A 56,365-nucleotide genomic window follows, 5' to 3' on the forward strand; every position below is an offset into this window, starting at 1 on the left:
ACCCGGACGCGTTTCTTGCGGTTGGTAATATCCATGACGTTAAGGGCGGCAGGTTCAAGAAAAAGGATATTCATTAGCGCAACGCATAAAGCAAGCCCGGAAGGTTATCTTCCGGGCTTTGTCGCGTTCAAATGGCGGAGCACCTGCTCCACCGGCTGCGGAGGCAGGGCGGCGATCAGGTCGCCGGTTTCCTTCAGCCGCTCCTCGATGTTCAGCAGATGGAAATCAAGCGGCGACACGTTGCTGTCCACCTCTTCCCAGTAAAGCGGCGTCGATACGGTCGCGCCGGGACGGGCGCGGGGAGTATACGGGGCGGCGAGGGTTTTGCCGTGATAATGCTGCAGGTAATCGAAATAAATTTTGCCCTCGCGGTTTTTCTTCAGCCGTTCGAGCGTGAACAGGTCCGGATGTTTTTCGGTCACGAACCGGCCGACGAAATGGCCGATCACCCGGAGCTCGTCGAAGGTGATGCCCTGGTTGATCGGCACGATGATCTGGATGCCGGTGGCTCCGGAGGTTTTCGGCACCGAAGCGAGTCCCAGGGAGTGCAGCACTTTGCCGACGATGGAGGCGGCTTCCATAATGCGCGGCTCTTCCTCGCGCGACGGGTCCAGATCGATCATCCATTCGCAAGGGAGGGTGCTCCCGACATAATGAAGGGAAGGATGGAACTCCAGGGCGGCAAGGTTGCCGAGCCACAGCAGCTCGGGCAGCCCGTTCAGCACAATATAATGGATGCCGTCCTGCTCGGCCGTTTTGACGAACTCGGGCAGCGGATCGGGAGCGTTTTTCTGGTAAAAAAACTCGCCGGGCACGCCATGCGGATAACGGATCGTCGTCAGCAGGCGGTTTCGGCAATAACGGAGCAGGTAAGGGGCCAGCGCGGCCAGCTTTTGCAGATACATGGCTTTGGTGACGCCCATTTCGGGCCAGAGCGGCTTGTCCGGATTCGTGATGGGGATGTCGTGGCCTTCAATGTTGATGGTGCCTTTAATCGTTCGCGGCATCGGTGTACCTCCGTAGAAAATTTGTCGCCGGGCGTCCCTTTTGGGAGCCGCCGTTCTCTTTCGTTAGACCGGTAGAACCTGCGCCCGGAAATGGAGGTGCTTTCGGCACGAAGGGATGAATGACCGGATGATGGCCGTTTCTCATGGGTCCAGCCTGCATTCTTCAGGCAAAACGTCGACGAAAGCCTGAATGCTCGGCTGCCGGAGCGTCCCGTAGACCGTCCATTCCAAAAAATTCACTTTCACGACCCACCGGGGGCGGATCCATACCGCTCCTTTATGGCGTTCCGGCTGATTGGCAAAGGGCCTTTCCTTTTGGACCATGCCGGCGGCTTCTTCCGTAATCCTCCGCCAATCGGCGACGCCGAGCTTGCCGGTTCCCGCGTGTCCGATGTAAATCAGCCGCCCGTCCTCGTCGTACAAGCCGAGCAGCAGCGCATTGACGATGCCGTCGCGGTAGGTGACGCCTCCGACGACCGCATTCAGGTCCATGATGTTTTTCAGCTTCTGCCATCGCTTGTCTTTGCCATGGGTCGCATAGGCGCTGCTTACGTCCTTGACCACGATCCCTTCCAGCCGGTGCTGCCGCGAAATATCGTGGAGCAGGGAAAGATCGGAATAGCTTGGCACCAGCTGAACGTGGGGACCCGGAATGAGCATTTCCTGCAGCAGGGCTTGCCGCTCGCGAAGCGGCTTCGACGTCACCCATTCCCCGTTGCAGTACAGGATGTCAAACACCATGTAAACGATCGGAATTTGCCGTACCCGGGCGCGGATCTGCTGCTCTTGGCGCAGCCCGTCCCTTTTCATGACCTGATGGAACGAAGGCACGCCGCCCACCAAAGCGATAATTTCGCCATCCAAAATGACGGAGTCCGCTTTGCAGTATACGGACGTGTCCCACAGCTCGGGATATTGGGGCGTGCGCTTGTTCCCTTTGCGGTTGATCAGCTCCGTTTCCTCGCCGTCGTTGTATACGAGCATGCGCACGCCGTCCCATTTGATCTGGGCGATCCAGTTGTCCCCGGAAGGCAGAACGTCGGTCATGATCGGCTCGAACGGTTTTACCGGGGCAAATTTCATCTGATGTCCTCCGTCTTGGTCCGGTTACGATACCGTTTCATTTTTCTTTGCGGTTTTTCGCCGTTTCGGCTTCGGCCCTTCGGCTCCTGCGGCTTGCTTGTCTTCCGCGGCTGCGGTTTTGGTTTTGGCCTTGGCCGTTTTTTTCGGCTTTCCGGGGTCGGTCGGGGTGATGGCGGCCGGCTTGGCGGCTTCGATGCTTGCCTGTAGGGCGGCCATGAGATCGATGACGTTCGTTTCCTGCTTGGCCGGCGCGATTTTGATTTCTTCGCCCGTTACCTTGTGTTCGATCAGTTCGAGCAGACGCGCGCGGTAGTCGTCCGTGTATTTTTCCGGATCAAAAGGGGTCGACAGCTGGTCGATCAGCATTTGGGCCATGCCGAGCTCCTTTTCGTTGACGGCGATGTTTTCGGGCAAATTCGGCACTTGCGAGACGGGTCGGATTTCATCCGGATAAAACATCGTTTCGATCGCCAGGCAATTGTCGAGCACCCGGATGGCGGCCAAACTGCTTTTGGAACGGATGGATATTTTGGCGATGCCGATTTTTCCGCTTTGGCTCATCGCTTCCTTCAGCAGCTGGTACGCGTTGCCGCCCGCCTGGTCCGGGGCCAGGTAATACGTTTTTTGAAAATAAATCGGGTCGATTTCGGACAAATCCACAAAATCCAAAATGGCGATGCTTTTGTTCGCCTGCTCGGCGATCTGCTCCAGCTCGTCCTTTTCGAACAACACGAATTTGCCTTTTTCGTATTCGTAGCCTTTGGAGATTTCCTCCCACTGCACTTCTTTTTCGCAGACGGGGCATTTCCGGACATAGGATAGCGGGCTGCCGCATTCCTTGTGCACGTAACGCATCGAGATATCCTTGTCTTCCGTCGCCGAAAACATTTTGACGGGCACGTGAACCAGTCCGAAGCTGATGGCCCCTTTCCAAACCGTATGCATGATTTTAGCCTCTCCTTCGCTTATTGATCATCGTTTTGCAGCTTTTGCTCGTTCTTTATAGTATGGGTATGTTTCGCCGAATCTATGACATCCGGGTTGAAAGAAAGGGAGAAGTTTTGCCCCAAATGACATGGTTTTTCATGAAAAGGGCATAGTAAGGGGAGCGAGAGATCATTTTATGTTTCAGGAGGCAGCGAAAAAATGCGTGAACATCAGGATGAAGCGAAGCTGAACGCTTCCGCGGCGACCGAAAGATACGACGAAGAGTCCCGCAAGCTGGAGTCGGCCAGTTATACGCAAAGCGGCAATGACGTGGATTGGGAAAAGATGACCTCCAAAGATCCGGTCGTGACCCATGAAACCCATATGTTCGACATCGACCGCATGGTGAATGAAGGCCTCGGCGGCGGCAATATTACGGCGGATAACGGGTATATCGGCGATAGCACGACGGATGCGATGGTTCCCGAAGCGCGTTCCGACGAGGATGCGTAATTCCAAAACGATTATTAGCGAAAACATATACCGAAAGGATGATGACGATGGACGTTAAACGCGCCATGGAAATTTACACCGACAAAGAGCATACGTTCGAAGTGAAGCTGGAAGGACAACCGGTCTGGATCGAAAACGTCGATGAGCAAAACGGCATGGCGACGGTGCAGGTCGGATCCCGGCCGACCAACACGCAAACCGTGAAAGTGGAGCGTTTGCAGGAAGGCTGACGGAATGAAGCGAAAAAGCCCGAGGGACCCCGAAGCAGGGGAATCGGGCTTTTTTGTGCGTTTGGGACTGCGGCGGAAGGCTGAATCTATTGTCCGCTTTGCAGCATGGTAGATTCGCCTGTGGAAAAGAGAGAGGTTCATGCCCAAGATCGTCATTGATCCGGCAAAAGGCTTTTGATACAATCTTCCCGACAAAAGCCTTGCGCGAGAACGATGCTTCGATGGATTCCACACCTGCGAGTGAGAGGCTGCAAAAACAGTAGGATTCGGAAAGGTGCTGAAGCTGATGATGCCGGGAAATGACATGACGGAGGTTGCCGCCGGAAAAAAGGAAGCCGGAAGATGGTGCCCGGATTCGTATTTGAAGCAGCTGGCCGCGAAGGGGGCGGAGCGTGCGTTTCGCCCGGGGACCGATTGGCCAAGCTGGAGGAAGGCGTTGAAGGAGCGGGTTGCGTCCCTGTTGGGCGGGTTTCCCGAACGCGCAGCGGCGCTTGATCCGGTCGTTCTGGAACGGACGGCGTTCGGCGACCATATCCGGGAGCGGGTCGAAATCACGACTTGCGAGGGCTTGCGGATGCCGATCTACGTCCTGCTTCCCTTGGATGCGCATGCCAAGCCGCGGCCCGTCATCGTGGCTTTGCACGGCCACGGGTACGGCAGCCGGGAAATCGTCGGTTTGGAGCCGGACGGAACGGAGCGGAGCGGGGAGCCGGGGCTGCACAAGGATTTTGCGCTGGACCTTGTAAGGCGCGGATTCGTCGTGGCCGCCCCGGAGCTTCTCGGCTTCGGCGACCGCAGGCTGGCGGAGGATCTGGACGGCGATCCGAAAAAAAGCTCCTGCCACCTCCTCGCCCTTCATTTGCTGATGGCGGGCCGCACGCTGGCCGGCTATCGCGTCTATGAAACGATGCGGGCGGTCGATTACGCGCAGACCCGAACGGAGGCGGTTGCGGATCGGATCGGGTGCATGGGCATATCCGGCGGGGGACTGGTCGCCTCCTTTGCGTCGGCGCTGGACGAACGGATCGGCGCGGCGGTCGTCAGCGGTTACGCCAATACGTTCGAAGACAGCATTTTAAGCCGCAGCCACTGCATCGACAACTATGTCCCGGGGATCATGCCGGAGGCGCGGATGGCCGACGTGATCGGCCTGATTGCGCCGAGGGCCCTGTTGCTGGAAACGGGAAGCGAAGACCGGGTGTTTCCGCGGGAAGGCGCGGTGAAGGCATATGCCGCCTTGGAAGAAATTTACGAAGCTGCGGGCGCGAAGGATCGGCTGGCAGCGGATTTCTTTGACGGAGGTCATGAAATCAGCGGCCGGATGGCTTATGATTGGCTCGAGCGACAGCTTAAGGGGAGCGGGCTATAATCGGATGTGACTGCACCTTGATGCGCTCCTGCAGAGCCTCCGGATGGATATGGAATTTTTAAAGGAGATCCCGCCACAACCTGGGCGGGCACCTCCTTTTTTTTCCTATACCACCCGATCCAGCAGCGGCGTCGAAGGCAAGTCAAGCCGATACCCCTTCACAAGCGTCTCCCCGTTCCGCATGTCCGTTTCGTAAGCCCGTTCGAAGCCCAGTCGTTCGTACAGCTGGACGGCGGAAGCCATCATGTCGGAGGTGTGCAAATGCAAGGTCGAAGCGCCGAGCAACACCGCTCTGCGCGCGGCCTCCCGGATCAGGAGCGTGGCGATGCCGCGTCCGCGGTATGCGGGCGAAACGGCCAACAGCCGGATGATCGGCGCGTGGATGCCCAATTCGGGTCTGCCGTAGGCTGCCTCCGAGGATAAGAACAATTGGACGCTGCCGACGATTACGCCGTCGAGCACGGCCACGAGCCGGGCATATGGACCGTTTCCGTAGACGGAGTTGCGGATGGAATCCCGGTATTCCTCCCAGCGGGACCGGGGAAGATCGAAGGCATATTGCTGGTAAGCTTCGAGCATAACCTGCGCGATGTTCTCCTGCTCGAATTCCTCCGCGTCGCGGATGACGATTTCGGTTGCTGCAGTCATCGGATTCACTCCTTTTCTCGCTTTCTTCGAATTTGATATCCAGTATAACGTTTAAAACCAAGTAAACCTATATGGAATTATAAATATTGATTCCCTTATTAAAAAAATCAATCCTACGGTCTGAGGAGCAGGAGCCCGAACGAAAGCGGTCATTCGCGATTTGTCATGCGATGCCGGACAGCTTGAAGGGATTTTCTGCCTCTTTTGGGATTGACAATAAAATTCCAACTCCCTAAGATAAAAATAATTTATGGAAACGGCGCCGAGTTAAAACCATGTAATTTTATAAGAATAATAAGTATTTGATTTATAATCCATAGGAGGTGGATGTCTCTTGAATATCGAAAATCTCGAAGCCTTTGTGTACATCAATCACTACGGCAGCTTCAACAAGGCGGCGGATGTGCTCTTTTTGTCCCAGCCGACCGTCACCGCCCGGATCCAGTCGCTGGAGCGGGAGCTGGATTGCAAGCTTTTCGACCGCTTCGGCAAACAGATTCATCTGACGGACAAAGGCAAGCAGTTCCTTCCCTATGCCCAGCAAATTCTTCAGACGTACCAAAAAGGCAAACATCAACTCCACTCCAAACGGGTGATGCCCAATGAACTGCGGATCGGATGCACGGTCTCGGTGTCGAATTATTTGATGCCTTACCTGCTCACGCGGCTGAGCGAAAGGTTTGCGGATATCAAATTCAAAATAACGACCGCCGCGACGGATGAACTTGCCGGCAAACTGGCTTCCGGCGAGCTCGATTTGGCTTTCGTGCGCAAGCTGATGAATCCCGCCTTTCAGACCTACTCTTTTTTCGAAGATCCGATCCGTTTGTACGTTTATCAGGGCCACCCGCTGGCGATGGCCGAAAGGGCGTCGATCCGGGACATCCGGCACGAAAAGCTGATCTTCTTCGAGTGCGGCTCCCTCGATTGGATGCGAATCCACCGCGTGTTCGAGAGCCTGGAGCAGCCCCCGGGCATCGTCTATCAGGTCGACAATTCGGAGACCGCCAAAAAACTGGTGCTGCGCGGAGCCGGAATCTGCTTCCTTCCCGGATTATGCGTGCAGCAGGAAGTCAAAGCCGGGCTGCTCGTCCCCGTCGACATTACCGAAACGGCCGGAATCGCCCTGCAAACGAACCTCATCACGTTGACCGGCGAGCATACGGAAATCGCGGAAGCGCTTCTGGAATGGGGCGGGTTCCCGCCGGATTAAGGATTTGCATCCAAGAATAGAAAAACTCTATTAGACGCGTGCGGCGAATCGCGGTAAAGTTAATGTCAACCAATTCATACTAAACAGATTGGAATTTATTAAATTGGATGATAAAAGGGGATGAGATCATGCGAAAAACATGGACATGGGCCGCTTTGCTGCTGCTTGCGGGGGTGATGGCCGGATGCGGAACGGGTGCCGGCAAAACGGCGGACTCGTCGAAGGAAGGCACCGCCGCGGCATCTTCGGGAGACGTCAAAAAAATCGTGGTCGGCACCGGGACGAATTTTCCGAAGGTATGCTTTATCGACGAAAACGGCAAGCTGACCGGCTTTGACGTCGAACTGGTCCGGGAAATCGACAAGCGGCTGCCGCAATACGAATTCGAGCTGCAGACCCAGGAGTTCGCCAATCTCCTCCTCAGCCTGGAGACGAAAAAAATCGATTTTGTCGCGCACGAGATGGAAAAAAATCCGGAACGCGAACAAAAATATCTGTTCAACAAAGAGCCTTACGCCCACTGGCGGAACAAAATCATCGTGGCCAAAGACAATGATTCCATCCATTCGCTGGACGATTTGAAAGGCAAAAAGGTGCTGACCGGAGCGACAAGCGCCGCAGCGCAAATTTTGGAGAACTACAACAAGAAAAACAACAACGCGATCAACATCGTGTATCAAAGCGGGGCGGCGCAGGATTCGGTAAGCCAGATCACAGGCGGACGCGTCGAAGCCACGATCGGCGCCGATTTCTCGCTGCCGCTGATCGATCCGCAGGGCAAGCTGAAAACGACCGGCGAGGACTTGTCCGATGCGGATATCCTGTTCGTTTTCCGCAAAAACGATCCGGAGGCGCAGAAGCTGGCGGACGACATCGACGGCGCCATCAAGGAATTGAAGACGGACGGCACGCTGGGCAAACTCAGCAAGCAGTGGCTGGGCGACGACTTTACCGCCGATTCCAAGCCGTAAGCGGGGCTAAACATTGGCCGAGAGGCAGGAAGGAGGAAGCTCATGGGAGCGCCGTTTGATTACACGTATATTTTCAGCTATTTTCCAAAGCTGCTGTCGACGCTGGGCATGACGCTGCTGATCGTGGCAGGTTCGCTTCTGGTAGGGATCGTCGTCTCTTTTCTCATCGCCCTTCCCCGTCTGTATCGGATTCCGGTGTTGAACGGGCTAGCCAGGGTCTACGTCTCCTTTTTCCGCGGGACCCCGATCTTGATCCAGCTGTTCCTGTTTTATTACGGCCTTCCCGAGATCCTAAAGCTGGTTCAGATCGACATGTCCAAAGCTCCGGTGCTCGTATTCGTCATTTTGACTTACGGCCTTCATACCAGCGCATTCATGTCGGAGACGATTCGGGCTTCGGTGACGGCGGTGGACCGGGGACAGGTGGAAGCGGCGTATGCCATTGGGATGAAGGGGTATCAGGCGTTCAGCCGGATCGTGCTGCCCCAGGCGCTTGCGATTGCGGTTCCGGTGTTCTCGAACCTTGTGATCGCGCTGCTCAAGGACACGTCGCTCGCATTCACGCTGGGCGTGATGGAAATGACGGGCAAAGCAGACACGCTGGGGGCGCTGACGCAGCATTTCGTCGAAGCCTACATCTCGCTATCGCTGATTTATCTGGCCGTCAGCCTGACGCTGGAGAAGCTGCTGCGGATCGCGGAGCGCCGTTTGCTGCGGCATGAGCTGCCCGATCCTGCGGGGCAAAGACGGTTCCGGCTGCAAAGAAAACGCGGTTACCGGCGGCTGATCGCGGGCATCGGTTCAGGCAAAGGAGGAGCGGAAGCATGAAAATCGATCCTTCTTTTATCTGGACTGCTTTTACCCAGCTGCTGCCGTCGATTCCCACGACGCTGGCGATTACGGCCGTATCCGTTTCGTGCGGGTTTATCATCGGCCTGATCGCAGCGCTGCTTCGGATCTACAAAGTCCCCGTCCTGGGGCAGATCGCATCCGGTTACGTGACCTTTATCCGCGGCACCCCGATGCTTACGCATTTGCTGCTCATTTATTTCGGGCTGCCGATGCTGCTTGGCGCCGTGTCCGCCCAGTTCGGATGGAAGTTCCAACCGTCCTCGATCCCGATGATCGGTTTTGCTTTCATCTCCTTTTCCATAACGGCGGGGGCGTATATGTCGGAAGTGATCCGAGCGGGGCTGCTCGCGGTGAACCGGGGCCAGCTGGAAGCGGCCTATTCGATCGGGATGACGACGCCGCAGGCGCTGCGGCGGATCGTTTTCCCGCAGGCATTGGGCGCAAGCCTGCCGAACCTGTCCAATTCCGTCATCGGCATGCTGCACGGCTCCACGCTTGCTTTTGCCGTATCCGTGGTGGAAATCAACGCGAAGGCGCAGATCGTGGCGTCGACCAACTGGAAGTTTTTCGAAGCCTATTTGGCCGCGGCCGTCATTTTTTGGGGGCTGACGCTCTTGATCGAACGGCTGACCGCGGTCATCGAGAAACGAATCAATATGTACAATCGGGGGGGAGTGGCATGATCAAGCTGACCCGTATCACCAAGTCCTTCGGGCGCCAGCAAGTCTTGAAGGGCATCGACCTGACCGTGCAAAAAGGCGAGGTGGTCGTGATTCTGGGCCCCAGCGGTTCGGGGAAAACGACGCTCCTGCGCTGCGTGAACATGCTGGAAAAGCCGAACGACGGCGTGATCACGGTCGGGGATTACACCTTGGACTGCAAGCGTGCAGGCAAAAAGGACGTCTACCGGCTCCGCCAAAAATCGGCGATGGTGTTTCAGCAATACAATCTGTTCAAACATAAAACGGCGCTTGAAAACGTGATGGAAGGCCTTGTCGTCGTGAAAAAGCTGCCGAAAGAAGAAGCGAAAGCCCGCAGCATCGCGGTGCTGGAAAAGGTAGGGCTTGGCGGCAAGCTGGATGCTTACCCGAGCCAGCTTTCCGGCGGACAGCAGCAGCGGGTCGGGATTGCCCGGGCGCTGGCGCTCGAACCCGAAGTCATCCTGTTCGACGAACCGACGTCGGCGCTGGATCCGGAGCTGGTCGGCGAGGTGCTGGCCGTCATCCGGAAAATCGCGAAGGAAGGCATCACGATGATCGTCGTCACGCACGAGATGGGGTTTGCCCGGGACGTGGCGAATCACGTGGTGTTTATGGACGGGGGCGTCATCGTCGAGGAAGGCAAGCCGTCGGAGATTTTCAACCATCCCCGCGAGGAGCGGACGAAGCAATTTCTGCAGCGGATCACGCCGGAACTTAACTATAGCATTTAGGAGGACAAAACTATGGCGATTACGATAAGCGTTCTCGATCAAAGCCCGATTTACCCGGGGGAAACGGGAGCCGAAGCCCTGGCGCGCACGGTGCTGCTGGCGCAGGAATCGGAGCGGCTTGGATTCCGTCGTTTCTGGGTGTCGGAGCACCATGATTCCGAGCAGCTGGCAGGCTCCTCCCCGGAGGTGCTGATCTCCTATCTGCTGGCCAAGACGAATCGCATCCGCATCGGCTCGGGCGGCGTCATGCTGCAGCATTACAGCCCGTACAAGGTGGCCGAAAACTTCAACGTGCTCGCCTCCCTGGCGCCGGGGCGCGTCGATCTTGGCATCGGTCGCGCGCCGGGCGGCTTGCCCCGCAGCACGCAGGCGCTGCAGCGCGGAAATGCCGATGCCGCCTCCTTGACGGACAAAATCGCCGAATTGGACGGCTATGTGCATAACCGCCTGGCCCCGGATCATCCTTTGGCCGGGCTGAAAGCCGTCCCGCTGGCGGAGCGGCCCGCTGAAATTTATGTGCTGGGCGCCAGCGTCGGCAGCGCGGAAATCGCGGCCGGCCTTGGACTGCCGTATGTGTTCTCCTTGTTTATCAACGGGGATGAAAACGTGGCGTTCGAAGCGATCCGGAAATACCGGGAGGGCTTTAACGCTGAACGCGGAACCCGGCCGCAGGCGATTATAGCGCTTGCCGTGGTCGTAGCCGATACGGAGGAGGAAGCGGAGAGCCTGGTCGCCTCCCAGAAGCTGGTGAAGATCCATCTGTCCAGCGGCAAAACGCTGACGCTCGGCACCCGCGAGCAAGCGGAGGAATTCGGCCGGCAGGCCGGCGAGCCGTATACGATCGAGGAGCAGGAGCCGTTGATCACCAAAGGGACGAAGGCCTCCGTAAGAGCGAAGCTAGAGGCGCTGCAGCGGTCGTTCGGCGTGGATGAAATCATCGTGACAAGCAACATCGCTCCGTTCGAGAAACGTCTCCGTTCCTTCGAACTGCTGGCCGAGGCCTTGAACGGGGCGGTTGCGGAGGTATAAAAATTCGGGTCGGGCATGGCCTGCATTTGGCGATGGCTGCCGGCCTTCATTTTACAGGAGGTGGAAATGATGACGGGACATCAACTGGAGCCGGTGGCCGAAACCGGTTATGACAAATTCATAAACATACGCCGGCGTTTGCACCAATATCCGGAGCTGTCGAACGAGGAGTTCGAAACGACGAAGTCGATCCGGGCATGGCTTGAGGAAGCGGAGATCCGCATCCTGGATTACCCCTTGGCGACAGGCGTCGTAGCCGAAGTCGGTGGCCGGAAGCCCGGACCCGTGATCGCGCTGCGCGCGGACATCGACGCGCTGCCGGTCCAGGAGGAGACGGGGCTGCCTTTTGCCTCCAAAATCCCCGGGAAAATGCATGCCTGCGGGCATGATTTCCATACCGCCGCGTTGATCGGAACGGCGTATGCCCTGAAAGAAAAGGAAAACGAGCTGGAGGGAACGGTCAGGCTCATTTTTCAGCCGGCCGAGGAAAAAGCCAAGGGAGCCAAGCAGGTGATCGACGCCGGGGCGCTCGAAGGGGTGCAGGCCATCTTCGGCATGCACAACAAGCCGGATTTGCCGGTCGGAACCGTCGGCATCAAAGGCGGGCCGCTCATGGCCGCCGCGGACGGCTTTGCCGTCGAAATCGAAGGGAAGGGCTCGCACGCGGCCGTTCCGGAGGCCGGGCTCGATCCGATCGTCACGGCCGCCCATGTCATTACGGCGCTGCAGTCCGTCGTCAGCCGGAACGTGAGCGCCCTGCAGAGCGCGGTGATCAGCGTGACCCAGCTCCATAGCGGAGCGTCCTGGAACGTGATCCCGGACCGGGCGGTGCTGGAAGGAACGATCCGGACGTTCGACGAGACGGTACGCGAACGGGTGCTGGAGCGCTTCAGCCAGGTGGTCGAAGGCGTGACGGCCGCTCTCGGCGCCAGCGCCGGCGTGCGCTGGATCGAGGGGCCGCCGCCGGTGAACAACGACGAGGCGCTGGCGGAACTCGGCCGGGAGGCGGCGGCCGCCGCCGGGCTTCGCGCCGTGGTCCCCGCGCCGTCGCCGGCAGGCGAAGATTTTGCCGTCTATCAGCGGAAGGTTCCGGGATTGTTCGTGTTCATGGGGACGGCGGGTACGCAGGAGTGGCATCATCCGGCGTTTACGCTCGACGAAGCGGCGCTTCCGGTCAGCATCCGTTTTTTTGCCGAATTGGCCGAACGCGCATTGGCGCAGCTCCGAGCCGCCGGAGGTGAGCGGAGATAACCATGATCCAAAGCTATGACGTCATCATCGTCGGAGCGGGCTCCATGGGCATGAGCGCCGGTTATCATCTGGCCAGGCGGGGCGTGCGGACGCTGCTGATCGATGCCTTCGACCCGCCGCACCGGGAAGGGAGCCATCATGGGGAACCCCGGTTGATCCGCCATGCTTACGGAGGCCACCCCGTTTACACGGAACTGGCCGTTCATGCCCACCGGCTGTGGAACGAGCTTGAGGATCAGGCGGAAACCCAGCTTCTGGTGCAGTCCGGCGTCCTCAATATGGCGGACCCGAAGCTTCATAATTTTCATGGCCGCCTGGCGGAAGCCGCGAAACACGACGTTACCGCCGTCAAGCTGAATGCGGACGAAGTTCGCAGGCGCTGGCCGGGTTTGGCGATTCCGGATCATTTCGAAGCGATGTTTGAGCCGGCGGCCGGGTACCTCCGCAGCGAAGCATGCGTCGACGCCTACAAAAGGTTGGCGTTGGCCTACGGAGCCGAGCTGCTGACGCATTCGGCCGTTACCGGCATTACGGCCCGGAGAGGCAGCGTCGTGGTCCATACCCGAAACGGCAAATTTCACGGAGCCGCGGCGATTTTGACCGCAGGGGCATGGTTCGGAACGCTGGCACCGTTCGTTTCCATCCCGGTGAGGGCGGTCCGCAAGACGGTCGGCTGGTTCGAAACCGCAGGTCCGGATTACAAGGTTGGGAGATTTCCGGGATTTACGCTGCATACGGAGGAAGGCGGGTTTTACGGCTTTCCGGATATCGGCGGGGCCGGGCTGAAAATCGGGCGGCATGACGCTGGAAGGGAGTGGAAGCCGGGTGAACCCTTCTTGCCCTTCGGAAGTTTTCCGGAAGACGAAGTGGATTTGCGCGCCGCCCTCGGGACATATATGCCCGGCGCGTCCGGGCGCCTGATCCAAGGCGCCGCATGCAAATACGAGCTTTCGCCGGACGAAGGGTTCATCATCGACAGGCACCCTCATTACCCGCATATTGTCGTCGCCGGGGGATTTTCCGGGCACGGCTTCAAATTTTCGAGCGTCGTCGGCGAACTTTGTTCGAAGCTCGTCATGGACGAGGAACCGCCGTATGATCTGGGCCCGTTTGCGCTTTCGCGTTTTTCGGGGCAGGCAGCGCCTGCGCCAAGCTTTGCACAAGGAGGAGAATGAAACATGAGCGAAGTGGATTTCGATGCTTTTTTGGACACCCATGGGCAGCTGGCCGAAGCGGTGGCCGGACTGAACGAGGAGCAGGCGAAATGGAAGCCCGCGCCGCAAATCTGGAGCGTGCAGGAGGTGGCTTCGCATCTCGTCGATCACAGCTTCGTGATTTCGTTCCGAATCCGGGACATTTTGGCGGGGACGGCGGCAAGGCTGCCGGCGTTCGATCAGGATGCCTGGGTGAGCGGCCAACATTCGAACGAAGGGCGGCTGTCCGACATTTTGGATGCCTTTCACGCGATTTTGGAGTACAACGCTTTGCTGATCGGACGGTTGAGTGAAGAAGAGCTGGAAAAGACCGGGGTCAACTTTAAAGGGGAGAGCGTCAGCATCAAGGCGATCATTCGCGGCTTCGTCCGTCATGTTCAAGGCCATCTCGGCCAGATCGAGCGGATTCGGCAGGCCGCTGCCCTTGCATTGGAAAAGGCATAAGGAAGGGCTTTGGTTGGAGGACCCGTTTCAGGGGATTTTCAAAAGGGAGGAATAATCATGGCAAAGCAAAAACAGTTGAAGCTGGGAGCTCTCCTGCACGGCGTCGGCGGAGGAACTTCGCTTTGGAGGCATCCGGACGTCGACCCGGCCGCAAGCGTCAATTTCGAACTGTACAAAAGCTGGGTCCGCAAGGCGGAAGAGGGCAAGCTGGACCTGATTTTTATCGCGGACGGCTTATACATTACCGAAAAATCGATTCCGCACTTCCTGAACCGCTTCGAGCCGATCACCCTCCTGAGCGCGCTTGCGGCCGTCAGCACGAACATCGGGCTTGTCGGCACCTTGTCCACTTCGTACAGCGAACCGTTTACGGTGGCCCGCCAGTTCGGTTCCCTCGACGTCATCAGCGGCGGGCGCGCCGGCTGGAACGTGGTCACCTCTCCGCTGGAAGGGTCTGCCCTCAATTACGGTAAAAAAGAACATCCGGATCACGACAAGCGTTACCGGATCGCCACGGAATTTCTCGAAGTGACGCGCGGCCTGTGGGATTCGTGGGAAGACGACGCGTTCGTTCGGAACAAGGAGACGGGCGTATTTTTCGACCGGGACAAAATGCATGAGCTGAACCATCAAGGGGAGTTTTTCTCCGTCAAAGGGCCTCTGAATATCGCCCGTTCCAAGCAGGGGGGGCCGGTCATCTTCCAAGCCGGTGCATCGGAGGTCGGCAAAAACTATGCCGCGAAGGAAGCGGACGCGATATTTGCGGGAGCCGAAAATTTGGAGGAGGCGCTGCGGTTTGCGCAGGACGTCAAAGCCCGCGCCGCGGCTTTCGGCCGGAACCCGGACGACGTGCTGATTTTTCCCGGCATCGGCCCGATCATCGGCCGCACGGAGGAGGAGGCGGAGCGCAAATATCAGGAGGTGGCGAGCCTCGTGACGATCGAAAATGCGCTCGACTATTTGGGGCGGTTTTTCGAGCATCATGACTTTTCGCAATATCCGCTGGATGAGCCGTTTCCGGAGCTTGGGGATCTCGGCAAAAACAGCTTTCAGAGCAGCACGGACAAAATCAAACGGAACGCCAAGGAAAAAGGGCTTACGCTCCGGCAGGTGGCGCTCCAATCCGCAACGCCGCGCGGAAACTTCATCGGAACCGCGGAGCAGGTGGCCGATCGGATTCAGGAATGGTTCGAGGCCGGAGCAGCGGACGGATTCATGATCACGGCCGCCGTGCCGCGCGGGCTGGAGGATTTCGTGGATCAGGTGGTGCCGATCCTGCGGGAACGCGGATTGTTCAGAACGGAATACGAAAGCGACACGCTTAGGGGAAATCTCGGGCTTGCGGTGCCGGAGAACCGGTATACGAAAGCCAGGGCGGAAGCCGTCCGTTCCTGAACCGCGGCAACCCTATCAAGCGAAGAGTGACGGACGCAATAGTTCAACCTAAGGAGGATGAAGATGACTAAAATCGCTGTGATTGCAGGCAGTCCATCAAACGGATCCCGGTTATTCGGTTTGATCCAACATGCTACGGACCGGTTGGCCCGGGTGGGGTATGACGTCGATTTGATCTCCGCCGCGGACCTTCCGGCCGAAGAGCTGCTAAGGGCAAATTTCAACAGTCCCGCCATTCAAGAGGCGCTTTCCTCCGTCGACGAGGCAGACGCCGTGATCATTGCCAGCCCGGTGTTTAAAGCTTCCTATTCGGGGGCGCTGAAGACCGTTTTGGACCTTGTGCCGCAAAAGGGCTTCCAGGGCAAAATCGTACTGCCGCTATTTATCGGCGGGACGATCGCGCATCTGCTGGCCGTCGATTATGCGCTGAAGCCGGTCGTGGCCGCGCTAGGTGGCACGAATATCCTGGGCGGCGTATTCGCCGTCGACGGGTGGGTCAGCCGCACCGAACACGGGGGATACGAGCTGACCGAACAGCTGCGGGAACGGTTGGATGCGGCCATCGGCGACCTGATCGACGAGCTTGGGCATTATGCCTCTGCTCCGAATCGGACCGAGCAGGGGCAGGCGGTATGACGGCGCCGGGTTTTTACGCCGTTTGGGGATGCAGCCAGAAGTGGTCCGGCCTTAAGGGGGCAGGGATCTCATGAAGGTCGCATTATTCAGCTTGATGATGAACATCCCCAATGCCGTTACCGGCGAAACCTGGACGGCGCAGCAAAAGTTCCGGAACGTCATTCGCCAGGCCGTCCTCGCGGAAAAGCTCGGATTTGACGCTTACGGCGTCGGCGAGCGGCACGGCGCGCCGTTCCTATCCTCATCCCCCCCTGTCGTTCTGACCGCCATTGCGGCCCAAACGGCCCGCATCCGCCTGCTGACTACGGTGACGGTGCTGAGCGTGCTGGATCCGGTCCGGGTCGCCGAGGATTATGCGACGCTGGACCATCTGTCCGGAGGCCGGCTGGAGATGATTATCGGAAAGGGCAACGACCCGCGGCATTATCCGCTTTTCGGCATTACGGAAGAGGAGCAGTGGGAATCGATGGCGGAGCGTTACCGGCTGCTGAAACGATTATGGTCGGAGGAAAACGTATCGTGGGAAGGCAAATACCGCCCGCCTTTGGAGCAGGTGACGACATACCCCAGGCCTTATCAGAAGGCGATACCGGTATGGCACGGCAGCGCGTCCAGCACGCTTTCGACGGAGCTGGCGGCACAGTTCGGGGAACCGATTTTCTCCTCGAATTCGTTCCATCCGCAAGCCAAATACAAAGCGCTGATCGACCATTACCGCGAGCGGCTTGCCCATTACGGGCATGATCCGGCGCGCGCCGTCGTCGGTGCCGGATCGGGCAGCCTGTATCTCGCAGCGACGACGGAGGAGGCGATCCGCCGTTATCGGCCGTACTACAATGCATTCAGCGCGACCGAATCCTCGAAGCATAACCAATCGCCTTTCGTCAGCCTGGAGGACATGATCGATAACGGACCGGCTTTGATCGGCAGCCCGGAGCGGGTCATCGAGAAGGTGTTGAATTACCACGAAGCGTTTGGTCATCAGGTGCTGAGCATCAGCGTCGACGGACTGGCCGAATCGGAGCAGGAGGAGCAGCTGCAGCGTTTTGCCGAAGACGTGCTGCCCGTGCTCAAGCGGGAAATTCCAAGCGTGGTGTGGGAGCGCGGTCCGGTTTTGGCGGAAGAAGGGAAGGCGGTCGTTTCATAATCGGATGCAATCAAAGGCCCGCGGCGATTCGCGGGTCTTTTTAGGTATTTTTTATGATATTCAAGGGGATGCCCGGTTTGTTTTTTTTGCGATGAAATCCCCCTGAAATGCGAGGGACAAATCGGTTACACTATTCGTATAGCGGATAAGCGAGGGAGGAGTGAACATGAACGAGGAAGAAGCCAAGTTAAAAACGACATTGCTGCATTTGCGGGCTGGGCGGAAAGGAAGCGGGGATGATCTGCACCCGGAGCAGCTGCTTCCGGACATGTTAAAGCATATCGGCAGCACCGATCCAGAACTTAGGGACGATTTGATCTACAGTACGATTTGCCGCTGGACGAAGCAGCGGAACATTTCGCCTGCAGCTATGCGCAGGCTTTTGGTTTCCGCAATGGATAAGGATCATCTTTTTTTCAGGATCGGGGAAAAGGGGACGGATTCGGTATTTACCCGGTCTTTTTCGGCGCTTATTCTCCCCGTAGCGGTGTATATGCATAAACAGACCCCTTTTTTGCAGAAAGATGAATTGCAAGCCATGAATACAAAGCTCATTCAGTACCTGGATTTGGAGGCGGATTTGAGAGGTTACGTGGAGGGGAGAGGCTGGGCTCATGCGGCGGCGCATGCCGCGGACGGCTTCGAATCGCTTGCGGGATTGGAGCCGATGACGGGCTCGGATTTGCTGAGGATGCTGGAAGCGATCCGAAATAAGGTTTGCATCGGCAGCTACCTGTACATGAACGATGAAGACGAGCGCTTTGCCAACGCGGCAACGGTCATATTGATGCGCAACGCCGTGGCGGACGATGATATTGCTGACTGGATAAGCAAGATTGCCCGTGCCCCTTTGGCCGGCAGCATGACGGAGAACGAGACCTTGCGGGCCAACACGAAGCATTTTTTGCGCAGCTTGTATTTCAAAATGCTGAAAGAACCAGCAGTTGCTTAAGTATACGTCTTTTCTATTGGAGCAATTGGCTGGGTAGCTGAAATCAAGATACGGAAAATCAAGCGAAGGGAGGAACGAACATGACCAAGATCGAGTTATCGCCGGAGCAACGCGAAGGACTGCTCAAAACATTAAAAGCCCGTTTCGAAAAAAACATGAGCCGCCATACGGGTCTTGAATGGGCAGACGTACAAGCAAAACTCGAAGCAAATCCGGAAAAACTGTGGCCGCTCCATGAAATGGAAGCAACCGGCGGAGAGCCGGATGTTGTGGGTTATGACAGCAAGACGGGCGAATACATTTTTTACGATTGTTCGACCGAAAGCCCGAAAGGCAGGAGAAGCGTTTGTTACGACCGGGAAGCGCTGGAGTCCAGGAAAGAACATAAACCGAAAAACAGTGCTGTCGACATGGCCGCTGCCATGGGCATTGAGCTGTTAACGGAAGAGCAATACCGGGAACTGCAGCAGCTGGGCGATTTCGATATGAAGACGTCGAGCTGGGTGCTAACCCCCGAAAGGATTAGAAAACTCGGCGGGGCCCTCTTTTGCGACCGTCGCTACGACACGGTCTTCGTGTACCACAACGGGGCAGAATCCTACTATGCCGCAAGAGGGTTCCGCGGCTCGCTAAGGGTCTGAATGTTGGCGGCGGGTCGGCGCGCCGTCCGCAGGTCAACCGATACCATCAATGGAAAAGGGAATGTGCTGGAGAAGGTCTTTTGGGGACGTTCTCTTTTTGTTTGGCCTGACCAGAAATAAGCTCCAGTTGCGGAGTTGGATGCTTAAGAGAGTCTGATCGAGCGTTTGCGATGCAAAAAGCGTTTGGGGAACGCCGGAGCGGCCGCAATTTTAATGAAGAAAAAAACCGCTCGGCTCCATGAAGCTCCTCTCGCCTGACGGCAGTACAGCGCGCATCATGGAACCTTCGCATTTGGAACCGGCGCCTTGACACGATGGCTTCGGAGCCGCCGGATGATTTCACGACGCGGGGAGCCCGCCTAGAAACCGGAGAAGAATCGCGGACAGCTCGTCGGGATGGCTCAGCATGGGCAAATGCCCCGAGTTTATAGCCGCAGTCATGCAGCCTTCAAGGTTCTGGATCATCCGTTCCTGCAGCTTCGCCGGGAGTTCCCGATCCTGCTCAAGTCTAACGTATAGCGAGGGAATTCCGGCAGGCCAATGAGCATTTATTTTATCGGTATAGATGCGAAGGGGCTCAGGCGTGAAATGCTTTGCGATCTCCCCAGCCTGTTCCGGCGACAGGCCGCTGCACAGGCTTTTGCGAATCGCCTGCTCCGGCGGCCTCGTTCCGAACGTGCGCATTAACGCCGCCATGAGGATGCGTTGGGCCGGCGGGAATACGGAAAGAAAGGAACCGCCGTCCGCAGGGATGACCGCACCAACCGCCGCCAAACCGGCCACCTGGTCCAGGCGGTCCGCGGCAATCCGCAATGCGGGAACGCCGCCGAGCGAATGCGCGACGAGGATAAAGCGCTCCACGCCCCAGCGATCGATCTGGTTGTTGATGTCCGCGATGTACTCATGAAGCGACATCTTTTGCCTAATGGCATCTTCGGCTTGGCGAAAAGGAAAATCGATCGACAAACAGGGAACCGGAAGCCGATGCATAACCTGTTTCCAAATACCGCCGTTTAATCCGGCGCCGTGAATGAATACATATCCGGTTTGGGAGCCGGAATGATCGAATTTTTTCATAAAAAGTCCTCCTAAGCATGTTGGGTTTGGTGATGGGTCAATCCTTTGTTAACATCATACGACCGCTTCCCTGACAAAACCGGTCAGTGAAGTTCGGCCGTGCCGAAAATCGGGAAGATGGTCCCGTCCGTCCTTGCGGCAGCGAATACAGACCGATATAATTAAGGACAAGTTCATGCAAGGAATTGAAACCGAAGGTGGGTCAAGGTATTGGAACAGATTCAAAACGGGGAACCGTTTGTGTATACCTCTCTTCGTCCGCAGGATACCGAAGCGCTGGCGGCATGGCTGGCAAAAGCGGCGGTTCCCGGGACGGTCATCGGATTGGACGGAGATTTGGGAGCGGGCAAAACCGCTTTTTCGCAATTTTTCGCCAAACATTTGGGCGTCAAGGGCGTCGTCAACAGCCCGACCTTTACGATCATTAAAGAATATGAGGGGCGCCTGCCTTTCTACCATATGGATGTGTACCGGGTGTCTTTGGAGGAAGCGGAGGACCTGGGGCTTGACGAATATTTTTACGGCAGCGGGGTCAGCCTCGTCGAATGGTCGCAAATCGTCCGGGAGCTGCTGCCGGAGCAGCATCTGCATTTGTATATCGAGACGGTCGGCGAGACGGAGCGGAAAATTACGTTGCAGGGCTTTGGGCAGCCATATGAGGAATGGTGCGGAAGCCTGAAACAGAATGGAGTCTTTCAGGAATGAATCAACCACAAACACAGCCGCTGAAGCGGTTTTTGGCGTTGGATACGTCGACCGCTTGCCTTGCGCTTGCGGTGATGGAAAACGATAAGGTGCTTTATACGATCAAGGCTGCGGGAGAACGCAACCATTCGGTGCATTTGCTGCCGCTCGTTCAAAAAGGTCTGAGCGAAGCCGGAGTGGACGCATCCGCTTTGAACGGGATTGCGGTAGGGATCGGGCCGGGTTCGTATACCGGGACGCGGATTGCGGTAACGGCCGCCAAGACGTTGGCGTGGGCGTGGAACATTCCCGTCGCGGGCATTTCCAGCCTGCACGCCCTGGCATGGAGCGGCCTTTTGACGGCGGCTGCAGCAAGCACGGGCATAAACTGGGTGATCCCGATGATGGATGCCCGTCGCGGTCAGGCGTACACGGCATTGTTTCGGGCCAGAGGCACAGAGAAGCCGGCGCGCCTGCAAGAAGACGCCATTCGTCTGATGGAAAGCTGGGTCGGCGAAATCGGGCGGATCTGGAAAGAAACGCCGGCGGAGGAACAACCGGATGGCGTCTGGTTCGTCGGGGATGCGGGAAAACACGAACCCGCCATCGAACGTCTGCGCGCCCTGCTGGGAGACCGTCTTCATACCGCCGCTTGCGATATGGAGGGGGAACCGGTGGGCCGTTTGGGGTCTGACCGGCTGATGCAGGGAATCACCGACGACGTGCACGCGCTCGTGCCGAATTATACGCAGCTGGCGGAAGCTGAAAAGCTCCTGCGGAAGCCGTGAAGGGAGTTCGATAGTCATGGAGCAGGAGATGTATCCGAATCACGAAGGACTGTCCTTCCGCCAGATGGCGGTGGACGATATCCCGGATGTCATGGTGATCGAACATGAATCGTTTACGCTCCCCTGGACGGAGGAAGCATTCCGAAACGAGCTGACCCAGAACCATTTTGCGCGATACATGATCATGCAATATTTGGGACAGCCCGTAGGGTATGCCGGCATGTGGACCGTGATCGACGAAGCGCATGTGACCAACATCGCCGTTCTGCGGGCGTACCGCGGGCGGAAATGGGGGGAGCGCCTTTTGCGCGAACTGATGAAAACCGCCTCAGATCTGGGCATGCAGCGGATGACGCTTGAAGTCAGAGTGTCGAATGAAGTTGCGCAGAATTTATATCGTAAGCTGGGATTTAAGCCTGCAGGTCTCCGCAAAGGTTATTATATGGACAACCAGGAGGATGCCTTGATCATGTGGGCGGATCTGCCTGAGCGCGGCAGCGCGCAGGGAAGTAGGGAAGGAAGCGAAACGTACTGATGAGTGAAATTCATAACGAGTTGGAATCCTGCTATATATTGGCGGTCGAAACCAGCTGCGACGAGACTTCGGTGGCCGTCGTCAAGGACGGCAAAGAGGTTCTCAGCAACTTGATCGCCAGCCAGGTCGAAACCCATAAAGCCTTCGGCGGCGTCGTACCCGAGGTTGCCTCGCGCAAGCATGTCGAAAATGTTACGCTGATGCTGGAAGAAGCGGTGCGCAAAGCCGGCATCGGCCTAAACGATCTGTCGGCAATCGCCGTGACGCAAGGTCCGGGGCTGGTCGGCGCCCTGCTGGTCGGCGTCGTCGCGGCCACGAGCCTGTCGCTGGCGCTGAACAAGCCGCTGATCGGCACCCATCATATCGCCGGGCATATTTATGCCAACCGCCTTGTGGCGAATTTGGAATATCCGTGCATGGCATTGGTCGTTTCCGGCGGGCACACGGAGCTTGTCTACATGAAGTCCGAAGGAAACTTCGAGGTGATCGGGCGGACCCGGGACGATGCCGTCGGCGAGGCGTATGACAAAGTCGCGCGGGCGATCGGCTTTCCGTACCCCGGCGGGCCTCACGTGGACCGTCTCGCCCTGGAGGCGGAGGAGGCGGTGGATTTGCCGCGGGTATGGCTGGAGCCGGATTCCTACGATTTCAGCTTCAGCGGCTTGAAATCCGCGGTGCTGAACGTCGTCAACCAGCGCAAAATGCGCGGGGAGCCTATTCTGGAAAGCGTCATAGCGCGCGGTTTCCAGGAATCGGTCGTCGAGGTGCTGGTCACGAAGGCCATCCGGGCGGTCAGGGCCTATGAGGCCAAACAGCTGCTGCTCTGCGGCGGCGTCGCCGCAAACCGCGGGCTGCGCCAAGAACTGGAGCGGCAGTGCCGCGAGGAAGGCATCGAGCTCATCATTCCGCCGTTCGAATATTGTACCGACAACGCGGCCATGATCGGCGCTGCAGCCTATTTGAAGTGGAAAAAGGGGCAATTCGCCGGTTTGGACCTGAAGGCGATGCCGCAATTTTCGCTTGAAGCATGGTCGGTTCAGGAGTCCTAATCGAGCTTGTCCGCAAACCTGGCTGCCTGCAGTAGCGAGGTACAGTCTGCAGGCAGATGAAAATCGGCAAGAAGCACCGATATAGCACAGAAGCTCATGCCCGTACTTGGCAACAAGTACGGGCTTTTTTGCAGCATTCGACAAAGTTTTTGTCAAGTTGTGGACAAGATTATCCACATATTCGAGTAAATTTGTGTACAAACCCGCTATGGATGCGAAAACCATTGATTTCAAAGGGTTTTGAAAACGTGGATATGATTTTCATTTGGGACCCTTAAAAACTGTGGATAATGTGGATAGTTTAGTGGATAATAGTGGATATTCATTAAAAAGATGAATTTAATCCATAAAAAACGGCCCTGAGGGCCATTTTTTCAACCAGGTTATGCACCGTTTATGTGGATAATCCTGTGAATAATTGAATTGAACCGAAATTTAAAAAGTTTTGTGAATTTGACAAATTAAATTTTGTTGATCTCAAAGACCTAATCAAAAAGTCCTGGCCGCATTAGTCGGCGGCAAGCAGCTCCCATTCGGCAAAAGCTTCATCAAGCTCTTTTTTCTTGGCTTCCTGTTCCTGCTGATGTTTTTGCAGCGCGATATAATCCTGATACACCTCGGGTTTCGTCATCTCGGCCTCCAGCACGGAAATTTCCGCTTCCAGCTGCTGGATCCGCTCCTCGAGCGCCGCGATTTTTCGCTGGCGGCTGCGTTCTTCCCGTTTGGCCTGCTTGTCGGCCTCAAAGGTGTTGGTGCCCGGTTTGCCTTCGGATTCCGCAGCATTCTCCTGTTTTTGCGCCCGGTTTCCGGCAGCTTCAAGCGCCTCCTGGGACAATTCCTCAAGTTCCTGCTTTTTGGCGGTATAATCGTCATAATTCCCCAGGAAATGCTCCACCCCTTGCGGATGAAGCTCGATAATCCGTTCGGCCATTTTGTTCAGGAAGTAACGGTCATGCGAAATGAACAGCAGCGTGCCCTCGTAGTCCATCAAAGCCGATTCGAGCACCTCTTTGCTGAACAAATCGAGATGGTTGGTCGGTTCGTCGAGGATGAGCATGTTGGCTTCGAGCAGCATCAGCTTGGCCAGCGCAACCCGCGCCTTTTCGCCGCCGCTGAGCGCCGCGATTTTTTTCAGGACATCCTCGCCGCTGAACAGGAAGTTGCCGAGCACGGTCCGGATGCGGGCCTCCTCCATATGAGGGTAATGGCTCCACAGTTCTTCGAGCACCGTATTGGAGGGATTCAGGTTCGTTTGCTCCTGATCGTAATAACCGATCTTTACTTTTGTACCCCATTGAATCGTGCCTGACGCAGGGCGTTCGCTTCCGGTCAGGCATTTGAGCAGCGTGGACTTGCCGATGCCGTTCGGGCCGATCAAAGCGACGGTTTCCCCGCGATGCAGATCGAACGAGACGTTTTGGAAAAGATGATGGGGCGGCGCAAAGGAAACGGCAAGGTTTTTGACCTGCAGCACGTCCTTGCCCGACATGTATTCGACTTCGAACGAAAAGCTGGCCTTTTTCAAGTCGCCGAGCGGCTTGTCCATTCGCTCCATCTTTTCGAGCGCCTTGCGCCGGCTTTGCGCCCGTTTGGTGGTCGAAGCCCGCACGATGTTTTTCTGGATGAACTCCTCCATGCGCGCGATTTCGTCCTGCTGCTTTTCGTATTGCTTCATGGCCGACTCGTATTCCGCCGCCTTCAAATCGATGTAACGGCTGTAATTACCGGTATAGCGCTTCGATTGGTGCCGTTCGATTTCAACGATGGACGTCACGAGCCGGTCGAGGAAATAACGGTCGTGGGAAACGACGAGCAGCGCGCCCGAATAGGAACGCAAATAATCTTCGAGCCACGTCAGCGTGGCGATATCCAGATGGTTGGTCGGTTCGTCCAACATGAGCAGATCGGGAGCTTGCAGCAGGATGCGCGCCAGCGCAAGGCGCGTTTTTTGGCCGCCGCTTAAGGTCGAGATCGGGGTGTCCGGCGCAAAGCTGCCGAAACCCATCCCGTGCAACACGCTGCGGATGCGCGCCTCCATCTCGTAGCCGCCATGGTCCTTGAACCAGTCGGAACGGACGGCATAACGGTCGAGCAGCTCCTGATATTTTTTGGGATGCTCCATGAGGGCAGGATCCGCGATTTGTTCCTCCATCTGCCGGAGCTCTTTTTCGGTTTCGATCAGATGGGCGAATACGTTCATCATTTCTTCCCGGATGGTGCGGCCGGATTGCAGTCCGCTGTTTTGCGCGAGATAGCCGATGGTCGTCTCTTTGGCTTTAAAAATTTGTCCGCCGTCATAGGACATCTCGCCGGCAAGGATTTGGAGCAGGGTGGATTTGCCTGCGCCGTTGACGCCGACCAGCCCCACGCGATCCCTCTCCTGAATCTGCAAATTAATTCCGTCAAGTACGGGCTCCACGCCGTACAATTTTTTGATTCCACTTGCTTGAAGCAGCATGAGCTGTAAACCTCCGTCTATAGATCATTGTCGTATTTGCTGGGTATTTTGCTTTTGGAAAAACGATGGTTAGGAAGCTGAATGGCACGCGGCAGGCGTTGTTCATTCGAATCGCTTCATATAATTTCAGTTTACATTAAATATGAAGAATTCGCGACATAAGGGCAGGACTTCGGGGTTATCTTGGCGAAAATGGAGCAACAGTGGTAAACTAAGAGCAAAATGGACGCAAAGTTTATCAAGCGGCTGAACGGCTGCCAAATGTAGATCGATGGCGGTGTGTCGATGCTATATATGGTGCCATGGCGGATCTTGATCTTTGCGCCGCAGAAAATTGAAATGAAATTGCAAACATCTGAAAAATGGATAAGGAAGGCAGCTGTTGACGTGATGAACGGGGAACAGGAAAGGATGCGGCAGCTGAAAGCGCAGCTTCGCGCCCGCATGTCCCGGATTCGCGGCAGCATACCGCCCGAGCGGCATGTAAGCTTGTCGGGGCGCGCATGCGGTCACGCAGCCGCCTGGCTCATCGGGGAGCAAATCCGGAGCATGCTCATTTACGTGCCGTTCCGCAGCGAGCTGGACACGAAACCGCTTGTCGAAGAGGCGTGGCGCGCAGGCATCGACGTTTATGTGCCGCGATGCCTGCCGGAGGACCGTTCGATGACGATTCACCTGCTGCAGCAGTGGGACGAGCTGAAAACCGGCGCATACGGCATCATGGAGCCCGATCCGCGGCGCCGTCCGGCCGAAGCGGATGACTTCGTGCCCGAAGCGGTGATCATGCCGGGACTCGCTTTTGACCTGAACGGGGGAAGGCTGGGTTACGGAGGGGGCTACTACGACAGGCTGCATGAACGTTTTTCGTCAGGGGGCAAACGCCGCGGTCCAAGATGGGCCGGCATCGGCTTCGGCGAGCAAGTGGTGGAGCAGGTTCCGATGGAAACGACGGATGCGCGTCTTCAGGTTCTGATTACGGAACAAGGTGTACGCAAAATGAACGGGGAGGCTGAAGATGGAACTGACGCATTTTAACGAACAAGGCAGAGCCAAAATGGTGGACGTTTCGGACAAGGACATCACGTCGCGCACGGCGGTCGCGCAAACGGCGGTCAAAATGGCGCCCGAAACGTTATCCCGCATTAAGGCAGGAAAAATAGGCAAGGGCGACGTGCTTGCGGTCGCTTCCGTCGCCGGCGTGATGGCGGCCAAAAAAACGTCCGATTGGATTCCGATGTGCCATCCGCTGCCGCTGACGGGCATCGACATCCATTTTTCCGACAACGGCATCGATGAGTTATATATAGAAGGAACCGTGAAAACAACCGGCAGGACCGGCGTCGAAATGGAGGCATTGACCGCCGTTTCCGCAGCCGCCTTGACCGTCTACGATATGTGCAAAGCGCTGCAAAAGGATATGGTGATCGGACCGACGATGCTGAAGTCCAAAACCGGCGGAAAAAGCGGCGATTACGTACGGGAATCTGAATAAAGGATGAGCAGGAGGAGGGGTGATCTTATGGTGTGGAAAACGGCGATCCTGACGGCAAGCGACAAAGGCTCAAGAGGTGAGCGCGAAGATACTAGCGCCCAGGTCATCCGGGAGCTGGTGGAGGAGGAACTCGGCGGGGAGATTGTGGAGTACCGCATCGTCCCCGACGAACAGGATGAGATTATCGCATCGCTCATTGAACTCACGGATTATTTTCAGGCGGATTTGGTGCTGACGACGGGAGGAACGGAACTGGCCATCCGCGACGTCACCCCGGAAGCGACAAGACGGGTCATTGAACGCGAAGTGCCGGGCATGGCGGAAGCAATGCGGGCAACGGTCATGCAGAAGAACCGGGCGGCCATGCTGTTCAGAGGCATCGTCGGCATTCGCGGCCGGACGCTGATCGTGAATTTGCCGGGAACGCCGAAAGGCGTGCATGAAAATTTGGCGGCGATCATGGACCAGCTGCCGGAGGCGCTGCTGATGGTGACGGGGCAATTCCGCCAGTAAACCTCCCGCATGCTATTTCCAAAATTGTCACACTTATTTGATATTGTTGAGATTTGAGTTATGGTATGATGTCTTTGTGGCAGAATTATGTCCGAATTTGACGTCGTGATGTTTTATTGATAGAGGACAGAGAGGAGAATTCGAAATGCTGAACGGTATTGGCGTGCCGGGAATTATATTGCTGGTGATTTTGGCCTTGCTGTTATTCGGGCCGAACAAGCTTCCTGAGCTCGGACGAGCCGTGGGACGCACTTTCCGGGAATTCAAAGACGGTGCCCGCGATATTATTGCAGAGGATGACGAGTCTTCAAGCAAAAACGAAAAAGCCAAACCGCTGGCTGCTGCTTCTAACGAAGCGCAAGCGGCTGCTCCGGCAACTTCCCAAAGCACAACAGACAACAAACGTCTTCCGGAATAGGTTTAGGAAAGAGGACTTTGGAATCCCTTCCGTGCGGGGAGGGATTTTGTTTTGTCCGCAGGCAGAAGAGATAGGACGGTGACCGTATGTCTGATAAACAGGAAGAAATGTCGATTGTCGAACATCTCGGGGAGCTGCGCAGGCGGATCATTTACATTTTGGCCGTTCTTTTGCTCGGCCTTGTCATCGGCCTCGTTTGCGCCAACCCTATTTACCAATATCTGGTCAGCGTGGACTCCGCGAAGGATTTTCAGCTTCATGCATTTGCGTTCTGGGACGGCATCGGCATGTACATGAAAATCGCCATGGTGGTGGCGCTTGTCCTGACCATCCCGTTTACGGCCTACCAGCTGTGGGCGTTCGTCAGCCCCGGACTCCGGGAAATCGAGCGGAAAGCCGCGCTGCGTTACGTTCCGTACGTCTTTATATTGTTTTTGGCCGGCATTGCCTTTGGTTATTACGTGGTGTTTCCGATGGCGCTGGGCTTTACGACGACGATCACCAAAAACATGGGACTGACCGAAACGTACGGCATTTCCCAATATTTCAATTTCATGTTTACGCTGGTGGTGCCGATCGCCCTGCTGTTTGAGCTGCCGCTGATCGTGATGTTTCTGACCAAGCTGAGAATATTGAACCCGCGCAGGCTGCGCAAGATGCGGAAGGTGTCCTATTTTGCGCTGGTGTTCATCGCCGTGGTCATCACGCCGCCGGATTTGATTTCCGATTTTCTCGTGACGATCCCGCTGCTCCTGTTGTACGAATTCAGCGTGTATTTGTCATCCGTGGTCTACCGGAAGCAGCTTGCGGCCGACGAAGCCATCGAAGCGCGGTACAAGCAGGAGGAAGGCGACCCGGAATAACCGATTGCTGAAATCCGCAGGAACATAAAGAGCGTTCTTCCCCGCAAGGGAAGCAGGCTCTTTTTTTGTTTCTTGAATCTTTGGAAACCGAGGCGGTCTTTTTCTGAATGTTGTTTTCGCTTTCCGGCATATTTTCAAATCCGGTGGATAGAATGATGGAGTATGACCTGAAAACGCTTTGGACAGGCCCTGGACAGGCTTGCCGGAGGCGGTTTGAAAAAGTGCGGGTTTCTTTGAAAAATCAATCCAGAGGACTTGAAATCTGCGCTCAAGTTGAGTATCATAAAAGTGGTTGTTAGCACTAGACGTTGTCGAGTGCTAATACATACCGACAACAACGCCGTTACAGAAACACAACATATTAACAAGGAGGCTATTTTTCATGATCAAACCTTTAGGTGACCGCGTATTGGTAGAACCGATCGCACAAGAGGAAACGACTTCATTCGGGATTGTCCTTCCGGACTCCGCAAAAGAAAAGCCGCAAGAAGGCAAAATTATCGCTGTTGGCGGCGGAGCGGTGAAAGACGGAGTGCGCGTTCCTTTGGAAGTTAAAGAAGGCGACCGCGTTCTGTTCTCCAAATATGCCGGAACGGAAATCAAATACGAAGGTAAAGAGTATCTGATTATGAAAGAAAGCGACATTCATGCAATCGTAGGCTAACGGCCTGAACATAGCAATATCGAAATACAACAATATATTGTGGGAGGTTTTTATCAACATGGCAAAAGATATCCGTTTCAGTGAAGACGCGCGCCGCGCGATGCTGCGTGGGGTAGACGCTTTGGCGAATGCCGTAAAAGTGACGCTCGGACCTAAAGGCCGCAACGTCGTTCTCGAGAAAAAATTCGGAAGCCCGCTCATTACCAATGACGGCGTGACGATCGCAAAAGAAATCGAACTGGAAGACGCTTTTGAAAACATGGGCGCCCAGCTCGTGAAAGAAGTAGCGACCAAAACGAACGACGTGGCCGGCGACGGTACGACGACTGCAACGGTTCTGGCTCAGGCGATGATCCGCGAAGGCCTGAAAAACGTAACGGCAGGCGCTAACCCTATGGTCGTTCGCAAAGGGATCGACAAAGCGGTGAAAGCAGCCGTAGCCGAACTGAAAAACATCGCGACTCCGGTGAACGACAACCAAAAAATCGCTCAAGTAGCCGCAATCTCCGCTGCCGACGACGAAGTGGGCAAACTGATCGCCGAAGCGATGGAAAAAGTGGGCAAGGACGGCGTCATCACGGTCGAAGAATCCCGCGGATTCAACACCGAAATGGAAGTCGTGGAAGGCATGCAGTTCGACCGCGGTTATGTATCTCCATACATGATCACCGACACGGACAAAATGGAAGCCGTTCTCGACAATCCATACATCCTGATCACGGACAAAAAAATCTCCACAACGCAAGAAATCTTGCCGCTGCTTGAAAAAATCGTTCAACAAGCCAGACCGCTCGTGATCATCGCCGAAGACATCGAAGGCGAAGCACAAGCGATGCTGGTCGTAAACAAACTGCGCGGAACGTTCAACGCCGTTGCCGTCAAAGCTCCTGGATTCGGCGACCGCCGCGAAGCGATGCTGCAGGATATCGCTGCCCTGACCGGCGGCCAAGTGATCACCGAAAAACTCGGTCTCGACCTGAAGAGCGCTACGATCGAGCAATTGGGTAATGCACGTCAAGTGCGCGTAACGAAAGAAAACACGACGATCGTGGACGGAGCCGGCGACAAAGCCGACATCAACGCTCGCGTGAACCAAATCCGTGCGCAGCTGGAAGAAACCACTTCCGAGTTCGACAAAGAAAAACTGCAAGAACGTCTGGCTAAACTGGCTGGCGGCGTAGCAGTCATCAAAGTCGGCGCTGCAACCGAAACCGAGCTGAAAGAGCGCAAACTGCGCATCGAAGACGCCCTGAACGCAACCCGCGCTGCGGTTGAAGAAGGTATCGTTTCCGGCGGCGGTACAGCCCTCGTGAACGTATACAACGCTGTGGCTGCCGTTGACGTGACCGGCGACGAAAAAACTGGCGTCAACATCGTGCTTCGCGCTCTGGAAGAGCCGATCCGCACGATCGCGGCTAACGCCGGCCAAGAAGGTTCCGTCATCGTGGAACGCCTGAAAAACGAAAAAGTGGGCGTAGGCTACAACGCCGCTTCCGACGAGTGGGTGAACATGTTCGAAGCCGGTATCGTAGACCCTGCGAAAGTAACGCGTTCCGCTCTGCAAAACGCAGCTTCCGTAGCGGCCATGTTCCTGACGACCGAAGCGGTCATCGCCGACAAGCCTGAACCGGAAAAACCAGCTATGCCTGACATGGGCGGCATGGGCGGCATGATGTAATATAAGGCCTTACCAGCCTGTAATACCCGTGTTTTAAAGGCTCCCGAAAGGGAGCCTCAGAGTGTCGAGAAAGTCCAACGGACTTTTCGACACTCTATTTTTTATATGGGGAATCATATCTTTTAAAATAAAAATCGATTTAAAGCGCTCTGAGACCCCTACTTCAGTGACCGACGAGGCAATTTTAAACCCCCTGCAAAAAAACAGGGGGTTTCTCGACAGCCTGAGGCTCCCGAAAGGGAGCCTTTTTCATTTAGGCTTTAGCCAGTTGAGCTCGCGAAGCGTGCGAAACAAAAAACCACCCGCTATGCGGGTGGAGGGAACGAGGGTTTGACCAACAAGACCATCCCGATAAAATTGAGATGTTCAGGCTCAATTGAAAGGAATGGTCTTAGATGGCAAACAAGAACTATAGTTTAGCTCACACAAAGTGGATGTGCAAATACCACATTGTATTCACCCCGAAGTATAGACGGAAAGAGATCTATAATCAAGTGAGGAAAGATTTAATCGAAATTTTCAAACGATTATGTAAATACAAGGGAGTAGAGATCATAGAAGGTCATATGATGCCAGATCACGTACACATGCTGGTAGCGATACCACCGAAAATTTCAGTATCAGCCTTCATGGGATATCTGAAGGGGAAAAGTGAGCTAATGATCTTTGAGAAGCATGCGCAATTAAAGTATAAATATGGGAATCGGAAATTTTGGGCGGAAGGATACTACGTCAGTACAGTAGGCTTAAACGAGGCAACCGTCGCAAAATATATTCGTGAACAAGAAGCACATGACCAGGCAGTGGACAAACTGAGTGTGAAGGAGTATGAGGATCCTTTTAGCATAAATAGTAGCAAGAAAAAGTAAACCAGTTTAACTGGTAAGTGAAAGAGGCAAATTACACTGAGCCTGAACAATTTATTGTCAGGCTAGCGTCTTTAGGCGCAGTTTGGCAACAGGGGGTTATACCCCAAGTGCAAACCACCCGTTGGACGGGTGGTTATGATTGTGTGTTCGAATGCTGAAGGCTCCCCACACCGTATGGAAAAATCCGCGCATGCCCGCAACCTTTTCCGCTCTAAACTGTTTTATATGTAAAAGGCTTTTTTAGGGAAGGGAACGACAAGTCCATGAAAGCCGCGTGGTTGGTTTCGTTGATCCTGCTCGGCGTTCTGGCGGCCGGGTGCCATCATCCTCATCGTTTTGAGGTCGAGGGCCGGATCGAAAGCGTCGATGCCGACAGGAATATGCTGCACGTCAGCGGATTTGAAGTGAAAGTCAAAAACGCGGCGGAGTACCGGGCAGGGGAATACGTGAAAGCCGTATTGGAAAGCCCCTATGCCGACAAGGACGTGTACGATCCGGCCAGAACGAAAACGGTAAGCGTTGAAAAGGGTGCCCCGCAATAACGTGATGCCGAGATCTTGGAGGTTGACATGAAAAAATGGTTTGCCGCATTGCCCCCGCTGCTGGCCGCCTGCATGCTGTCCCTGGGCTCTTCCGCGTCCGCGGCCGGATGGACGGATTACCGGCTGGTTGCCCACGCGCTCGGCGGGATCGACCAGAAGCCATACACCAATTCCTACGAGGCTTTTGTCACGAATTACGGAAAAGGGCAGCGCGTCTTTGAAATCGATCTGCAGTTTACGTCGGACGGCTGCCTGGTCGGGCGGCATGACTGGTCCCTTTATGCTTTTCAATCGCTTGGACAACCGGTTTCGGCAGACATGACCGGCGGGCCGCTTCCGCTTGACCGGATGAGGTCGTTAACGATGTTCGATCAATACCATCTGCTGACGTTTGGCGATATCGTCGATATTATGCACGAGTATCCGGACGCCTATTTTGTGACCGACACGAAAAGCACGGATCCGGATACGGTAACCGCTCAGTTCAATCAAATCGTAGAGCTGCTGAACGAGGACCCGCATATATTGAAGCGGATCATCCCGCAAATTTATAACGAAAAAATGTACGGGGTCATCGAGCGCGTCTTTCCGTTCGAGTCTTACATTTATACGTTGTACCAGACGGCCGATTCGAACCAAAAAGTGTTGCAGTACGTCAAAAGCCGCCCGAAAGTTACGGCCGTCACCATGCCCGAATGGCGGGCGACCTCCGGATTTCTAAGCGGCCTGAAGCAGATGGGCAAGCGGAGTTTCGTCCATACGATCAATAGCCCCGAAGCGATGGACAAGTATAAGGCGAAGGGCGTTTACGGATTTTACACCGATTTTGTCACGCCGGAGGACTTAAGACGGTATGCTGCTAAAAAGGCTCAGCAAGGCGCGGCCAAAACGGCCAAAGCCGCTTTGCCGAAGCCGGATAAACGTACATAAATCGGCAGCCGGTTCCGCAGGAAAAGGCCAGCTCGATGAATGAATCGGTAAATGGAAGGAGAGTACGCGACCGCCATGATCGAGATCCTGTTGATCGTAGTAGGTTTGGTGATGCTGATCAGCCCCGCGACGTTCTGGAAAATAACCGAAAGATGGAAAAACAGCGGTGATGAAGAACCCTCCATGGGTTATGTCTGGGCGACCCGGTTTGGCGGAACGTTGTTCCTTCTGGCAGGCCTGGGCAGCGCGCTGGCGAAGATCTTTTGGACCTAGGGAGTATTCCTGAGGCACCGACAAGCAGAACCCGTAGAAGTAGCGCCGGAAGGCGGTCTCGTGCTTAAATACCCGTTGAAAGGCTGCCCATGGGCAGCCTTTTGTTTTTTTCATTACTGATTTGTTTTCTTTCGCGGAAGGAACAAGGCGGCAACTCCCCCGACAATCAATCCTGCGGCGGCCAAATACAAGGCGGTTTGGACACCGGAAGCCTGCGCGGCCAGCAGCGAGCTGCCGGTTTGCCCGTCAATGCCGGAATTGGCGATGAAGATCAGGAAGGCCATGCCGATCGCGTTGCCGATATTCAGCGTGGTTGTGGCCATGCCCGAGGCCACTCCTTGCTCCGAATGGGCCACGCCGGTGGAAGCGGCGATCACATGCCGGTCCATACGACGCCCTGGCCGACACCGGAAATGATCAAGCCGGGAACGATCAGCAGGTAGCCGGAGTCGACACCCGCCCCCAGCGGGAGGAGGGCAGTACCCGCAATGCCGCTCAGGAAGCCGCTCAGGAGCGTGCTGCGCATGCCGAAACGGGTGGCAAGCCTTTCGCCCCATTGGGTTCCGAGGGCGATGGAAAGCGAAGGCACGATAAATGCCAGACCGGTTTGCAGGGCGTTGAATTGATGCACATTCTGGAACAGAACCGTCAGGAAATAAGGGATCGCGCCGAATGTGCCCATGTAAAGAAAGGTTATGATCATGCCTGTGACAAGGCTGCGTCTCCGGAGGAGATGCAGCGGCATAAGCGGATCCGCGGTCCGGATTTCGATCCGTACAAAAGCGAGAAACAACAGAAGGGACATGACGGCGCATACCAAAATGCTGACCGAACCCCATCCCGACTCCGGTCCCTGGACGAGAACATAAACGAGAAGGGTCGCGGCAGCGGTAAAGGTTAGCGCACCGGGGAGATCGAAGCGGCTTCTTCCCGATCGGGCGGAGTCCCGCGGAATCACGAAGAGGGCAGCAAGGGCTGCGCCGCCGGCGAACAGCACGTTGACGAAGAAAACGGCTTCCCACCCAATGGCATTCGTTAGAATCCCGCCGAGAAGGGAACCGAGGGTCAGCCCGCTGGCCCCGGCTCCGCCCCACACCGCAAGGGCACGGTTTCTCCGGGGGCCTTCTTCATACAGACGATTGATGAGCGACAAGGTAGCCGGAAAAAGAAACGCGGCTCCAATGCCTTGGAGCGCCCTGGCCATGATGATGACGAGCGGATTCCAAGCCAGCCCTCCGAGCAGAGAAGCCAGCGCAAACAGAAGCAGCGCGGAGACGAACATCCTTTTTTGCCCGAGCCGGTCCGAAGCGCGGCCGCCAAGGAGGAGGAAGCCGCCGCAAAAAATCGTATAGGCGCTGACCACCCACTGAAGGGATTGCTCCGAAAAGCCCAGCGCATGGCCCACTTCGGGAAGCGCGACGAACACGATATTAATGTCCAGGGAGTAGATCAACTGGGCAAACGCAAGAATCGCCAGACTCCAGCCCAAGGCTTTCTTGGACGCATCCGCTTTGTCCGCAGAGTGGGCAGCGGCAGTATCCCTACCCCTTGAAACTGTGGAGGATAAATCTCGTGGGGGCATGTAAAAAGCACCTCGTTTCAAAATATTTTGAAATGATTATATTTCAAGAAAAGTTGAATTGTCAACAAGGGAAGCGTATAATATTTTCCATGAGACCCAATTATGAAAATGATATGGCCAAAGCGGCCAAAGCACTCAGCGACCCGATTCGGATGAAGGTTTTGGTGATGATCAAAGAGGGCAGGCAGCCGGATTACCAGTCGCCTGTCTGCACGTTTGAGCCTGCTGCCGTGTGTCCTGCGGATTTGCAGCTTAAACTGGAGGACGTATCGCCGTCCAAACTGTCCTACCATTTGAAGGAGCTCAAGGAAGCGGGCTACATCAAAGAATGCAGGGAGGGAAAGAGGCACTATTATACGCTGCAGCCGGACAAACTGAAGGATTTTGCGGAGTCCTTGGGCTGGCTGTACGAATAAGAGGAGGCGGGCGGCACGGTATAGGGATGTGTAAACTCATGCCGGCACCTCTTTCGGATACAGCAAAAGCGCCTCCGGCATTGACGGGGGCGCTTCAAATTTGCAACCATGCAGCGCGAAGGGGCATTTTTCATAGAGGGCCAGGAAATAGCGGCGAAGGATGAACAAAAGATTCCAAATGAAGTCAACAACTTCATTGATTCCGTACCCGCTGCTTCGCTTAGGTCCTTTGGGGGAGATCGTGCAAATCGGTAAGGCTGAAGGATTTCGTCGCTTGGGTCGATCGGAACCTAATTCCCGGGCGGCATTTTGCATTGGGTCCAAGGCGATACTTATGTCGAGATGGACACCGGGAAAATCACTAAGGAGCAAATGATCGAAGTGGCAAGATCCATGAGGTAACGAAGATCGCAGAAAAAAAGGGGTATCCGGATTATGTGGCGGAATCTCCTGTTTTGTAATTGTATGATAAAATCGGAACTTGTGGTGGACTGATCTGCAAGTTATTGAATTTTGAATCCGGTATAACTATTATGGTTATAACGAGAGGGTGAAACAAATGAAAAAATTAAGCAGTCGTTTCTCGATTGCAGTTCATGTTCTCTGCTTGATACATTTAAGCCCCTCGCTTTGTACTGGGGATTTCATGGCAGCGAGCGTAAAGACCAATCCAGTTATCATTCGCAATATTCTTGCCAAACTCAAAAAAGCAGGACTTGTTGATGTACGTCCAGGAGTGGGAGGAGCATTTTTGCTGAAGAACTTGGAAGAGATCACGTTGCTGGACGTATACAATGCAGTGGAAGTTATTGACAATGGTGAGTTGTTCAATATACATGCAGAACCAGATCCAAATTGTCCGATAGGAAAAAATATGGTAGCTGTTCTGCGGTCAGAAATGAGAGCGGCTCAATCAGCAATGGAACAGAGGCTAGCTCAGGTTTCATTGAGACAATTGGTTACAGAACTGGGCAAATAGAATGGCGTTTTACTGAGCCATTTTTTTTGAACTCGTTATAATCAAAGTTATTATAACAATTTTGGTTATAACCTGATTATAGAAAAATAACGAAAGGAAGATCAGTTCATGAAGATTATTGTTACAGGAGCAACAGGTCAACTTGGAGGTCTCGTTATTCAACATTTGCTCAAAAAGGCTCCGACAAATCAAATTGTTGCAGTCGCACGCAATCTCGAAAAAGCCTCTGATCTTGCGGAGTTTGGCATTGAAGTCCGTCAGGGAGATTATAATAATCCGGAATCTCTTCACGATGCATTTGTCGACGGAACCAAACTCCTGTTTATCTCAAGTTCAGAGACCGATGATCCATTACGTGTCGTCCAACATGCCAATGTCGTCAAAGCCGCCCGAGATGCAGGTATTAAGCAAATTGCCTATACCGGCTTTGCTTTTGCCGAAGATAATCCGTTCGCTCTCGTTCATATGGCTACGGAGTATGCGATTCGCACGACGAATATTCCATACACCTTCTTGCGTAACGGCGGTTATACAGAGTTTTTTGTTAATCTATCACTAAAAGCAAACGTAGAAAACGGGACGATCATTACAAATGCCAATAAGGGAAAAGTGAATTCGGTTAGCCGTAGTGATCTGGCTCTTGCTGCCGCCACAGTTCTGACAGAGGATGGACATGAGAACAAGGAATACAACCTTGTTTCCAATAATCCTTGGAGCTTTGATGATTTGGCTGAAATTCTTTCCGAAGTTTCTGGGAAAAGTGTTGTCCATCAATCGGTTTCCTTTGAAGAAGAGAAGAACATACTCGTTCGAGCAGGTATGCCGGAATCTTTTGCTGAAACTACGGCTTTTATCTATACCACAATTGCAGAGGGGAAAATGGCAAGAACGACCGATGATTTACAAAAGCTAATTGGATTTCAAACGCCTATTAAAGAGATCGTCATAAAAGCCTTGCAAGGCTAAGTCATGAGCATGCAGCCCAATTTTTGCAAGACAGAAGGTATCAGAATGGACATACTCAATCTATCCCGTTTAAAAATTTACGGTATATTAGAAAGCGAGCATGACTTACAAATACAGGTGGAGATAACATCTCCACCTCAGAGTGTCGAGAAAGTCCAACGGACTTTTCGACACTCTATTTTTTATATGGGGAATCATATCTTTTAAAATAAAAATCGATTTAAAGCGCTCTGAGAACCCTACTTCAGTGACCGACGAGGCAATTTTAAACCCCCTGCAAAAAAACAGGGGGTTTCTCGACAGCCTGAGGGTGGAGATAACATCTCCACCTTCTTCTTGTCCTCATTGTGGATGCGTAGCGAATCTTTATAAACATAGCAGCCGTGAGCAGATTTGTATGGACTTACCAATTCGCGGAAAGCGAGTAGGACTTTGCATTAAACGTCAAAGATATAGATGTCGTGAATGTAACCAAACCTTTTGGGAACGAATAGATGACATTATTGATGATAAGAGAAACTGTACCAAACGACTCTTGGCCTATATCGAAAAGCAAAGCCTTAAAAGAACTTTCGTAAGTATCTCCGAAGAGGTAGGCATGGACGAAAAGACGATCCGCAATATTTTTCGTGTCTACGTTAATCATCTGGGAGAAACCATTCGTTTCGAAACACCTCAATGGCTCGGGATCGATGAAATTCATATCATTAAACCTCGATGCGTCCTAACCAATATCGAAGAGCAAACATTGTTCGACATCCTTCCAGATCGGAATAAGGAAACGGTTATCAGTTATCTTTCAAGGCTTCCTAACAAAGAACGGAAGCGTTTCATCCTTCTCAAACGCAATAAAGAGCTTTCAGAGAGGGATACGTTTATTCTCGATGTATGGACGAAGAATTACCCTTCCCTTAGAATTGCGTATGAGTTAAAGGAAACATTCCTCGATATATGGGAATGCCCTAATAAACAATTGGCGATCCTCAAATACTGCGATTGGAAGGCTAAGATACCGATTGAAATCGAACCTGCTTTCAATGCATTAACGAAAGCCATGAATAACTGGGAAAGAGAAATCTTCGCTTATTTTGACCACCGAATCACAAACGCCTATACAGAGTCTCTAAATAGCTTCATTCGAGTAACAAACCGATTGGGAAGAGGTTATTCGTTTGAAGCCCTAAGAGCTAAGATCCTATTTACAAAAGGGCTAATTAAACAGCGTAAACCGAAGCATCAGCGGCGTTTGGATGGTTATGAGCTTCGTGAAGAGAACTTTCCAATGTTCAAAGTACCCCTTATTTACGTTCGAGATCAGGAGGAACGTAAGTATCTTGGAATTGACCTTCCTGCCTTAATCGAGAAATTGGAGAAGGGCCAATGATAAGCCCTTTTCCACCACATCATCCGGATACCCAAAAAAAGCTGCCGAATCAGCGAATTGAACGCGGGCATGCCTCCGCACACTTTCCTTAACAAAACACAAGCCCATCGATAAAAAAGACATGTCTTTCCACACCTGCGCAAGTTAAAATGTAAGCGATTTCAAAATAGAGGGGATGCGGAATGAAATGCTAGCAAATTCGCATGATCCTCATTTCAGAGAGGTGGGATTCTATTGATGGGCTCGATGAAAAAGCTTGGCCTCGGCTTCATGATTTTGCTGCTGATGCTTCCGGCCATGTCCGGAGGCAGGGAAAAAGCGGCTGCGGCCGGCGATTCCGGTACCAATCTGGCGCTCGGCAAAAATGCCCAGGCCAGCTCCGGAAAGGCCGGCAATGCCGTGGACGGCGATCCTGCGACCGTCTGGCAGCCGCTGGCCGCGGACCGCGGAGACGATATGAACGTCTGGATATCGGTCGACCTCGGCGCCAAGGAAACCTTCAACAAAGTCATGTTTCATCTCAATCGCGCGGATAACCTAAAGGATTATCAAATCCTATATTCCGACGACAACGGCAGCTGGAATCAGGCATACGGCAAAAATAAAGATTTGACGGCAACGGAGGCAGCGATGTTCGAAAACGTGTCCGCAAGATATATCAAACTCCATCTCAATTTAAGCAAAGACTTGAACGTGCAGTTGTCCGAACTTGAAGTGTATCACAGCACGGAAGCGCCGGCCCCCGCCGGGCTGAAGCGGATCTATTTTACGGACCCGGGCGGAAAGGAATACCCGAACAATGCCGAAATCCGCTTGAATAAAGGCGAACAGGGAACCCTGGTCCTGAAGGGCGAACTGGACTCCGGGCAGGAAGTGGATTTGACGCCTTACGCCAAGACGTTTGCGTCCACGACGCAGGACGTGAGCATCGCCCCTTCGGGAGCGTTTACGGCCAACCAGGCGGGCGCGGCGCTTGTGCATGGCGTAGTGCAAACGGCGACGCAGCTGAAAACGAATGATTTTTGGATCGTGGTCGATGATCCGAACGCTTTTTTGGATGAGAAATACGTGATGAACTCCACGCTCGCCCATCCGCATATCCCAAGCGAAATCGGCCAGCCTGCACTCATCGAGCCGAAAGATGCGTATCCTTCCGTGTCGACCATCTCCAACGTGAACGGCAACCTGAGCGGCGAACTGATCTACGGCGGCAAGGTTATTGCCAAGCTGGATCCGATCTCGGTGTCCAAAGGGGAGACCAAGCAGTGGACGCCTGCGGGTGCAGCGGATCAGAAAGGCCGGTACGAAATCCGGCTGAAGATGGAGCAAGCAGGCAAGCCTCCGGTATACGACTCCTTCTACTTTACCGTATGGAACAAAAAGAAGATTCCGAAGGATCAGAGCCAAATCGCCTTTCTTGGCGATGACGGCAAGCTGGTGTACGTAAGCGACTTCCGCGGCAATCAAATTCTGGATTTCTCGAATGCCGGCTACATGGGCGGCGGCGTAAAAATCCCGAACGTCAAAGTGAAGGCGACGGTGAAGCCGGGGGACGGGGACGACACGGCCCGCATTCAGGCGGCCATCGATGAAGTGTCTCAATTGCCGGTGGGCAAGGACGGCTTCCGCGGAGCGGTTTTGCTTAAAAAAGGGAAATACGAGGTCGGAGGCACGCTGAAAATCAAAGCCAGCGGCGTCGTGCTGCGTGGCGAAGGGCAGGATGACAAAGGCACCCTCATCTACGGCACGGGAACGACGCCGCGCAATCTGATCGAAATCGGGGAAAATACGGGCCTTAGCATCGATAACGACTCCATGAGAACGATCACCGATCTGTACGTGCCTTCCGGCTCCCGGACCTTCCACGTGGACGATGCCAGCGGGTATCAGGTCGGCGATACGGTGGTGGTGCGCCGGATCGGCGACAAAAACTGGATTCACGAGATCGGCATGGACTACATCTATAATCGCCCGGGCGGAACCGTCACGCAGTGGTCGCCGTTTAACCTCGATTTTGACCGCGTCATCACGGCGATCGACGGCAACACGATTACGGTGGATGCGCCTATCGCCAATGCCATCGAGCAAAAATGGGGCGGCGGGCAGCTGTTCAAATATACGGATGGCGCCCGGATCGAGCAGGTCGGCGTGGAGAACATGCGCGCGGATACCGAGTTCGACCCGAGCGTGATGGATACGGTGATGGACAACGACAAAACCGATTCGTATCATGCCGACGAAAAGCACGCGGAACGTTTCGTCGTTTTTAACAGCGTCAAAAACGGCTGGGTCCGCGACGTGACCGGTTACCATCTGTCGTATTCGCTGGTGCAGATGAGCCGCAACTCCAAATGGATTACGGTGCAGGACAGCCAAATGTACGACATGGTCAGCATCATTACCGGCGGCCGCCGTTATGTGATCCACCAGATGGGGCAGCTGAATTTGGCGCAAAGGATTTACACGGAAACGGCGCGGCATGCTTTTGTCGTCGACAGCCGGGTGCAGGGGCCAAACGTGTTCCTGGACGGCAAGGCGACCCTAAACTACAACACGAGCGAACCGCATCACCGCTGGTCGGTCGGCGGCCTGTTCGACAACATCGATGCGCCGATCTCCATCCGCGACCGCGGCTGGCTGGGCAGCGGGCATGGCTGGGCGGGAGCGAACTACGTCTCCTGGAATACGGAAAACGAGCTCACTTCGCAGCAGCCGCCGACGGCGCAAAACTACGCGATCGGACATGCGGGTCCGAAGGTGCCCGGCCTCGTGCCAAGCGAATACGACCCGCGTCCGCGCAGCGACGGTTACTGGGAAAGCCTCGGCAAACACGTGAAGGTCGAAAGCCTGTACAAACAGCAGCTGCTGGAACGTCTGGGCAAAAAAGCGCTGGACAACATCAAACGATAGATTTTGGTTTGGCAAACGAAGCTATGGATGCCGCGGGCGGCGTCCGCAGCTTTCTTTTTTCAGGTTAGGTAGAATAGGGGCATGGCCTAGCATTTGGTTAAAAAATAGCGATATTTATGCCGCTGGGAGGGCAGCACTCAAAATGAGAAACGAACAACAATTCATGGCTTTGCTCGTCGATTTTGCCGTCAATGATCCCCGGATCCGAATGGTCACGCTGGAAGGGTCGCGAACCAACGTCAACATTGCCCGGGATGCGTTTCAAGATTTCGATATTTCGTATTTTGTGACGGATATGGATTCGTTCAAAGCAAGCGATGAGTGGCTGAACGTTTTCGGGGAACGATTGATGATGCAAAAGCCGGAGGACATGGAGCTTTTTCCGCCTGAACTCGGCAATTGGTTTTCGTACATCATTCTTTTTGAGGATGGGCTTAAATTGGATCTAACGCTTATTCCGGCAGCCGAGTCCGATGAATACTTTGCAGGCAGCGACGGTTTGGTCGATGTTTTGCTGGACAAGGACGGTTTCGTCAAACGCGAGGTTCGTCCGAGCGACCGGCAGTATTGGATCCACAAGCCGACCGCCAGGGAATTCGACGATTGCTGCAACGAGTTTTGGATGGTGTCCACGTACGTCGCCAAGGGACTGGCCCGCAAAGAGATTCTGTTTGCCATCGACCATTTGAACGAGATTGCCCGGCCCAATCTGCTGCGCATGATGTCTTGGCAGATCGGAACAGAGAAGGGCTTCTCTTTTAGCGTCGGCAAAAACTATAAATTCATCGACCGTTATCTTCCGCCGGAAGATTGGGAAAAGCTGCTGTCCACGTATGCCGGGCACGGTTACGCAAGCATGCGGCAATCTTTATTGACTTGTTATGAATTGTTTCGGAAATATTCCAGAATGGTATCCGCCAGCCTGGGCTACGACTATCCGGATTATGACGCGGCCATCACCGGCTACACGGAACGGATTATGCAAAATCTAACACTCCATGACAAAGATCGATAAAAGTGCTATGCTGAAATAGAAAGAAAACACAACTTTTTTCGACGAGGGATGTTGAAAAATCCTATGATTTCATGCGGCTTCTTTTCTCTGAAAGAGGCTGCTTTTTACGGAAAAGTTTGTGAAAAATATCATTTGTTCGGTGATGTTGTTTCGCCGAATCCATATTCCCGAAAGAATAGGGGTATCCTTAGAAGAAAGGAGCATCGGTGAACATGCTCAAGCAATTTCGAAAAGCTTCCCGGTTCGGCGTCGTGCCGGTCATGCTCATCCCGGTTGCGCTGGGCGCGCTCGGCGCGTTTGTGTGGGACGGCGTGTTTAACGTCTGGCTGTTCCTGATTACGCTGGTCGGGGCGGCGGCGGCGCATTTGTTTTCCAACATGATCAACGACCTGTGGGATTACAAAAGCGGAACGGACACCGCGGCGAAAGAAGCGGTTGACGCCGTTTCGACCAACTCCGGGTTTTTGACGAACCAGGTATGGAGCATCCGGAAGTTTGCGGCCATCACGTGGGGACTTTTTGCGCTGGCTGCCGTTTGCGGCATCGTGCTGGCGATCTGTTCCGGCATCTGGGCGTTTGTTTTCGGAGCCCTCGGCGGGCTGATCGCTTACTTTTACGTGGCGCCTCCGCTGAAGTTCGGGTACCGGGGGAAAGGGTACAGCGAAATCGCGATCCTGCTCTCCTTCGGCGTGCTTCCGGTCATGGGCGCTTATTACGTGCAGACTTCCCATTTGGATTTGCGGGCGCTGCTGCTGTCGCTGCCGATCGGACTTTTGACGACGCTGATTTTGTTCAACCACCATTTTCTGCATTGGCAGGCCGACCGTCAGGCGGGCAAACGCACGCTGGTCGTCGTATGGGGCGAGAAGCGGGCATTGGCGTTTTCCAGATTCCTGCTTTTTCTGGCCGCCGTCATGCTGGTCATCAGCGTCATTGCAGGTGCGCTTCCGGTCTACGGTTTGCTGGCGCTGCCGGCCATGCTTCCGCTTTACCAGGTATACGGCAGGCTGAAGCCGCAAAACAGCTCCCATGCTTATTTGCCTTTAATGGGCGCATCCGTCAAATCCGCGCAGCTGAGCGGCCTGATCATGATCGTGTGCCTCGTGATTCAAGGACTGATTTGATTTGCTTATCCCATCCGTAAAAGAAAGGAAGTCTTAGCCACATGGAACAACAAAAAGTGATCGGCGATTTTCATACCATTTTGTCGGAAGGCGAGGTTTGGAAAATCGGCGGGTTTCCGCTGCCGGACGGTTCGTTCTGGGAATACCGCGAGCCGGATGCGGTCGTGATCGTCCGCAACGGCATCCTGTACGTGCGCGCTCCGCTGAGCCGCCAAAACGACCAGATTCAAATTTTGGACAACGCCAAACATATGTATTATTCGGTGGAAACGATCAAGGTGCCTGAATCCGGCGAGGTCAGCTTTGAGCTGCAAATTCGCGCCCGCACGCAAAATACGGTTCCGGGCGACCTGTACGACGGTTACGTGTCGCTTAACCTGCTCGATTTTACGACGGGAGCGGCGCTCGACTTTTTTGCCGGAAACGACAAGTACGCCAGCGTGTACGCGGTGCTTCCTTTCCCGGGGGTTGAGGTGCCGCCGTCCGATAAAACGCGTTATTTCTGCATTTTCAAGGAAGATACCAACCTCAAAGCACGCGAGTTCAACACGTACAAAATCACGTATGACCGCGGCAACGATGAGGCCGTGTTTTACCTGAACGGGGAAGAAATCCGCCGCGAAAAACAGATTCCGATCAAATTCAACGAATTTACGATCGCGCTCGGCATCATGACCGAAAAGGACATTTCGCCGGAAGGCAGCGTGTCCGTCCACGGGCAAACGGTCATCGCGGAATATTCCCCGGTCACCGTGACGATCAAAGACGGAAGCCACTCCGGCAGCAATAAGGAAGAGAAGTAAAATTGGATGGAAAGAGGCGTCCCTGACTCCGTTGTCGGAGGGAAGGGGCGCCTTTTTTGATTCAGAAGCCATCATATTCGGGGCTGTTTTTTAGAGGACGCGCGAACGCCGGGGAGCAGGTGCCGCCGATGGCGTGAAAATGCGATCCGCAGGGGTGTTGCCAAGCACCCGGATCCCCGCAACCAACGCGATCAGGAAACAGGCGCCCGCCGCAACCGTCGGAACCGACCATTCAAGAACGGCATGGCCCAAAACCGTCTGCCAGCCGATCGCGATCAGCCCCAGCACATAAGCGATGCCGGTCACATGAACCAGCCGCAGCCGCGTTGCCTTGGAAAGGGAAGAACGCTCCGCCAACCAGCCGACGAGCGGGATCGCCTGAAGCGCGTGGAAACCCAAGCCGTGCAGCCAAATGATGTTCCCGTGAAGGCCCACCGTCCGGCCCTGATTCACCGAAATCCAAATGCCCGCGGCAAACGACAGCGTGACGGCAACCATGGCATAGCGAATGCCGGTTGCAAATTCCGGATAGTTGGCGTATACCTTGGGACGGAAATAGGTAATGGCGACGGCCAGGTAAAAAAGAACGAGAAGCAATGCGACAAAAGCGAAAATATTGCCGACCGCCTCGTCGAAGGGAGTGCCCCCAACGACAAACCTTGGATTCACGCCGCGAAAATTTTGCACGGTTTCGGCTGCATAGGAATAAAGCGCAAGCACGATATACGGATACCGGAAGAATGCCCTGCTTTTGCTCCCCAGACCGGAATACGGCAGGATGGCCGCCGTGGACAGCAGAAAGATGCCGATGGCTGCATTAAAAGAGAACGCGTTTAGAATGTTTCCTCCCGGAGCCGCCTCGCTCCCGAATGCGAGCACCCAAAGCCCGCAAAACGCCGAGAGCAAAAAACCGAGCACGGATGTCAGCACGAGCCATTTTTCGCCTTCAAACAAGCGAATGGCTGCGCTTTGTTTTGTACTTCTGACCTTTCTCACAACGAATCTCCCCAATCCAGTTCAATTTTGAAATTAACTGTATTTTATTGGGAATGGGGCCTTGCTGCCTCCATCCGGGGACTGGACTTCTTCCTGGACCTTGGTCGATGGGATCCCCGACTTCAAGCGGGGAAGCGAGGGGAGCCCCGGAATCGCCGGCTCAATCCTTGATTTAGGACTAGATGCCCATTAAAAAACATCGAATATTGTCGATAAACAACATTAGATTCCATCAAACCGGCCGGAAAAGCCGTCCTCCGGAACGCAGGCCGCGCATGGAGGCACGGAAGCACCGGCTGAATCAGGCAATCGCCATTCGAAGGAGTTGAATTATCGTTGAAAACAGCAAGAAACCTGCTCATGCTTGCGCTGGTCATCATCTTGACGGTCGGCCTTGCCGGAATGACCTCGGCTTCAAGCAGCAAGAAAGCGGATTCAAAAGGCGCCAAACCGCCGTTTGCCCACGACTTTAACGACATCGGGGATGCGGATTGGGCCGAAGCCTACATCGCCAAAATGAAATCGAAAAACGTCCTTCAAGGGTTCGAGGACGGATCCTTCCGGCCGAATCAGCCGGTCACCCGGGTAGAGGCGATCGTCATGGCCGTGCGGCTGCTCGGATTGGAAGACCAGGCCAAAGCCCAGAAGCCGGATGCGAAGCTTCATTTCAAAGATGCCGAACTGATCGGCAAAAAATATCCTTGGGCGAAGGGTTATATTTTGGCGGCGCTGGAAAACGGCTTGTTCGACGCTTCCGAGCAAGCGGTGCAGCCTGAAAAGCCGGCAAGCCGCGTATGGATTGCGGGGTTGCTCGTCAAGTCGCTCGGGCTGCAGTCCGAGGCACTGCATGAAATGACGAAGACGCCGGCGTTCAAGGATGCGGCTGCCATTCCTGCCGGTTCCGTCGGTTATGTGAACGTTGCGGTCGAAAAGGGGATCATCAGCGGCTATCCGGACGGTACGTTCAAACCGAACAAAAACGTGACCCGGGCCGAAATCGCTGCCTTGCTGGACAGAACGAACGGCGGTCTGCTCGATCAGGCCGGCGCGGTTAAAGTGAGCGGCGTGATCCAGAACATTGAATTCAACCAATCCAAAACGGAAGGCACGACCCCGGCCACGGTCAACGGCAGCGTGACTATCGCTACATACGCGAACCAATCGTTCACCTACGGCATTTCGTCCGAACTGCTCGTGTCGTACCATACCAAATATGTCCGCGCAGACCAATTGGCGGTTCATGACTCCGTACAGCTGGTCGTATTGGACAACATCGTCCAAGAAGCCGTCCTGCTCGATGAGAAGCCGAATGATGGCGGGAAAGATTCCGCACCGCATCCGGGCGAGCCGTCGAAGGTAACGGTCGTTCAATTGAGACTTGAAATGAAGCTGACCGGCCAGGGCGAAGTGGAAATGGAATACGAAAACAAAAAAGGGAAGATCGAAGCGGAGTTCGAGCGCAAGTCCGGCCAAACCCGAGAGAAGCTGGAAGGAAAACCAGCCGCGGCGGCCATCGAAAAATGGCTGAGCGATGCGGCGATGACCGAGCGGACGAATCCCGAGGATGCCCTCAGCAAACTGGTCTCGGTGCTTAACGTGAATCCGGGCGACGTCCAAGAGATCGAGCTTTCGGTGAAATTCTCGAACGGAAAAGAAATCAACATCGAAAAAAAGCAACCGGAACAAAACCAAAGCAAAGGCAAACATGAAGACAGCCATGGACCCGGAAATGGAAAAGGCCACGGGAAGGGTAACGGCAAAAAGTAACGAGAACGGCACATCATGCATAAAAAACATCTGGTCCCCTATGGGCAACGTAAATGTGCAACAGCCTCCGCATTCGCGGAGGCTGTTTGGTTTTTTCCCCGCCAAAAAAACCGCCCCAAATTGTTTTGGGACGGCATCATCAGCTTTAAAGCTTTTTTTTATCAGGCAAAGCCCGTTTATTTTTTCAAATCCTCAATCGAGTGGATGTCCACGTAGGACGGCACGACAAGCCCGGTTTTGACGCCGGTCATGTTGGCGCCGAGGTCATCGACTTTATCCTTGTATTTGTCCATGTAGTCCGCGTGGGTCAGCGGCAGCCAAGCCGCGGCCGTCGCGTCCACGTCGCCGTTGGCGACTCCGGTCCACATCGGGCCGGCTTCGACCTGCAAGGCCGTTACCTTGTAACCAAGCTTCTCTTGAAGGATATATTGGAGCAGATTGGTGCTGGCGATTTCCGAATCCCAGGCCACATAGCTGAGCTTCAGCTTCTTGCCGCTTACCGGCTTCAGATCCTTGATCCACTCGTTTACGCGGTCGGGATGGTCTTCGGCCCATTTTTTCGCCGCATCTTCGGGTTTGGCGCCTTCTTCGATGGCGGTCATGATTTCGCCCATTTCATCCGACGTCCATTCGAAACGGTCCAGAAACTCGTAGGCCGTCGGCTCATCCTCTTTCAAGCCTTTGCGGGCCACGGTGTGAATCTCTTCGGCTTCGCCGTATACCTTTTTCGGGTCGTCAAGATATTTCAGATCGTATTTGGAGAACATCCAGTGCGGCGTCCAGCCGGTAATGATGACGGGCTTTTTGGCTTTGATGTCTTTGGCCAGCGTCGCGGTCATGGCCGCACCGGAGCCTTCGATCAATTTCCAGTCCGACAAGCCGTATTCCTCGATCGCTTTGCTGGTGGCCTTCATGATGCCCGCGCCCGGGTCGATGCCGATGATCTCGTGATTGACTTGCTTGCCGATGGATTCCGCGGAGCTTCCGTTCTCCGTATTGCCGTTATCCGCGCCGCCGCTGCCGCTGTTGCAGGCAGAAAGCGTCAGCACGCCGGCGAGACCGAGCAGCATCAACCATTTGCTTTGTTTTTTCATCTTATCTTCCCCTTTTTCGATCGGATTTTTTGAACAACTGTTGCGTAAAACGGTCCAGTACGATAGCCAAAATAACGATCACCAGTCCGGCTTCAAAACCTTTGCCGATTTGCAGCTGGGTAACGGCGCGGTATACTTCCGCTCCGATCCCCTGCGCGCCGATCATCGAAGCGATGACCACCATGGACAGCGACAGCATGATCGTCTGGTTCACGCCCGCCATCAGCGTCGGCATCGCGAGCGGCAGCTGCACCTTAAACAGCTTCTGGCCCGAAGTCGAGCCAAAGGCATCCGCGGCTTCCGTCAACTCGCCCGACACTTGCTGAATGCCCAGCATGGTGAGGCGGATGGTCGGCGGAATCGCAAAAATGACGGAGGCGATGACGCCCGGCACGACCCCGATGCTGAAGAAGGTGACGGCAGGGATCAAATAAACGAACGCCGGCATCGTCTGCATGAAATCGAGCAGCGGCGTGATGATCCGGGCAGCGCCTTTGCTGTATGCGCACCAAATCCCGATCGGTATGCCGACGACGACGGAAATCAGCGCGGCCGTAATGACGAGGCTTAAGGAATCCATCGTTTGGGACCAATACCCCAAATCATAAATCAGCAGGAAGCCGATGACGGAGAACAGGGCCAGCGACCAGCGCCCGACCAGGAAGGCCAGGATGCCCAAAATAACGATAAAAAGAAAAGGATGAGGCAGCATGAACACCCAGGTAAAGGCATTGACGATCCCTTCAATGGCGCCGGAGATCATGTCGAACAAAAACGTCAGATGATCTTCCATCCAGCCCACGATCGTCTCGATCCATTCATCCAGCGGTAGTTTCGGCATCCGGAATCACCTCCTTCGGATGGTTTTGTCCGGCGAGGGCACCAAGCAGTGCTCCGCGGACAATAACGCCGAGAAGGCGATTTTCGTCGTCGACGACGGCCAGCGGCACCTTGGACAGGCTCGTGATTTCGAACAATTCGTTCATGACGACGTCCGGATGGACGCGCGGCCCGTCGACGATCAGAATGTCTTCCAGCGACTGTCCGCCGCGCATGGCGGCCGAAGCGTCCTCCGCCGTGATGACGCCGAGCAGGCGTTTGGCGCGGTCGACGACGAACAGGTTGGAAATGCCGCGTTCGCGCATCAGCTCCAGCGCGACGCGCGGTCCCCTGTCGGCCATGATGGTTTCCGGACGGCGCATGACATGGGATGCGGTCAGCACCTTCGAAAGGTCGACATCCTCCACGAAACGTTCCACATAGGCGTTGGCCGGTTGGGTCAAAATTTCCTCCGGCGTTCCGACCTGCACGACGGCGCCGTCTTTCATCAGCGCGATCCGGTCTCCGATCCGGAGCGCTTCATCGAGATCATGCGTAATGAAGATGATCGTTTTTTTCATCTTCTCCTGCAGATCCAAGAGCTCATCCTGCATATCCCGCCGGATCAGCGGATCAAGCGCGCTGAAGGCTTCGTCCATCAGCAGAATTTCGGGATCGTTGGCAAGCGCCCTGGCCAGGCCGACCCGCTGCTGCATCCCGCCGCTGAGTTCGTCCGGGCGTTTGCTTTCCCAGCCCGCAAGTCCGACGAGCTCCAGCGATTGCTTCGCTTTTTCCCGCCGCTGGCGTTTATCCGCTTTTTGTATTTCAAGCCCGTATTCCACGTTTTCAAGCACGGTGCGGTGCGGAAACAGCGCAAACTTTTGGAACACCATGCTGATCGTTTGGCGGCGGACGGTACGCAGCTGCTCCTTGTTCATTTTCATCAGATCTTTGCCATGCACGAGGATTTCCCCGGACGTCGGCTCGATGAGGCGGTTCAGCATCCGCACAAGCGTCGATTTGCCGCTGCCGGACAATCCCATGATGACGAAAATTTCGCCGGCCTCGATATCGAGGCTGACCCGGTTCACGCCAACCGTAACGTTTTTCTCCTTGGCTATTCTTTCTTTGGTCCAACCTTGCTCGAGAAGCTCCACGCAGCTCTCCGCGTGGGGACCGAACAATTTGCTTACCTTATGAAGCTGTAAGATGGACAAATGAATCCCCCCTTTAAACCAGTTAGAGCACAAAAATTGCAAAAACCCATGATTCGGATCGGCGGCCCTTTAAACAGCAGAAAAAAAGAGCGCCGATGGAATCCGTGGCAACGATGCAACAACTAACAATATCGTAACAAACGTTTTAACAGTATGTAAAGAACGTACAGAAAAAACTGTACAAACCATTCCTCAGATTTCCTCCCATATGCTCCCGTATGCGGCTTCTGAGGCTTCTTTACTTTTAAAAGGCGTTTTTCTACAATAGACCAAGAAGGTTGTTGCCTCTGGATTTTCGTCTAAGCGATGAGTGATCTAACGGAAAACACCCGAGAGAATGGCTGAACTATAAGGAGGTTGCAAGCATGGGCTTGGACCCGGGCAAAGAAGCGCAGCATGCGGCGCTGGACAAAATACGCAAACGTGTGATCGAAACGATCGGGCGAAATATGGACTTATACGGCATTTCCTTATCTACGGGACATCTCTATGGCCTGCTTTTTTTTGCGGACAAGCCGATGACGCTGGACGAGATGGGCGCCGAAATGAAGATGAGCAAAACCAGTATGAGTACGGGCGTTCGCACGCTTCTTGATCTGAAAATGGTAAACAAGGTTTGGGAAAAAGGCTCGCGCAAAGACCTGTATGAAGTGGAGTACGATTGGTACCAGACGTTTACCGACTTTTTTGACATCAAATGGAGAAAGTCCGTGGAATCCAACATGATGGTCCTTCGCAAAGCGACGGATGAAATCAATAAAATGGAGAAGGAATACGCGGAAGATCCGGAAATGATGGAGATGCTGCGCAAAGACAAAGCCAAGCTCCAGGATGCGTTCGCTTATTACGAGTGGCTGGACCGGCTGATCGATACCTTTGAAAACGGGGACATTTACAAGCTGGTACCGAAAGTGCCGCCCAGGGAAAATTAATCATAGAGGACCGGGATGCTTCAGGCTCCCAAGGTCCTTTTTTTGTGCCTTCGGCCCGTGGATCGGCGGTGTTGAAACCTTTTGTCAAGCGGGTACGTCAGGAAGGGAAAACGTCACGAGTAAGAGGGGAATTCCATGAAAAAGTACGGCTTGCTTATGCTCATCGTTATGCTGGCCTTCATCTTCGGCTGTTCCGACCGGCAGGAGCCGCAAAACGGCAAAAAAACCCCAGAAACGCCTCGCCATACGGAGAAACCGGGAGCAGACGGCCAAACATCCAAGGGCGCCGATGTAGTCGACATGCACGGGATGGTCCAAAACCTGGGACGGCTGGATGCTTTCGTGAACGAAAAAGAGGGAACGCAGCGGCTGATCCGGTACACGATCGAAGGCGATCCCATGTACTATGATATCACGCGCAAAAACGGCCGGATCGAACTGCGGCTGGATTCGACGATGGACGAATACGGTTCGGGCACGGTACAGATCTTTGACTGCGGCCGGATGAACCGCGGGGAAACGGAAACGCAAATCCGGTATGTTCTTACGGGCTGCGCAGGGGAAAGGGAGGAGGTCGAGCTGTTGACGATTCATTTTGACGTGAGCAGGCAGGACCGCTTCGATTTTGTTCTGAAGTACGGTCCCGGCTTGAAAAATGAAATCCATACGGCGGAACAGAAGCTTGTGAAAAGCCTCGACGACGGCGCAGCAACGGTCAGCGACTTCGCCATTCCGGAAAAGGACCTCCAGAAAATATACCGCGCCTTGGTCCTTGCCGGTTACCTGACCGGGAAAAAGCTCTCTGCTGCCTGCAGCGGCCCCGCGGGGGATGCGTATGATCTGACGGTATACATCAACAGCGGCGAGCGGAAGTTTCGGTGGAATTCCTGCGACGGCAGTCCGGACGGCAAGCAAATGACGGCGGTAGCGGAGGAAATCATCGGGATCGTGCACTCGGGTTCCGTCTATCGGTCCTTGCCGAAGACGGCGGCGGAGCAAGGGACGGGAAATTAACCACAGCGAAAAGCACTTTTTTTCTTTCTTTTGCATGGTTTTGCCGATCCGGGCCGTCAAACGTTACATAGAAGCCATTCCTCGAGGAAAAAGGCGGTCTGCTGCAGAAGACCGAATCTTGAACAGAAAGACGTGAACCCTATTGAATATGTTCGCTACGTTTTCAAAAGCAAGCGTTCAGTCGTTATGGATGGCCTGGGAATCGGTGTTTGACCAAATGACGAAATGGCGGAGTTCCTCCGTTCAAACCTATGGAATTTGCAAACTTGTGGTGAAGAGGCATCACGGAAAAAGCCTGGAATGCCATACCGGAGAATGGATTCACGCCGGCGATTGGGTTGGGGAGCTTCATCTGGACAACCGGCAGGTGCTCCGGCTCTCCAAGGAGGTGGGGGCCGACCGTGCGGCGCTGCTGACCGCCAGAATGCTGCGGAAATCGATGCAGGAGATCAGCGCGGCGTTCGAAACCGATCCCGGGCTAGCGCATGTCAAAGCGCTGACCGGCATTACGCTGCTGCACCGCGGGATGATCCACGGGCTTGGCTTTGAGCTGCATCCGCTGAAGTCCAAGAGCTTCCGGATGTTCTCGACCTATTATTTGCGCCTGCTGCTCCGGGTTCTGCACCCGGAAGGCGGAGCCCGCACGAAGCGGCAGGTTACGAAGCTTGTCCCGAAAATGCTGCTGATGACGAGGCAGTCTTTGCTTTTGCGCTATCGGCAGGAAGCATGGGCAAAGGGCGGCGGAATGGCCGCGATCGTGTCATGATGGCTTGTGAAGCGTTTTCAAATAGCAGCCGCCATCTTGGATGGCGGCCTGAAGGATGTCATGCGGGACATGCGCCCGATGGCCTCACCAATGGTGCTTTTTCTTATGGGGTCTGCAGACGTGGCACCGGCTCCGTTTACAGTGGCCTTTCTTACACGGGATTTCGTGACACCAGGAAAACGGATCGTGGTACTTTTTAACTTTTGGTTTATAGATAATGGTTGTGTAAGTGACGCAGCCTTTGACTTCCTTAAAACACCGCTTGAACTTTTTCGGTTTAGGATCGCATTTGCATGGATGTTTTCTCATGAAAATTTTCCCCTCCTAAAGGATATTGGTAGGCTTCCGTATACTATATTTCAGTCGGCCTGCCTTTGACAGGGACACGAAACCAACTTAATGAAATATGGGCGACGAAGAGCGTTATATCCTTTGTTCTTCGATGACGTCCATGTCGTTGGCCGGCCACCGGAAAAGCATGGAAATCCAAGGTACGACCGTTTCTTGCGGTTGTGCTTTATTTTTTTTCGAAAAGAAAATATGCCTATTTACAAATGGAAAATGGTGGGTTATGATAAAGCCATCTTATCGATCTAAAAAATTAGAATGAATTATAAATGTGGAATGATTGATTAAATTGGATCGAAATTTGAAAGAACGGGAGTGTCGCGTTTATGGATCAGAATGAGCACCAATCCATTGAAATCTCGGTGGAGCAGGCCAAATTGCTGGGGAGCGCCCAGCGGGTGAAGATTATCGGAGCAATCGTCGAGACGCCGAAAACGGCCAAGCAAGTAGCCGATGAACTTGGGGAATCGCCGGGAAGCATCCACTATCATATTCAGAAATTGCACGACGGCGGATTGATCGATTTGGTGGAGACCCGGACTGTCGGGGGCATCGTGGAGAAATATTATAAGTCCAAGGCAAAGTGGTTCAACACCAAGGGAACGCAGCTTGTCGATCCGGTGCTGGCAGACGATTATCAAGCGGCATCCAGCACGAAAATGAACGTGAGAATGCAGCTCACTCCGGAGCAGCACGAGGAAATGACGGCCGAATTCAAGGCTCTGCTCGAAACATGGGTTGCGAAGACCTCGGCATCGAAAGCGAAAAACAGCCGGGAATATGCGATCGGAATTCGGGTGATTTCGGCGGAGGCGGCAAAATAACCGGCCAAATCGGGTTGCTTGGGTTATGAATAATGACAAACGGGAAGGGTGTATGGGATGGGGATTTTTAAGAATCGTAATTTCACGCTGCTGTTCATCGGCCGGATCCTGACGAATATCGGGGACAGTTTGTATGCCGTTGCGGCCATGTGGCTGGTGTACAGCCTTGGCGGCTCCACGCTTTATACCGGGATCGCCGGCTTTCTATCGATCTTGCCCAGAATCATTCAGCTCTTCTCGGGGCCCATGATCGACCGCGTGCCCCTGCGGGGCCTGCTGGTATATTCCCAGCTGTTTCAGGCGGTTTTGCTGCTGGTCGTGCCCCTTGCGCATTATTTTGATTTTTTGACGGTTGGGCTGGTGCTGGCGATTACCCCGATCTTAACGACGATCAACATGTGGTTTTATCCCGCGCAAATGTCGGCGCTGCCGAAAATCCTGGATAAAAAGCAGCTGACGCAGGGCAACTCCTTGTTTTCGTTTGCGTATCAAGGGATTGACGTTGCGTGCAACGCCGTGTCGGGGGCGCTCATTGTCCTGCTCGGCGCGGTTGCGCTTTATTTGTGGAACTCGCTCGGCTTCTTTATCGGGGCGTTGCTGTTTATGCAGTTGAGAATCAAAACAACACCAAAAGATTCGCATAACAACGAACAAAAGATATCCGAAAACAAAACCTCGGAATCGAATACCCGTCGCACCCCGTTCAAGGATTACGTATCGGACATGAAAGAAGGGATTCGGCTGATCCTGGCCACGCCGTTGTCGCGCATCCAACTCGGCGTGATCGTCATCAACGCGGCGGGCGGGGCGACTTTTACGGTCATGCCGGCTTTCGCTGACGGTCTGGGCGGGCCCGGGATCTATGGAATGCTGCTTATGGCCGGGGCTTGCGGCAGTTTGCTTGGCGCCCTCCTCGCGCCTTATATGAAGCTGGAGAGGGTTCGTCTCGGCGTTGTTTTTGCCGCTGCCTTCTGCTTATCCGGAATCGCGTGGTGCCTGAGCGTATTCAGCAGTTGGACGTGGCTCGTCGTTTTGGTTTATGGGCTGGCCTGGTTCCCGGGAGGCGTCACCAACGTTATCATCAATACGGTCATTCAAAAAGGCGTGCCGGAAAAAAACATGGGAACGGTTTTTGCCGCGGCTTCCGGGTTAAGCGGCATCGAGATGCCGCTGGGCAATTTGCTTGGCGGCAGCGCAGGCGTCGTGACGTCAAGCTCGGCCGTCATTGCCGTTTGCGGGCTCGCGGTGCTGGGCGTGGGCATCTATTGGATGTTCGACCCGGTCACGCGAAAGCTGCCTGCGGCCGATGACGTGGATCAATCCTGGTTTGCTTCCCCGGAAAAAACGAATGCGGCGCAAGCGACCCCATCGCTATAATTCTATATCCCTTTTCTTCATATAAAGTGGTGCGGCCCCGCAGGATGAAGTCCTTTACGGGGCCGTTTTTTGCACCGGCTGAAGGCTGAAATGGTTTGCGAAGGGCCGGTTGGTTCAATCGGACTTTTAGTTGCTCTCGGTAAGGAGAGAATTCGGATCCATAGAGGTATCAAATGGGTATAGACCGTTGGTCATTCGGAAAGATTCTTGTCCCCCTGTGCTTGTCAGGCTAGTCTGCATAATGT

58 protein-coding genes and 1 pseudogene (1 of these 59 cut by a window edge) are annotated in these 56,365 nt (G+C 54.6%); 47 read left to right on the forward strand and 12 right to left on the reverse strand.

Annotated elements, in window-relative coordinates; all coding sequences use genetic code 11:
• Positions 1-77, forward strand: partial view of a YitT family protein gene (locus NYE48_RS04235; protein ID WP_081992286.1) — the 3' portion only. It extends 847 nt beyond the left edge of the window; the window shows 77 of its 924 coding nt (coding positions 848-924); its start codon lies beyond the left edge, outside the window; it ends in the stop codon at positions 75-77.
• 27 nt (positions 78-104) lie between these two features.
• Here the strand turns inward: NYE48_RS04235 and ligD are convergent, their stop codons facing one another.
• The 3 genes from ligD to ku all read right to left on the reverse strand — a co-directional run bounded on the left by ligD (position 105) and on the right by ku (position 3,035).
• Complete coding sequence (gene ligD / locus NYE48_RS04240) at positions 105-1,007, reverse strand: non-homologous end-joining DNA ligase (protein WP_340997056.1); 903 nt, start codon at positions 1,005-1,007, stop codon at positions 105-107.
• A gap of 141 nt (positions 1,008-1,148) precedes the next feature.
• The gene (locus tag NYE48_RS04245; RefSeq protein ID WP_340997057.1) at positions 1,149-2,090 is read right to left on the reverse strand and encodes an ATP-dependent DNA ligase; all 942 of its coding nucleotides are present in this window, start codon (positions 2,088-2,090) and stop codon (positions 1,149-1,151) included.
• Between the two features lie 24 nt (positions 2,091-2,114).
• The gene (gene ku / locus NYE48_RS04250; RefSeq protein ID WP_340997058.1) at positions 2,115-3,035 is read right to left on the reverse strand and encodes a non-homologous end joining protein Ku; all 921 of its coding nucleotides are present in this window, start codon (positions 3,033-3,035) and stop codon (positions 2,115-2,117) included.
• 201 nt (positions 3,036-3,236) lie between these two features.
• Between ku and NYE48_RS04255 the strand changes: the two genes are divergently transcribed.
• From NYE48_RS04255 to NYE48_RS04265, 3 genes are all read left to right on the forward strand, one after another.
• Positions 3,237-3,530, forward strand: a complete 294-nt coding sequence (locus NYE48_RS04255; RefSeq protein ID WP_036709085.1) for a hypothetical protein — start codon at positions 3,237-3,239, stop codon at positions 3,528-3,530.
• A gap of 47 nt (positions 3,531-3,577) precedes the next feature.
• On the forward strand, positions 3,578-3,760 hold the full coding sequence (locus NYE48_RS04260) for an H-type small acid-soluble spore protein (protein ID WP_036709089.1): 183 nt from the start codon (positions 3,578-3,580) through the stop codon (positions 3,758-3,760).
• A 274-nt stretch (positions 3,761-4,034) separates the two neighbouring features.
• Complete coding sequence (locus tag NYE48_RS04265; protein WP_246536892.1) at positions 4,035-5,129, forward strand: alpha/beta hydrolase family protein; 1,095 nt, start codon at positions 4,035-4,037, stop codon at positions 5,127-5,129.
• Between the two features lie 105 nt (positions 5,130-5,234).
• On the opposite strand, the gene NYE48_RS04270 is transcribed toward NYE48_RS04265, so the two are convergent.
• On the reverse strand, positions 5,235-5,777 hold the full coding sequence (locus tag NYE48_RS04270) for a GNAT family N-acetyltransferase (protein WP_036709091.1): 543 nt from the start codon (positions 5,775-5,777) through the stop codon (positions 5,235-5,237).
• A 334-nt stretch (positions 5,778-6,111) separates the two neighbouring features.
• Between NYE48_RS04270 and NYE48_RS04275 the strand changes: the two genes are divergently transcribed.
• The 14 genes from NYE48_RS04275 (at position 6,112) to NYE48_RS04340 (ending at position 18,954) form a co-directional block, all read left to right on the forward strand.
• Entirely contained in the window at positions 6,112-6,990 is an 879-nt protein-coding gene (locus tag NYE48_RS04275; RefSeq protein WP_212950225.1) for a LysR family transcriptional regulator, read from the forward strand.
• A gap of 128 nt (positions 6,991-7,118) precedes the next feature.
• The gene (locus NYE48_RS04280) at positions 7,119-7,961 is read left to right on the forward strand and encodes a transporter substrate-binding domain-containing protein (protein ID WP_340997065.1); all 843 of its coding nucleotides are present in this window, start codon (positions 7,119-7,121) and stop codon (positions 7,959-7,961) included.
• 42 nt (positions 7,962-8,003) lie between these two features.
• Positions 8,004-8,789: an amino acid ABC transporter permease gene (locus NYE48_RS04285; protein ID WP_212950229.1), complete on the forward strand. Its 786-nt coding sequence runs from the start codon at positions 8,004-8,006 to the stop codon at positions 8,787-8,789.
• Positions 8,786-9,496, forward strand: coding sequence for an amino acid ABC transporter permease (locus NYE48_RS04290; protein WP_036709098.1), 711 nt, complete (start codon positions 8,786-8,788; stop codon positions 9,494-9,496). Before NYE48_RS04285 ends, NYE48_RS04290 begins: the two co-directional genes overlap by 4 nt.
• The gene (locus NYE48_RS04295) at positions 9,493-10,245 is read left to right on the forward strand and encodes an amino acid ABC transporter ATP-binding protein (RefSeq protein ID WP_036709101.1); all 753 of its coding nucleotides are present in this window, start codon (positions 9,493-9,495) and stop codon (positions 10,243-10,245) included. Before NYE48_RS04290 ends, NYE48_RS04295 begins: the two co-directional genes overlap by 4 nt.
• 12 nt (positions 10,246-10,257) lie before the next feature.
• Positions 10,258-11,274, forward strand: coding sequence for an LLM class flavin-dependent oxidoreductase (locus NYE48_RS04300; protein WP_340997068.1), 1,017 nt, complete (start codon positions 10,258-10,260; stop codon positions 11,272-11,274).
• A 69-nt stretch (positions 11,275-11,343) separates the two neighbouring features.
• Positions 11,344-12,525, forward strand: coding sequence for a M20 peptidase aminoacylase family protein (locus NYE48_RS04305; protein WP_052146928.1), 1,182 nt, complete (start codon positions 11,344-11,346; stop codon positions 12,523-12,525).
• Between the two features lie 2 nt (positions 12,526-12,527).
• Positions 12,528-13,700: an N-methyl-L-tryptophan oxidase gene (gene solA, locus NYE48_RS04310; RefSeq protein ID WP_340997070.1), complete on the forward strand. Its 1,173-nt coding sequence runs from the start codon at positions 12,528-12,530 to the stop codon at positions 13,698-13,700.
• A 3-nt stretch (positions 13,701-13,703) separates the two neighbouring features.
• Positions 13,704-14,183, forward strand: coding sequence for a DinB family protein (locus NYE48_RS04315; RefSeq protein WP_036709113.1), 480 nt, complete (start codon positions 13,704-13,706; stop codon positions 14,181-14,183).
• A gap of 57 nt (positions 14,184-14,240) precedes the next feature.
• Entirely contained in the window at positions 14,241-15,578 is a 1,338-nt protein-coding gene (locus tag NYE48_RS04320; RefSeq protein WP_340997072.1) for an LLM class flavin-dependent oxidoreductase, read from the forward strand.
• 63 nt (positions 15,579-15,641) lie between these two features.
• Entirely contained in the window at positions 15,642-16,214 is a 573-nt protein-coding gene (ssuE, locus tag NYE48_RS04325) for an NADPH-dependent FMN reductase (protein WP_340997074.1), read from the forward strand.
• A gap of 70 nt (positions 16,215-16,284) precedes the next feature.
• Positions 16,285-17,361: an LLM class flavin-dependent oxidoreductase gene (locus NYE48_RS04330; protein ID WP_212950238.1), complete on the forward strand. Its 1,077-nt coding sequence runs from the start codon at positions 16,285-16,287 to the stop codon at positions 17,359-17,361.
• 166 nt (positions 17,362-17,527) lie between these two features.
• Positions 17,528-18,313: a DUF2785 domain-containing protein gene (locus tag NYE48_RS04335; RefSeq protein ID WP_340997078.1), complete on the forward strand. Its 786-nt coding sequence runs from the start codon at positions 17,528-17,530 to the stop codon at positions 18,311-18,313.
• An 80-nt stretch (positions 18,314-18,393) separates the two neighbouring features.
• Positions 18,394-18,954 carry a DUF4256 domain-containing protein gene (locus NYE48_RS04340; protein ID WP_212950240.1) on the forward strand — a complete coding sequence of 187 codons (561 nt, stop codon included), beginning with the start codon at positions 18,394-18,396 and terminating at the stop codon, positions 18,952-18,954.
• 339 nt (positions 18,955-19,293) lie between these two features.
• On the opposite strand, the gene NYE48_RS04345 is transcribed toward NYE48_RS04340, so the two are convergent.
• Positions 19,294-20,031 (reverse strand): alpha/beta fold hydrolase, encoded by a 738-nt coding sequence (locus NYE48_RS04345; RefSeq protein ID WP_340997081.1) that lies wholly within the window; start codon positions 20,029-20,031, stop codon positions 19,294-19,296.
• A 219-nt stretch (positions 20,032-20,250) separates the two neighbouring features.
• Here NYE48_RS04345 and tsaE point away from each other — a divergent pair, with 219 nt between their 5' ends.
• From tsaE to tsaD, 4 genes are read left to right on the forward strand one after another with little or no spacing between them, the layout of a single operon-like run.
• A complete protein-coding gene (gene tsaE, locus NYE48_RS04350; protein ID WP_212950278.1) occupies positions 20,251-20,736 on the forward strand; it encodes a tRNA (adenosine(37)-N6)-threonylcarbamoyltransferase complex ATPase subunit type 1 TsaE in 486 nt (161 codons plus the stop codon).
• The gene (gene tsaB, locus NYE48_RS04355) at positions 20,733-21,503 is read left to right on the forward strand and encodes a tRNA (adenosine(37)-N6)-threonylcarbamoyltransferase complex dimerization subunit type 1 TsaB (RefSeq protein WP_340997082.1); all 771 of its coding nucleotides are present in this window, start codon (positions 20,733-20,735) and stop codon (positions 21,501-21,503) included. The genes tsaE and tsaB overlap by 4 nt, the downstream gene beginning before the upstream one ends.
• 16 nt (positions 21,504-21,519) lie before the next feature.
• Positions 21,520-22,038 (forward strand): ribosomal protein S18-alanine N-acetyltransferase, encoded by a 519-nt coding sequence (gene rimI, locus NYE48_RS04360; RefSeq protein ID WP_340997085.1) that lies wholly within the window; start codon positions 21,520-21,522, stop codon positions 22,036-22,038.
• Positions 22,038-23,087: a tRNA (adenosine(37)-N6)-threonylcarbamoyltransferase complex transferase subunit TsaD gene (gene tsaD, locus NYE48_RS04365; protein WP_340997087.1), complete on the forward strand. Its 1,050-nt coding sequence runs from the start codon at positions 22,038-22,040 to the stop codon at positions 23,085-23,087. Before rimI ends, tsaD begins: the two co-directional genes overlap by 1 nt.
• Positions 23,088-23,595: 508 nt before the next feature.
• On the opposite strand, the gene NYE48_RS04370 is transcribed toward tsaD, so the two are convergent.
• Positions 23,596-25,545, reverse strand: coding sequence for an ABC-F family ATP-binding cassette domain-containing protein (locus tag NYE48_RS04370; protein ID WP_340997088.1), 1,950 nt, complete (start codon positions 25,543-25,545; stop codon positions 23,596-23,598).
• A 390-nt stretch (positions 25,546-25,935) separates the two neighbouring features.
• Here NYE48_RS04370 and NYE48_RS04375 point away from each other — a divergent pair, with 390 nt between their 5' ends.
• The 11 genes from NYE48_RS04375 (at position 25,936) to NYE48_RS04425 (ending at position 33,787) form a co-directional block, all read left to right on the forward strand.
• Complete coding sequence (locus NYE48_RS04375) at positions 25,936-26,580, forward strand: 5-formyltetrahydrofolate cyclo-ligase (protein WP_212950280.1); 645 nt, start codon at positions 25,936-25,938, stop codon at positions 26,578-26,580.
• On the forward strand, positions 26,561-27,037 hold the full coding sequence (moaC, locus tag NYE48_RS04380) for a cyclic pyranopterin monophosphate synthase MoaC (protein WP_036709134.1): 477 nt from the start codon (positions 26,561-26,563) through the stop codon (positions 27,035-27,037). The genes NYE48_RS04375 and moaC overlap by 20 nt, the downstream gene beginning before the upstream one ends.
• Before the next feature lie 27 nt (positions 27,038-27,064).
• Positions 27,065-27,550 (forward strand): MogA/MoaB family molybdenum cofactor biosynthesis protein, encoded by a 486-nt coding sequence (locus NYE48_RS04385; protein ID WP_036709137.1) that lies wholly within the window; start codon positions 27,065-27,067, stop codon positions 27,548-27,550.
• Positions 27,551-27,698: 148 nt separating this feature from the next.
• Entirely contained in the window at positions 27,699-27,968 is a 270-nt protein-coding gene (gene tatA, locus NYE48_RS04390; RefSeq protein ID WP_156124552.1) for a twin-arginine translocase TatA/TatE family subunit, read from the forward strand.
• Between the two features lie 86 nt (positions 27,969-28,054).
• Positions 28,055-28,831: a twin-arginine translocase subunit TatC gene (gene tatC, locus NYE48_RS04395; protein ID WP_340997094.1), complete on the forward strand. Its 777-nt coding sequence runs from the start codon at positions 28,055-28,057 to the stop codon at positions 28,829-28,831.
• 382 nt (positions 28,832-29,213) lie between these two features.
• Complete coding sequence (gene groES, locus NYE48_RS04400) at positions 29,214-29,495, forward strand: co-chaperone GroES (protein ID WP_036709147.1); 282 nt, start codon at positions 29,214-29,216, stop codon at positions 29,493-29,495.
• A 58-nt stretch (positions 29,496-29,553) separates the two neighbouring features.
• On the forward strand, positions 29,554-31,173 hold the full coding sequence (gene groL / locus NYE48_RS04405; protein WP_340997096.1) for a chaperonin GroEL: 1,620 nt from the start codon (positions 29,554-29,556) through the stop codon (positions 31,171-31,173).
• A 395-nt stretch (positions 31,174-31,568) separates the two neighbouring features.
• Positions 31,569-32,042 carry an IS200/IS605 family transposase gene (gene tnpA, locus NYE48_RS04410; protein ID WP_340996591.1) on the forward strand — a complete coding sequence of 158 codons (474 nt, stop codon included), beginning with the start codon at positions 31,569-31,571 and terminating at the stop codon, positions 32,040-32,042.
• A gap of 263 nt (positions 32,043-32,305) precedes the next feature.
• Positions 32,306-32,584 (forward strand): hypothetical protein, encoded by a 279-nt coding sequence (locus NYE48_RS04415; protein WP_212952175.1) that lies wholly within the window; start codon positions 32,306-32,308, stop codon positions 32,582-32,584.
• A gap of 27 nt (positions 32,585-32,611) precedes the next feature.
• Positions 32,612-33,514, forward strand: a complete 903-nt coding sequence (locus NYE48_RS04420; protein ID WP_340997099.1) for a phosphatidylinositol-specific phospholipase C/glycerophosphodiester phosphodiesterase family protein — start codon at positions 32,612-32,614, stop codon at positions 33,512-33,514.
• Between the two features lie 75 nt (positions 33,515-33,589).
• Positions 33,590-33,787, forward strand: a complete 198-nt coding sequence (locus tag NYE48_RS04425) for a DUF6199 family natural product biosynthesis protein (RefSeq protein WP_340997100.1) — start codon at positions 33,590-33,592, stop codon at positions 33,785-33,787.
• 113 nt (positions 33,788-33,900) lie between these two features.
• On the opposite strand, the gene NYE48_RS04430 is transcribed toward NYE48_RS04425, so the two are convergent.
• Positions 33,901-34,176: a hypothetical protein gene (locus tag NYE48_RS04430; RefSeq protein ID WP_340997102.1), complete on the reverse strand. Its 276-nt coding sequence runs from the start codon at positions 34,174-34,176 to the stop codon at positions 33,901-33,903.
• Positions 34,161-35,276: an MFS transporter gene (locus NYE48_RS04435; RefSeq protein ID WP_340997103.1), complete on the reverse strand. Its 1,116-nt coding sequence runs from the start codon at positions 35,274-35,276 to the stop codon at positions 34,161-34,163. Before NYE48_RS04435 ends, NYE48_RS04430 begins: the two co-directional genes overlap by 16 nt.
• 182 nt (positions 35,277-35,458) lie before the next feature.
• On the opposite strand from NYE48_RS04435, the gene NYE48_RS04440 reads away from it, so the two are divergent.
• The 8 genes and pseudogenes from NYE48_RS04440 (at position 35,459) to NYE48_RS04475 (ending at position 44,966) form a co-directional block, all read left to right on the forward strand.
• Positions 35,459-35,785, forward strand: coding sequence for an ArsR/SmtB family transcription factor (locus NYE48_RS04440; protein ID WP_197070098.1), 327 nt, complete (start codon positions 35,459-35,461; stop codon positions 35,783-35,785).
• A 559-nt stretch (positions 35,786-36,344) separates the two neighbouring features.
• Positions 36,345-36,764, forward strand: a complete 420-nt coding sequence (locus NYE48_RS04445; protein WP_212952179.1) for an Rrf2 family transcriptional regulator — start codon at positions 36,345-36,347, stop codon at positions 36,762-36,764.
• 108 nt (positions 36,765-36,872) lie between these two features.
• Positions 36,873-37,730, forward strand: coding sequence for an SDR family oxidoreductase (locus NYE48_RS04450; RefSeq protein WP_340997105.1), 858 nt, complete (start codon positions 36,873-36,875; stop codon positions 37,728-37,730).
• A 304-nt stretch (positions 37,731-38,034) separates the two neighbouring features.
• A pseudogene (locus NYE48_RS04455) lies at positions 38,035-39,114 on the forward strand (transposase); the annotation flags it as partial.
• A 237-nt stretch (positions 39,115-39,351) separates the two neighbouring features.
• Positions 39,352-42,024: a discoidin domain-containing protein gene (locus NYE48_RS04460; protein WP_340997106.1), complete on the forward strand. Its 2,673-nt coding sequence runs from the start codon at positions 39,352-39,354 to the stop codon at positions 42,022-42,024.
• Between the two features lie 142 nt (positions 42,025-42,166).
• Positions 42,167-43,039, forward strand: coding sequence for an aminoglycoside 6-adenylyltransferase (gene ant(6) / locus NYE48_RS04465; protein ID WP_340997108.1), 873 nt, complete (start codon positions 42,167-42,169; stop codon positions 43,037-43,039).
• Positions 43,040-43,251: 212 nt separating this feature from the next.
• Positions 43,252-44,163 carry a prenyltransferase gene (locus NYE48_RS04470; protein WP_340997110.1) on the forward strand — a complete coding sequence of 304 codons (912 nt, stop codon included), beginning with the start codon at positions 43,252-43,254 and terminating at the stop codon, positions 44,161-44,163.
• Positions 44,164-44,204: 41 nt separating this feature from the next.
• Entirely contained in the window at positions 44,205-44,966 is a 762-nt protein-coding gene (locus NYE48_RS04475; protein ID WP_340997112.1) for a DUF6081 family protein, read from the forward strand.
• 90 nt (positions 44,967-45,056) lie between these two features.
• Here the strand turns inward: NYE48_RS04475 and NYE48_RS04480 are convergent, their stop codons facing one another.
• The gene (locus NYE48_RS04480; protein WP_340997114.1) at positions 45,057-45,962 is read right to left on the reverse strand and encodes a hypothetical protein; all 906 of its coding nucleotides are present in this window, start codon (positions 45,960-45,962) and stop codon (positions 45,057-45,059) included.
• Positions 45,963-46,298: 336 nt separating this feature from the next.
• Between NYE48_RS04480 and NYE48_RS04485 the strand changes: the two genes are divergently transcribed.
• Positions 46,299-47,729 (forward strand): S-layer homology domain-containing protein, encoded by a 1,431-nt coding sequence (locus tag NYE48_RS04485; protein WP_340997117.1) that lies wholly within the window; start codon positions 46,299-46,301, stop codon positions 47,727-47,729.
• 176 nt (positions 47,730-47,905) lie between these two features.
• Here NYE48_RS04485 and NYE48_RS04490 read toward each other — a convergent pair whose 3' ends face one another.
• The 3 genes from NYE48_RS04490 to NYE48_RS04500 are packed head-to-tail and all read right to left on the reverse strand — an operon-like array spanning position 47,906 to position 50,859.
• Positions 47,906-48,823: a glycine betaine ABC transporter substrate-binding protein gene (locus NYE48_RS04490; RefSeq protein ID WP_340997119.1), complete on the reverse strand. Its 918-nt coding sequence runs from the start codon at positions 48,821-48,823 to the stop codon at positions 47,906-47,908.
• Position 48,824: 1 nt separating this feature from the next.
• Positions 48,825-49,664: an ABC transporter permease gene (locus NYE48_RS04495; protein ID WP_339322232.1), complete on the reverse strand. Its 840-nt coding sequence runs from the start codon at positions 49,662-49,664 to the stop codon at positions 48,825-48,827.
• Positions 49,642-50,859 carry a quaternary amine ABC transporter ATP-binding protein gene (locus NYE48_RS04500; protein WP_340997120.1) on the reverse strand — a complete coding sequence of 406 codons (1,218 nt, stop codon included), beginning with the start codon at positions 50,857-50,859 and terminating at the stop codon, positions 49,642-49,644. Before NYE48_RS04500 ends, NYE48_RS04495 begins: the two co-directional genes overlap by 23 nt.
• Before the next feature lie 365 nt (positions 50,860-51,224).
• Between NYE48_RS04500 and NYE48_RS04505 the strand changes: the two genes are divergently transcribed.
• The 5 genes from NYE48_RS04505 to NYE48_RS04525 all read left to right on the forward strand — a co-directional run bounded on the left by NYE48_RS04505 (position 51,225) and on the right by NYE48_RS04525 (position 56,120).
• Positions 51,225-51,791, forward strand: coding sequence for a GbsR/MarR family transcriptional regulator (locus NYE48_RS04505; RefSeq protein WP_036713066.1), 567 nt, complete (start codon positions 51,225-51,227; stop codon positions 51,789-51,791).
• A gap of 135 nt (positions 51,792-51,926) precedes the next feature.
• Complete coding sequence (locus tag NYE48_RS04510; RefSeq protein WP_340997123.1) at positions 51,927-52,805, forward strand: DUF4362 domain-containing protein; 879 nt, start codon at positions 51,927-51,929, stop codon at positions 52,803-52,805.
• A 148-nt stretch (positions 52,806-52,953) separates the two neighbouring features.
• Positions 52,954-53,571, forward strand: coding sequence for a YkoP family protein (locus tag NYE48_RS04515; RefSeq protein WP_445324055.1), 618 nt, complete (start codon positions 52,954-52,956; stop codon positions 53,569-53,571).
• 674 nt (positions 53,572-54,245) lie between these two features.
• Entirely contained in the window at positions 54,246-54,743 is a 498-nt protein-coding gene (locus tag NYE48_RS04520; protein ID WP_036713072.1) for a winged helix-turn-helix domain-containing protein, read from the forward strand.
• A 57-nt stretch (positions 54,744-54,800) separates the two neighbouring features.
• Positions 54,801-56,120: an MFS transporter gene (locus tag NYE48_RS04525; RefSeq protein ID WP_340997126.1), complete on the forward strand. Its 1,320-nt coding sequence runs from the start codon at positions 54,801-54,803 to the stop codon at positions 56,118-56,120.
• Positions 56,121-56,365: the final 245 nt, after the last annotated feature.

Source organism: Paenibacillus sp. FSL M7-1455 (genome assembly GCF_038004655.1).
GTDB lineage: Bacteria > Bacillota > Bacilli > Paenibacillales > Paenibacillaceae > Paenibacillus_AQ > Paenibacillus_AQ cookii.

Excerpts from the sequence above, each read along its gene's own strand:
- NYE48_RS04525 (WP_340997126.1), top strand. The coding sequence starts at position 54,801 with ATGGGGATTTTTAAGAATCGTAATTTCACGCTGCTGTTCATCGGCCGG.
- NYE48_RS04515 (WP_445324055.1), top strand. The coding sequence starts at position 52,954 with ATGTTCGCTACGTTTTCAAAAGCAAGCGTTCAGTCGTTATGGATGGCC.
- NYE48_RS04495 (WP_339322232.1), bottom strand. The coding sequence starts at position 49,664 with ATGCCGAAACTACCGCTGGATGAATGGATCGAGACGATCGTGGGCTGG.
- NYE48_RS04260 (WP_036709089.1), top strand. The coding sequence starts at position 3,578 with ATGGACGTTAAACGCGCCATGGAAATTTACACCGACAAAGAGCATACG.
- NYE48_RS04340 (WP_212950240.1), top strand. The coding sequence starts at position 18,394 with ATGACCAAGATCGAGTTATCGCCGGAGCAACGCGAAGGACTGCTCAAA.
- NYE48_RS04305 (WP_052146928.1), top strand. The coding sequence starts at position 11,344 with ATGACGGGACATCAACTGGAGCCGGTGGCCGAAACCGGTTATGACAAA.
- tatC (WP_340997094.1), top strand. The coding sequence starts at position 28,055 with ATGTCTGATAAACAGGAAGAAATGTCGATTGTCGAACATCTCGGGGAG.
- NYE48_RS04440 (WP_197070098.1), top strand. The coding sequence starts at position 35,459 with ATGAGACCCAATTATGAAAATGATATGGCCAAAGCGGCCAAAGCACTC.
- tsaB (WP_340997082.1), top strand. The coding sequence starts at position 20,733 with ATGAATCAACCACAAACACAGCCGCTGAAGCGGTTTTTGGCGTTGGAT.
- NYE48_RS04430 (WP_340997102.1), bottom strand. The coding sequence starts at position 34,176 with ATGGACCGGCATGTGATCGCCGCTTCCACCGGCGTGGCCCATTCGGAG.
- NYE48_RS04505 (WP_036713066.1), top strand. The coding sequence starts at position 51,225 with ATGGGCTTGGACCCGGGCAAAGAAGCGCAGCATGCGGCGCTGGACAAA.
- tnpA (WP_340996591.1), top strand. The coding sequence starts at position 31,569 with ATGGCAAACAAGAACTATAGTTTAGCTCACACAAAGTGGATGTGCAAA.
- moaC (WP_036709134.1), top strand. The coding sequence starts at position 26,561 with ATGGAACTGACGCATTTTAACGAACAAGGCAGAGCCAAAATGGTGGAC.
- NYE48_RS04270 (WP_036709091.1), bottom strand. The coding sequence starts at position 5,777 with ATGACTGCAGCAACCGAAATCGTCATCCGCGACGCGGAGGAATTCGAG.
- NYE48_RS04335 (WP_340997078.1), top strand. The coding sequence starts at position 17,528 with ATGAACGAGGAAGAAGCCAAGTTAAAAACGACATTGCTGCATTTGCGG.
- ku (WP_340997058.1), bottom strand. The coding sequence starts at position 3,035 with ATGCATACGGTTTGGAAAGGGGCCATCAGCTTCGGACTGGTTCACGTG.
- NYE48_RS04460 (WP_340997106.1), top strand. The coding sequence starts at position 39,352 with ATGGGCTCGATGAAAAAGCTTGGCCTCGGCTTCATGATTTTGCTGCTG.
- NYE48_RS04370 (WP_340997088.1), bottom strand. The coding sequence starts at position 25,545 with ATGCTGCTTCAAGCAAGTGGAATCAAAAAATTGTACGGCGTGGAGCCC.
- NYE48_RS04470 (WP_340997110.1), top strand. The coding sequence starts at position 43,252 with ATGCTCAAGCAATTTCGAAAAGCTTCCCGGTTCGGCGTCGTGCCGGTC.
- groES (WP_036709147.1), top strand. The coding sequence starts at position 29,214 with ATGATCAAACCTTTAGGTGACCGCGTATTGGTAGAACCGATCGCACAA.
- NYE48_RS04330 (WP_212950238.1), top strand. The coding sequence starts at position 16,285 with ATGAAGGTCGCATTATTCAGCTTGATGATGAACATCCCCAATGCCGTT.
- ssuE (WP_340997074.1), top strand. The coding sequence starts at position 15,642 with ATGACTAAAATCGCTGTGATTGCAGGCAGTCCATCAAACGGATCCCGG.
- NYE48_RS04375 (WP_212950280.1), top strand. The coding sequence starts at position 25,936 with ATGAACGGGGAACAGGAAAGGATGCGGCAGCTGAAAGCGCAGCTTCGC.
- NYE48_RS04300 (WP_340997068.1), top strand. The coding sequence starts at position 10,258 with ATGGCGATTACGATAAGCGTTCTCGATCAAAGCCCGATTTACCCGGGG.
- NYE48_RS04385 (WP_036709137.1), top strand. The coding sequence starts at position 27,065 with ATGGTGTGGAAAACGGCGATCCTGACGGCAAGCGACAAAGGCTCAAGA.
- NYE48_RS04510 (WP_340997123.1), top strand. The coding sequence starts at position 51,927 with ATGAAAAAGTACGGCTTGCTTATGCTCATCGTTATGCTGGCCTTCATC.
- NYE48_RS04255 (WP_036709085.1), top strand. The coding sequence starts at position 3,237 with ATGCGTGAACATCAGGATGAAGCGAAGCTGAACGCTTCCGCGGCGACC.
- NYE48_RS04475 (WP_340997112.1), top strand. The coding sequence starts at position 44,205 with ATGGAACAACAAAAAGTGATCGGCGATTTTCATACCATTTTGTCGGAA.
- rimI (WP_340997085.1), top strand. The coding sequence starts at position 21,520 with ATGGAGCAGGAGATGTATCCGAATCACGAAGGACTGTCCTTCCGCCAG.
- NYE48_RS04415 (WP_212952175.1), top strand. The coding sequence starts at position 32,306 with ATGAAAGCCGCGTGGTTGGTTTCGTTGATCCTGCTCGGCGTTCTGGCG.
- NYE48_RS04520 (WP_036713072.1), top strand. The coding sequence starts at position 54,246 with ATGGATCAGAATGAGCACCAATCCATTGAAATCTCGGTGGAGCAGGCC.
- NYE48_RS04445 (WP_212952179.1), top strand. The coding sequence starts at position 36,345 with ATGAAAAAATTAAGCAGTCGTTTCTCGATTGCAGTTCATGTTCTCTGC.
- NYE48_RS04315 (WP_036709113.1), top strand. The coding sequence starts at position 13,704 with ATGAGCGAAGTGGATTTCGATGCTTTTTTGGACACCCATGGGCAGCTG.
- NYE48_RS04450 (WP_340997105.1), top strand. The coding sequence starts at position 36,873 with ATGAAGATTATTGTTACAGGAGCAACAGGTCAACTTGGAGGTCTCGTT.
- ligD (WP_340997056.1), bottom strand. The coding sequence starts at position 1,007 with ATGCCGCGAACGATTAAAGGCACCATCAACATTGAAGGCCACGACATC.
- NYE48_RS04345 (WP_340997081.1), bottom strand. The coding sequence starts at position 20,031 with ATGAAAAAATTCGATCATTCCGGCTCCCAAACCGGATATGTATTCATT.
- NYE48_RS04290 (WP_036709098.1), top strand. The coding sequence starts at position 8,786 with ATGAAAATCGATCCTTCTTTTATCTGGACTGCTTTTACCCAGCTGCTG.
- NYE48_RS04295 (WP_036709101.1), top strand. The coding sequence starts at position 9,493 with ATGATCAAGCTGACCCGTATCACCAAGTCCTTCGGGCGCCAGCAAGTC.
- NYE48_RS04245 (WP_340997057.1), bottom strand. The coding sequence starts at position 2,090 with ATGAAATTTGCCCCGGTAAAACCGTTCGAGCCGATCATGACCGACGTT.
- NYE48_RS04420 (WP_340997099.1), top strand. The coding sequence starts at position 32,612 with ATGAAAAAATGGTTTGCCGCATTGCCCCCGCTGCTGGCCGCCTGCATG.
- NYE48_RS04490 (WP_340997119.1), bottom strand. The coding sequence starts at position 48,823 with ATGAAAAAACAAAGCAAATGGTTGATGCTGCTCGGTCTCGCCGGCGTG.
- NYE48_RS04320 (WP_340997072.1), top strand. The coding sequence starts at position 14,241 with ATGGCAAAGCAAAAACAGTTGAAGCTGGGAGCTCTCCTGCACGGCGTC.
- solA (WP_340997070.1), top strand. The coding sequence starts at position 12,528 with ATGATCCAAAGCTATGACGTCATCATCGTCGGAGCGGGCTCCATGGGC.
- NYE48_RS04280 (WP_340997065.1), top strand. The coding sequence starts at position 7,119 with ATGCGAAAAACATGGACATGGGCCGCTTTGCTGCTGCTTGCGGGGGTG.
- tsaD (WP_340997087.1), top strand. The coding sequence starts at position 22,038 with ATGAGTGAAATTCATAACGAGTTGGAATCCTGCTATATATTGGCGGTC.
- NYE48_RS04425 (WP_340997100.1), top strand. The coding sequence starts at position 33,590 with ATGATCGAGATCCTGTTGATCGTAGTAGGTTTGGTGATGCTGATCAGC.
- NYE48_RS04285 (WP_212950229.1), top strand. The coding sequence starts at position 8,004 with ATGGGAGCGCCGTTTGATTACACGTATATTTTCAGCTATTTTCCAAAG.
- groL (WP_340997096.1), top strand. The coding sequence starts at position 29,554 with ATGGCAAAAGATATCCGTTTCAGTGAAGACGCGCGCCGCGCGATGCTG.